Raw genomic sequence first — 57,671 nt, forward strand, 5'->3', positions numbered from 1 at the left:
AATTCCAACAGATCTAGGCGCTATAAAACTCCTCGCTTGTATCGGTAAAATACCACCATCTTGTCCAAAATCATCCAAATCATCTAATAAATCTTCACCTTTTAATAAATCACTCATTTATTACTACCTTTAAGTAAATAAGATATAAGAATTTGTTAACTTTTATATTAGAAGTTTTCATTCTTTATTATTCAACTTAATTTATTTATATTTATTATTTATTTATTATACTTTATTTGTAGTTTGTACCCTGAAATATAAAAACCTAACTACTCGTAATATATACATAATTATAATAGAGTCAAAACAAATTTAAAAATAATTAAATTTTATTTCCATTTTGATTCAAAAATAAAGAATATTTATAATATGTAAAATATATATATTATATTGATAGTGTATCGTTTTATTTTTTCAGCTCTCTAAGATTTTATTATAAAAAAAATAAGCTTTTTGATTGATTGTACATTTATTGTTAATTAATGATGAATTATATTTTAATTTTTTTAAATTTTTGAAAGAATTTTTTTTATATAGGTTATTAATTTTTTTTGAATCTATTAAATATGCTGTATAAAAGTTATTTATTAGTTGATAAGCTTTATATATTCAATAGTATATACGATATGAGTAGTTACCGTAATTTAAATATATTTTGTACAATAGAAATGACCAGAAAAAAATAAAGTAAATTAAATGAGTGTTGCTCTTGTTATAGAACGTATATTTTTAAGTTTATATATAATGTTTTTTGTATTAATAATGATTTAATTATCAAATCAAATAAAAATTATAAAAAAAGATTGGAGGAGAGTATGGCTGGTATTATTTCTATGATAGAAAATAATGAACAAAATAAAAAAGAAACCGTTGCGACAACGATTCGTATGACTGAAGAGATTGCTTCTCAAATTGAAGGATTAGTCGATTACCTTGAAACTTCTAAAAATGAAGTAATGGTCAATCTATTAAAAACTGGATTAGAACAGGCATATCAATATATCAACACCATGGATGATGATATCATAGAGTCAGAAGAGAATGTTATAAGATATTTTCTATTTAATACAAATAAAGGGAATAATGTAGCAGATCATGCGCGCATGATGGATGAGGAGCGCATTGAAGCCTTTAGCTCTCCGTGGAAAGAGAGTATAAAAAAAATAAAAAAAGATGATATTGTTTTTTTATATGCCAACGGAGAAGGAATTGTTGCTTATGGTAAGGCAAGTGGCATAGTACAAAATGGATATCGTTATGATGATCCTAAGCAAGACGGCAGTTGCTATCAAGAATTAATTGACTTTAAAAAACTTTCTAAACCAATAAAGGCTTCTGAGATATATAAAGTTTTGGGCAAGAAAGTACCTTTCTTAAAAACGTTATATATTCTCAAACACGGTGAAAAATTGTGGAAAATTATTAAAAAATAGAAAGTTGTTATTCTTAATTGATGTTGATAGGGCTGGGTTTTACTGGGCAACAAAACATTGCCCAGTAAACAATAAATCTATGATTGCTCTATAACAGTTTTAGAAGGCTTTGCTCCGCTAACGCCATAATATAAAATATATACATAACAAAGAAGTGGTAATAAGAAAGCATGGTGTAATCCAATGCTATCAGCGATAAAACCCTGAGCAAATGGGATCACTGCCCCTCCGACAATAGCCATTACCACTAAACTTGATGCTTGTTCTGTCAAAATTCCCATTCCTGTAATAGCTAAAGAGAAAATCGTCGGGAACATAATAGAGTTAAATAAACCAATGGAGATAATAGAATATACAGCAACATTTCCAGAGGATAGCATGGTAATAACTAATAAACACAGATTAACAATTGCACAAAGAGACAATAATTTGCGTGGGGATATTTTTACCATTAATGCTGATCCTATGACACGTCCAACCATCGCACCTCCCCAGAAAAAAGCGACATATTGGGAGGCAACTTGTTCAGTCATCCGACCAATATCAGGTAATGTTAAATAGCTTATCATAAAACTGCCGACTGATACTTCGGCACCGACATAAAAGAAAATTCCTAATGCACCAAGAACAGCATGAGGATATTGAAATACATCTTTAAGAGAATGAGGTGTGTTTTTGCTTTCTTCTGCTTGATCTTTATTTTCGGGAAGTTTAAAGATGGCCACGAAACCAGCAAGTAATAAAAGAATAATACCCAAAATTGCATATGGTTTTTGAACTGATTTGGCTTGATTATTCCGATATTCTTGCATTTTTTGTTTAGCTGCGGGCGTTATTTCACTTTTTAACTTTTGCAGCATATTCGTTTGGTTAGGATCAAGTGAAGTTGTAACAAGACCATCCATTGATTGCACTAAAGCATCGGCAGGTAATTGCTCTAATTTTTCCGCTGGAATATTACTGAGAATATATAACTTTTGTTCAGTTGGTATATCGCTTAATACAGTTCCCAATATTTCAGGGGGAAGGCGATTAGCTTGTTCTAATAGTAATTCATTCGAAAGTTTGTTAAAAATGAAAGGTGGAATATTTTTTAAAGCATAGGCAACATTCTCAGGCTTTGCTTGATTGAATGCAGATTGAATATCCGTGGTTGGTTTATTTTCAAGTGTAGAAATTAATTGAATTGTTTCTGGAGCTGTTGCCACATCTTTTGGTAAAGTATAAGAAGCACCCACTAGAATAAGAATACCACCAAGATAGGGGGCTACAGTGGTTCCCAAAGCATTAAATGCTTGAGCCAAGTTTAGTCGGCTAGAGCTGGTTTTCTGAGAGCCTAATAAGGTAACATACGGATTGGCGGCAACTTGTAAAATTGTTATTCCAGTTGCAAGAATAAAAAGTGCAAGTAAGAAAATGTAATAATTAGAGGAAATAGCCGCAGGCCAAAACCCAAATGCGCCAATTGCCGCAATAATAAGACCAGTGACAATGCCTTTTTTATATCCGAGCGAGGAAACAATTTTCCCTCCTGGTATAGACATTAGAAAATATGCACCAAAGAATGTGAATTGGACCAACATGGCTTGGGCATAGTTTAATTCAAATACGGTCTTTAAATGTGGAATAAGAATATCATTTAGACACGTCAAAAATCCCCACATGAAGAAAACGGTTGTCATGACGCTTAATGCGACGGGATAGTACGTGAATGAATTTTGACGGGCTTCGAATTTGTCAGAAGCCCCTGATGAAGAATTGCTCATAATCGTCCTGTTTCTATATTTTTATAAAATTGGAGAATTAAATTCGCTCGTTATATATAAATTATAGTAAGCAAAATAATATACATATAGAAAAACATATAAATTGAAAAATCAAAAGATATTTATAAGATCAATTAGAGATTATTTATACGTGATGTTCTTACTAGTCTATTTAACGATCCATTGCTGTCGTTCAGGATTACGCTTTTCCCAACCTTTTTCCTCTAGTTCTGGAGTTATATTCTGAAATTGAGGATAGCCTACACATAAATAGGCAATAAAATTCCAATCCTCTGGAACCGTTAAAATAGACTTTACTTTTGCAGGAGGCAAAATAGAAACCCATCCAACCCCAATACCGTAAGCTCTGGCAGCCAACCAAAAACTAAAAATTGACATAACGGTTGAATAATTTGTCGTTTCTGGCATGGTCTGCCTTCCTAATCCCTTGCCCTGTGCGGGGTTTATTTCTGAAAAAACAGCAATATGATGTGGAGCATCATTCAGACCAGATAGTTTTAGATTTGAGTACATTTGTTGTTGTTCAGAAGCATATTCTTGCGCAGCTTGTTGATTACACTCTTCGAAAAGCGAGTAAATTTGCTCACGTAGGGCAGGGGTTTCAACCTTTATATATCGCCAAGGTTGGCTGAGCCCGACTGAAGGTGCTAATGAGGCAACGTATAATAGCTGGTCAAGGATATGATTATCAACGGGTTTTGATTGGAAATGTCTGACATCTCTGCGCCAAGAAAAGAGTTGCTCAAGCTCTTGAATAAAATCATCTGAAAATTGAGGAGTAGGCATAAATTTATATCCTCTGTGCTTGTAAAGGTTGAAACGAAAAAAGCCAGGATAAGAAACTTCCTGGCTTTTGATTAAATATATAGCTTTGGAGCCAAGCTATTATGGGTGTTTTGAAATTTGACGTTTTAATGCATCAATTAATGCGGAGACATTATTACCGTGACGAGCAATAAAAGAAGTATAATCACCTCGTTGTGTCACTGATAAAGAGGCATTTTCGCCAATAATATCAACCACTCTTGGGGATCCGCTTTCTGTACTGATAACCCATTGTATCGAGACATTTGGCTGTTTTGGACGATGAAGAATGGTTTCAATTGAGAACCTACCACCTTCAACTGTAGAAACTTTGCCAATGTCAAAAGAAACGCCTTTATATTCGCCCAAACGGTCAGTGATAGAATTGATTAATACCTGGTGAAATAATTGAACATATTCTTTTTGTTGTTCTGGTGTTGCGATACGCCAAAAACGACCAAGGCAAAATTTAGCGATTGTGTCAACATCAACATCTTGATTTAAAATTGTTAAAAACTGTTCTTTCTTCTCTCTTGCGGATTTATTGCTATTCACAACAGAAACCATTTTATTACCTGTGGCTTCGAGCCATTGTCTTAATTCTGTGCCTGAATAAGATTTTTGTGCATGTGCACCTGGAATAGCAAGAGGAGAATAAGGAACTATATTACTGGATAATAATATACTTGAAACTGTGGCTATAGAAAAAAGAAAACGACAAGAGTAAATCTTCATTATATAATTCCTAACTTATTTTATATACCAAGCTGGCGTTGTGGCTCTGTGGTCATTGATGAGCTCTTTGATCTCAGCACTTTGTTGTTGTTGGTATGCGCTACGAATGGTTGCATAAGGATCCAACGAATCTCTTTGTAATTGATCCATTGCATCAAGATAGTCCGCTCTAGAGCTAATTACACCTAGGATATTATATGCCCAGTTAAAAGTAATCAAGCCATATCCTCTGGGGACATAGTTAAATGGCTGTAAACCAACAGCGATAATAGAGCCACCTGCTTCACGAAAGCTTGATGGTCCCATAAAGGGTACAAATAAATAAGGACCTGATTTAATTCCCCAAGAAGCCAAGGTCATGCCTGGGGTCGTATCATGATGTTCATACCCAACCATAGAGGCAACATCGATAAAACCACCAACACCAGCAACCATATTGATACACCAACGAGCAAAGGTATCGCCAGCACGTCTTGGTTTGCCAGCGCCAACATCAGAAAAGAACACAACAGGTTCATTCATTGTTGTAATCATATTGCTCAGAGATTTGCGAACTACTTTTGGCACGGCCCAAACATACGCTTTGGCAACGGGGCGAAGAGTATATTTATCAACTGTGGTCGTGAGATTATACATTTCACGGTTTGTAGGTTCGTATTTATCATTATTGCGTTTATATTCAGCCAAGGCTTCTGGATCTTTGGGAATTGGTGCCGTACATGCACTTGCGAAAAGAGATAAACCAACAGTCAAAGTGATATAAGAGAGACGACGCATTTTTTGTTTTTTCTTTGTTTGAGGCTGTAAAGAATGAGAAATATTACTGTTATTCAAATCCATTTTGCCTCTCAAGTGGTTTTATTAATTCCATAGACTATATCAAATATACCAAGTCATATCGTGCGATAGGCTTTGATTATATTGATATCTAATTTTTTGCACAGATTGCGTTTTGACCATAGCAGATTCATTTCTAAACAACAGAAAAAAGGTTGTGGGCAGAATAAAAAATAAACGTATCTTGATGAAATGTTGTACTATAATCACATTATTATTTTAGATCTTGTTGTAAAATATTGATATAAAACAAGAAGTGGTAAATAGAATCGTAGATATATTAATGATAAATAATCTGTTTGATAATTATAAACTACGATTTCGTTTGATATAATCCCAAGCAGCATTGATTTTAACAATTTTAATTGCTGATTCTGCCATCTCAGTTTCATTTGCGCCTTTGGCAGCCATGACATCAGGATGATGTTCGCGAACCAGCTTACGCCATTGATTGCGTATTTCTTCATCGGTGGCATTGCTATGGATTTCAAGTGCTTCATATGGATTTTGCTCTTCCGCTACACTGCGTAGAGTGCCACCGTTCATCGCATAATCCCATGCCGACTGCGGCAATTCAAAGATTTTATGAACCTGACGTAAGAATTTTTCTTCTTCGGGATGTAATGGGGTTGAGGGATCTGAGTCTGCCTTGGCAATAGCGAAAAGGAGGATCAAAAGATTTTCGAGTTTGCTTTTTTCATCTTTAAAAGCCACCGCCAGCTCTTCTGCAAATTTTGGATAATCGTCAACCCGTTGGCGTGCTTGGTCAAACAATTTTCCAATGGCGGGTTGCTGCTGAGCTGGTACTGCAAAGAAGCGTTTAAAAGCATCGATTTCTTTACGATTGACAGATCCATCACATTTGGCGATCTTTGCGGACAGAATAATCATACACAAGGCTAAGGCTTGGTCTTTTTTTCCTGTACTAACCGCCATTTTGACAGCAATATAACTTGCGGCACCCATAAAGTCAGGCGAGATTTTACGTTTCCATTGTTCTGTCCATCCACCAGCAGGGGGATCTAACAATGTATTTTTGTCTGCGGCATGTCCTAAGGCTGCACCCAGTAAGGCACCCATAGGTCCCCCCGCAGCAAAACCAGCAACAGTACCAAAAACTTTTCCAATAAACGCCATGTGCTTAACAATAAAAATTATAAAGAGAGTGTAAGTCTACTATTTTTGCAGCAAAAGGCAATATGTTTATCGTTCGCCTGTTGAAGACGCAAACGCCAATGCTGCCAATCGTAAAGCCGAAGAAAGAGGGCGATTTGGGTCTCGGTCTGTATCAATAGACATAATCAATGCAGACAAAGAGAGTTGTTGTTTTTGAGCAGATTGTTCCAATAGTTGCCAAAATTCTTTTTCCAAAGCCACACTGGTTTTATGACCAGAAAGGCGTAAGCTGCGTTTTTGTAAATAAGGATTGCTCATGATTTTAACTGTTCTATGGCCCATTGGGCGGTTTCTTGGATAATCGCATTGTCGTGGTTTGCCCATAATTGGGCATGGCATAGCAAGGATTGCTGTTGAGAATTGCCTAGTGCAATCAACACATTCCGAATAAAGCGTATATATCCAATTCGTTTGACGGGCGATCCAGAGAAAAATTGTCTGAATTCTTCTTCGGTAAAATGGGAAAATTCTTTTAATAGTGGCTTATTCAGCTCTTGGCGAGCTTGTAATTTGATATGGCGACTATGTTGAGCAAAATGATTCCAAGGGCAAACAGCTAAACAATCATCGCATCCGTAAACACGATTACCAATGGATTTTCGAAATTCGATGGGAATAGCACCACTATATTCAATGGTTAAATATGAAATGCAGCGTGTCGCATCCAGTTGAAACGGTGCAGGGAAAGCATTGGTGGGACAGGCTTGTAAACATTGGTTGCAACTGCCGCAATGGTTTTTAGAAGTTTGAGAGGGCGGTAGCTCTAATGTCGTCAAAATCTCCCCTAAGAAAAGCCAGCTGCCAAATTGACGCGAAACCAAATTGGTATGCTTGCCTTGCCACCCCAGTCCAGCTTGTTGCGCCAAAGGTTTTTCCATAATGGGGGCGGTATCGACAAATACTTTGACTTGATCGGTTGGAGTTATAAATGGTTTAGCTTCTTTGATGATATATTGTGCCAAATGTTTTAACCATCCTTTAATCATGTCGTGATAATCTCTGTGTCGTGCATAAACAGAGATATTCCCTATCTCGGGATGGTTTAAGTTGGCTAATGGATCAATGTTGGGGCCATAATTAACACCTAAAACGATAGCAGATTTGACTTCTGGCCATAAATGGTCTGGGCTGGATCGCTGAAAGGAACGATCTTCTAACCATTGCATTTCTCCGTGGCGTTTCCTATCAATAAATTCGTTTAACTGTTGTGCTTTTTCTGGTGACAGTTGTGCTTTGCAAATACCAAACTGATCAAATCCCAGTTCAAATGCTTTATTTCGAATAAGTTGCGTTAAAGATACAGGTAACATAAGAAGGTATAAAACATAAAAAAAGGTTTGAAAATGTAGGTATAATACGAAAGCTATAAATTATCAGAATTAGAAGCAAAGAAAAACAAAAGAGTTTATTGCGATTGTTGAAATAATTGAAAGAATAAATATATTGTAGAACAGCAAATAATATGAATACCTTATTATTTATTAGTATTTTTTTTATAAGTGATAACTTTCCATTAAATGTAAAGGAATGATTAAGGATGAAGTTTTTTTCTTTTTTACCAGCACTCGCCGTGGTGGTGGCAATTTCTGGATGTGCATCGGACACTCCTTTACCTTTTAATCAGCTGGGGGATTTCAGTGCATATCCCTTAAACAAGCAAACATTTCGTATTTCTTATACTGCAAATGATAATATTAGCTATGCTGCTGCGCAAAATATTACATTGATTAAAGCTGCTCAAACAACAATTCAAAATGGATACCAATATTTTATTGTTATGAATAGCTCTAGTAATGTTCATAAAAAACCACAAAGAGAAGTGACTTATGCAGGTGGTGGATATGGCGGTGGATATTGGGGCGGCGGTCCAGGATTTTGGGGACCAGGTGCTTGGGGTCCTGGCGCTTGGGGATCACCAGTGTGGAATGACCCATTTTATGGTGTGCCACAAGTGGTTACAACAGGACCCGCAGAGATCGCATATAACATAGAATGCTTTGCGAACGAACAGACCGCGCCACAAAATGCTTATAATGCAACATTAATTTTGACAACAATTGGTCAAAAATATGGTGTAAGCCCAACTGGTCAAGTGATTATTCAACAGCCAGAACAGCATAAATAATATTATAACTTAAGGAGCAACTTGTTTAATATAAATAACAGTTGTTCCTTACCATACAACTGGATATTCCACGGCTACTCTGAATTGATTGGTATTAATTTCTGATTGAGCTTTGTTCGCTTGATGAATACTGTGTCTGGCAGTAATATTCAGTTTCTTTGCCCAGCCTTTTGGAACGACATATCTAGCCATCAGCTCATGCTCCCAATGTTTGCCGTTTTTGCCATATCCCAACCAATAATAGGCACTCTTTTGTGTCATCTTCGTGCCATCAATCCCTGTTCCTCTGATAAAAGCAGAGCTTATAGAAAGACCATGAATACCGATCAGGGATAAATCCAGTTCATAGCTGACTTGCCAAGATTGTTCATGTGGGCCGTTAAAATCAGATAATTGCGTTGCATTGGGCAGCCAGATTGCGCCTCTGGTGACATAATCAAAGGGTGTATTCCCGTGGACTTTTTGATAAGCAGCAGAGAATTTATGCACGCCGAGTTGATAAGTCGCAGCTAAACTGGCCGTGTTATTATTAATTTTTCCCGCATAGGATTTGCCTATATTATGACTGTGATAAAATTGCAGATCCAAGATAATCATTTGATGATGCGTCAAATGATGTTTGTAATTACCGTTTATATAATAAGTCATCCAACTATTATGATACCGCCCGACATAAGATGTCAAAGAAAGTTCTTTAATTCCAGTATAAGTTCCACCCACAAAATCAAATGATTTTCCTTTTCTAAAGGATGGGTTTAAATAATTGACGATCAGATCATTATGATTTTTGGTCGCATTACGATCGGCATTAGCAGTAAAATGTCCTATTTGTAGGGTTAGTTTCTTAACTTCGTTACTGGTTAGCAATAGTCCTGTGGATGTTTCTGGTAGTAACCTTGTGTCAGAAGAGCTAAATATCGGCGTTTTGGGACGCATTATACCGTATTTAGCAACTGTAGAATGCAGCCTTACTTTGGCGGCACCCCCTGTGCGATTGTAAAAATCTTGCACGCTGCCATCAGCATTTTTTCGTAATAATCGAATGCGCCCCGTGCGTCCTTTGGCTTGCAATTTTAATCCTGTATAGCTTTGAGCATCAATGCCGAACCCGACGAAGCCAGGGGTAAAGCCAGACTGAAAACTGGCCATTAATCCATAGCCCCATTCGGTCGCGTAATTGGGGGAGGTCTTAACGTCTGGATATTTCCTCGTGTCGTAAACGGTGCGATTAACAATAGAAGTTACACTGTCGGCCCAGAAACCATGTTTCTTTTCTGCTTTTGTTTCGCTACAATATGCACAATTACATCCTATGGAATGTAAAATCAGAAAAGGAGGAACCAATATTTTCTTTGTATGTCTCTTAAGCATGTCTGGCTCTGTTCAGCACTATAAATATTTTAGCCAATGAATATGTTTATGCGTTGCTTTATAGTTGGAAAAGAGACGCACGAATGGATATAGTAAGAAAATTAACACAAGCCAACAAGCCCATAATTGCCAAACTTCATTAAATCCAAAATAATCCCCTTTATTTTTACCAAATTGATATACAGCGCCAAGATACATAAATTTCAGAACGAATAAATGAAGGATATAGAAAAATAATGGAACGCTGCCAAAGATTGCTGCGTATTTCAATATAAAAGCATGTTGAAAACGTTCTAGGAAAGACAGTAAAAAGAAACCAATACTTAACGTGATTAACAGAAATAAGAAAGAAGGTGGGTATTTAGTAATATTAAAAAAACTCATGAGGGTTTCAGTCGTTGAGCTGCCATAAATCCATGGATGATCTCCGTAAATATTTGTCATTCTGATAATGATAAAAGACGATAAGAGTAACAATGCGCTAAGTTGTAGATTCTTTTGGCGTTGCTGTGCAGGAAAAGTGGATTTAAACCATGATCCACAATAATATCCAATGGAAATAACACCAATCCACGGTAAGACAGGATAAGTGGTACGAAACGTCAGTATATCCCCAATATTTACCCAAACACGATCATGAATGATTGCCCATGGTATATATAAGGCAGACTCATTCGAAAAATGAATATGATCTAAAAGATTATGTCCAGCAATAATGATGATTGCTAGGGTAAGCAATATGGTTCTTGGCAGCCAGATAAGTGCGGATAAAGCGATCATACTTAACCCAATTGCCCAAATGACTTGTAAAAACAGTCGATGGGGTGGGAATTCAAACGTCCAAGCAAAATTAATCACAGTGATTTCTAATACAACCAGAAACAATCCACGAATAAGCAAAAAACGACTGACATCGCTTTTATGCTGTTGTTTTTGTCCATATAAATAAGCCGATAAACCCGTCAGAAACACAAAAATAGGGGCACATATATGGGCAAGCGATCGGCTGAGATATAAATCCAGAGGCGTTATCGAAACATCCATCGGGTCAGAGACTTGCAAATGCAAGAAAAAAGTCTCTCTGATATGATCGATAATCATGATGAGAATAACGATCCCTCGTAACATATCAACAGATTTTAAGCGTTGTGATATTGGTTGAGAAGATTGCTCTATTTTATTATTTAACATACTCAAACTTTTTTCTTCTTAAAATCAATCATTGATAGAGCTTTAAATTTTAGTTTTAATATACTATTTCTTTGCTTTTATACGAAAAAGCAAAGAAATAGAAACCATAGAATAATTTAACGATTAATGTGTCGTAATCGATGCATAAAATTGGTCATTAATGGTGTTTTTTCGTAGATGTTTCGCTGCACTTACCATATGTTCAAGGGCAGGAATGACCTCTTTCCACTGACGTGTCTTCAACCCACAGTCTGGATTAATCCATAAATGTTGCACAGGGATTAATTGTTTGGCCTTGTCCATTAATTGAATGATTTGCTCGGTTGAAGGAATATTAGGAGAGTGAATATCATATACGCCTGGCCCGATACTGTTTGGATATTTAAATTGTTCAAAGACTTCCAGTAGCTCCATATTAGAACGAGAGGTTTCAATGGTAATCACATCCGCATCCATAGATGCAATTGCGGCAATAATATCATTGAACTCAGAGTAACACATATGCGTATGAATTTGTGTTTCGTCTTGCACACCATTGGCCGTAATACGGAAAGCGTCAATTGCCCAATTCAGATACTCATTCCATTGTGAACGACGTAAAGGCAGACCTTCACGTAATGCAGCTTCATCAATTTGAATGATTTGAACACCAGCTTTTTCAAGATCCAAGACTTCAGCTCTGATCGCCATGGCGAGTTGATAGCAACTTTCTGATCTGGGTTGATCGTCTCTGACGAAAGACCAATTCAAGATGGTAACGGGGCCAGTCAGCATTCCTTTGACGGGTTTATTGGTCATGGATTGTGCGTATTTAATCCATTCGATGGTCATTGGAATTGGGCGAGAGATGTCTCCGTATAAAATAGGGGGTTTGACACAGCGTGATCCATAAGATTGCACCCAACCATGTTGGCTGATGGCGTAACCGTTCAGTTGCTCGCCGAAATATTCAACCATGTCATTGCGTTCTGCTTCGCCATGAACAAAGACATCAAGCTCTAGTTTGGTTTGTTGTTCAATACAAAAGGCAATTTCTTTGTGCATTGCCGTTTCATAGGTTTTGAAGTCAATCAATCCTTTTTTGAACTGATTTCTAGCTTTACGAATATCAGCAGTTTGAGGAAAAGATCCAATGGTGGTGGTCGGAAAGTGCGGAAGGTTTAAAATGGCTTGTTGTTTTTTAAATCGTTTAGCGTAATTGCTTTTGCGTTGTCCTAATTTTTGGGTAATTAAAGAGCGAACATGGCGCACGGCTGGATTATGGGTGCGATCAGAGTTTTTACGGCTATTGATTGCAGATTGATTATCATTTAAGGCTTGTTGGACAGAAGATGCTCCTTGATTTAAGGCGGTGGCAAGGATATTGATTTCCTCTAGTTTTTGTAATGCAAATGCAATCCAAGATTGTAACTCAGGATCTAATTTTTGTTCTTGATTTAAATCAACAGGAACGTGCAGTAAAGAACAAGAAGGTGCGATCCATAAACGATCGCCTAATTGTTGAGAAATAGGTTCTAACCATTGTAAGATCGCGTTTAGATCGCTTTTCCAAATATTACGCCCATTAATAACCCCTAAAGAGATTATTTTATTATCTGTAATGGCATTAATCAGTGGGTTAATTTCGTCAAATCCATTGATAGTATCTAAATGAACGGCTTGTACAGGTAGAGATGCCAATAAAGGCAGGTTCTCTTTTAACTGTCCAAAATAAGTGGCGATTAGGATATTGATGTTGGGCGTATTTAACACTTGATAGGTCGAAACAAACGCGTTGTTCCAAGCCTCAGAAAGTTCAGTGACTAAGATCGGCTCGTCAAGCTGTACCCATTGCACATCATGTTCAGCAAGCGTTTTTAAGAGTTGTTGATAGATTTCGATCAGTTGTGGTAAGAGGCTTATTTTATCGCGATTACCATAGGTTTTGCCAATATATAAATAACTGACAGGTCCAATCAGAACAGGTTTCACATGAGGGTTAATCTGTTGGGCTTCTTTGATCTGTTGTAATAAATGTTCTGGATTTAGCGAAAATTTTGTGTCGTTGGTAAATTCAGGGACAATATAATGATAATTCGTATCAAACCATTTCGTCATTTCCCCTGCAAAACTATGATTATCGTCTGTAATATCATTGACGGAACGCCCTCTGGCAACGCGGAAATATTGATCTAAGATCGTATCATTTTGTTTCACTGAACGGGTTGGGATATTTCCTAATAAAAAGCTGGCATCCAAAATATGGTCGTAAAAAGAAAAATCACCTACTGGAATATAATTTAAATGATTTTGATGCTGCCAGTGGGTTTGTCTTAATGCTTTACCTGTTTTGATGAGGGCTTCTTGAGGTTCAGAACCATTCCAATAGGCTTCCAAAGCGAATTTGAGTTCTCTTTTAACACCGATCCGCGGGAAGCCAAGATTATGTGTGGTCACCATGAGTTTATTTTCCTGTATAACGTGAATTACAGGCATGATAGGCAAGGCAAACTAGAAATAAAAATGATATTAATTCATTGAACTATGCATTATATTCATAGTATGGTTCGTGATAATCAACAGGGATAAAAATATGCTGGAAATTATTCATTTAGAAATTATTCAAGAGCTCGATAAACAAAAATCTTTGACCAAAGCTGCTGAAACATTATGCCTCAGCCAATCTGCATTAAGCCATACGATAAAAAAACTAGAACGACAATTAGGGGTGGCGTTGTGGGTCAGGGACGGTCGGTATTTGCGATTAACCCAAGCAGGATTATATTTATTATCATTATCCAGCCGTATTTTGCCGCAGCTTAATCATGCGGAAATGATGATCCAGCAATATGCCGAGGGTAAAGCGGGCAATTTACGAATTGGATTGGAATGTTACCCTTGTTATCAATGGTTGTTAAAGGTCGTTTCCCCTTATTTAGAAGCATGGCCAAATATCGATATTGATGTAAAGCAAAAATTTAAATTTGGTGGGTTGGATGCGCTGGAAAATTATGAAATAGATTTGTTGGTAACGCCTGATCCTATTTTTAAAGAAGATTTATTGTTCCAGCCTGTTTTTGATTATGAACAGATTTTAGTTGTGGGTAAAAATCATCCTTTAAAGGATAAGAAATATATTCAACCTACGGATTTATTGAACGAAATCTTAATCACGTATCCTGTGCCAGCCGATCGTTTAGATATTTACAGCCAATTTCTGATTCCTGCGGGAATCGTGCCGCATCAACATAAAACGATTGAGACAACCGATATTATCTTACAAATGGTGGAAAGTCACCGTGGAGTAACGGCTTTGCCTTTGTGGTTGGTCAAAGAAAATATGAAGCAATTCAAGATTGCACCCGTTCGTTTAGGGAAACATGGCATATCCAAGCATATTCATGTAGGAATACGTAAAAAGGATCAAGAGTTGCCCTATATTCAATCTTTTATAGACCAAGCAATGGCGGTGAAATTATACTAGTTATATTTTTCAAGTAGGATAGTTTTGCCTTTGTTGATGGTAGCTTCATCATATTGGTAAGTTTTAAATTTTACCTTTTTATTTTCCACTGCATATTTGATGGCTTTTTGAACTTTGGATAAGTGAGCAGAATGGATTGTTTTCACTTCAAAGAAGATAACTTCAATATCTTCTATATTCTTTTCTCCGTCACGATATCCGTCTAAATTATTGAAAATAATATAATCAATTGGATTGCCAATAAAAGTGCAATCTTTTGGATGATAAGGAAACCCTTCATGGAATGGACAAAATATCTCTCCAATTTCTCTCTTAAACGCATTTCTGGAACTGGTTAATGCTTGTTTTATTGGTAACTTAATCCCCCTGTAATATTCGTTTTGTAAATTCTTTAGTTTTTCTTCTAGAACTTGTATTTCTTTATCTTTTTCGGCTCTTAGGGCGTTCATATCTTTATAAGGGTCTTTTTTTAACGCATTGATTTCTTGTCGATGATGTCTTTCGATTACTGAGATCGTTTCTAATTTTTTAATATAATAGATCAATAAAACAATAATAATTAGCAACAGAGTGATAATGGTAATGTTCATGATGGTTTATCCTTTATAAATAGTTGTAATATTTATCAATCAATGTTGCTTTGGCTTTACTTACAATGTCATCATCATATTTATAGACTTTACATCTGATTCTTTTGTTGGCAATGGCGTGGTGAATAGCATTTTGGACTTTGGATAAATCAGGTGAGTTATTTTGTTTAATATCAACAAGAATAATTTCTATATCATCTACGCTTTTTTGACCGTCACGATAGGCTTGTAGATTGTTGAACACAATATAGTCAATAGAATTGCCCACAAAACGACAATCCCGTGGGTTATAAGGAAAATCGCTTTGAAAAGGGCAGAAATGTTCATTTTGTTCTTTTTTTAAACGATCAAGAGAATGATTTGAATTTGAATAAAGTTGAAATTGAACTTTTTTAGTCAAAGCAGCATGCTCAATGGCATTTTGAACGCTAGACAGATTTGCCGAATAGGTTGCTTTGACTTCAAATAAAACGATTTCTATCTCGTCAATTTCCTTTTGACCTGCACGATATGCCTCTAGATTATTAAATATAATATAATCGATAGGGTTTCCGATGAATATACAGTCTCGCGCTTGATAGGGAAAACCCTCTTGGAAAGGGCAAAAGAGTTCTCCCAATTCTCTTTTAAAACTATTTCTGGAGCTGGTTAAGGCTTGTTTGATTGCTTTTACTGTTTTATCTTTATGCTTTATTTTTAGATACTTAATTGTATCTAATTGCTCTTTATATCGTATCAATAAAACAATGATGACGATTAAAGTGAGTATGATAATTATGTTCATATGATATTCACTCTTTTTTTATATCTATTTTTAACAAGATGACGATATAGTTTTCTGAAAATTAAAACAAATTGTTAACGAGTGAAATACATGATGAGCTTAATAATAGACGGCATTATAATTGGAATAGGTGCGACCATTGTCTTGGATATTTGGGATGTGATTTTTGGGTCTTTGCCAGGACAGTCCAGAGCCAATTGGGCACCCATAGGGCGATGGGTTTGGAACCTAAAAGACGGTAAATTATTCAATGATACGATTGATGAGTTAACGCCTTATAAACATGAACTGGCATTAGGTTGGATTTTTCATTATGCGGTAGGGATTATCTATGGCGTTATTTTCGCGCTTTATGGTGGTTATGAATGGTTTGCCAATCCAACTTTCCTGCCTGTATGGATTTGGGGGATTATTACATTGGGCGCAGGCTGGTTTATCCTTCAACCAGGCCTAGGACTTGGCTTTACAGCGTCTAAATTACCTAATGCCTGGACTGTCCGTGTTCTTGGGCTGGTCGCACATACATTTTTTGCTGTGGGAATGTATGCAACGGCATTGTTGTTGGGATAGTTTATGATTGAATATGAAGTTATCAATTATTTCGATTATTTAAATCTTTTTTAAATTTATAGCATATCCAGCATGCAGTATGCATTTTAAATTTTGTAAAGGATAAAGTGAGCTCTATGAACGATCAAGATAATACAAGCGGTTATGCTTTGAAGCAATTAAATATTGGGAATTCTTGGTATGGAAGAGGAGATTTAGAACAAGCTTGTATATATTGGCAAAATGTTCATAGAGAAGACAGTATAGAAGCATATGCTACGGCTCGATTAAATCTGGGGATTGTTTCTCTTGAAAAAGGAGACATGCAGAGTGCTGAAGTTTATTTAAATCAAGTTCTAGAACAAGATGGCTTAAAGTTTTATATGGCTGCCCAAGTTACTCTCGGTCAACTATTTTCAGAGAAAGGGGATATAAAGCAAGCTTGTAAGTATTGGCAGAATGTGCCTCGAGAAGATAGTGTAGAAGCATATGCTACGGCTCGATTAAATCTGGGGATTGTTTCTCTTGAAAAAGGAGACATGCAGAATGCTGAAGTTTATTTAAATCAAGTTCTTAAAGAAGATGATGTAAAAATTTATGCAGATGCACAAGTTGCTTTAGGTAAGCTATTTGATGATAAAGAAGATGTAGGGCAAGCACGTATTTATTGGGGCAATGTTAATCCAGAGGATAATAAAGAAGCATATGTTAGAGCTCAATATAATTTAGGAAATTCGTTTTTAAAAGAGAACAATATAAAACAAGCGCGTGTTTATTGGAACAACATTGAACGTATTGATAAACGTATCTATGCCCAAGCGCAATTTAATCTAGCGAATTCTTACAGTGGAGAAAATGATCTAGAACAAGCTAGTCTTTATTTGAAAAGGATTAACCCTGAAGATGACGCGAAAATATATACTAAAGCTCAATATAATTTAGGTAGTTTTTATTCTATAGAAGGAAATTTAGAACAGGCTTGTGTTCATTGGAAAAACGTCTTTAAAAAGGGCAATGCAACTGCTTATGCTTATGCACAATATAACTTAGGTAGTTTTTATTCTCGAAATGGGGATATGCAAAAAGCACGTGAATATTGGAATAATGTTTGTTTGGAAGATGATAAAAAAACATATATGCAAGCGCAATATGCATTAGGGTATTCTTTTTGGATTGAAAAAAAAAGAGAAAAGGTAATTGAGTATTTTCAGAAAATTGGTCCTGAAGTTGATAAGAAAATATATGCCCAAGCACAATATGGTTTAGGTCAGTTATTTTTAGATAAAGAGGATATTAAACAAGCACGTATTCATTGGAGCAATGTTAATCGAGAAGATCATGAAGTAGTATATGCTAATGCTCAGTACGAGTTAGCTCTATCTTCGCAAGATATAAATCTTACAATTGTTTATTGGGATAATTTTTTAGAGTGCCAGAACTTATTTCAAAGTGATGCTTATATTAATGGTTTAGGTGTTTATATTAAACAAAAAATTGTTATCTGCCTGAAAAATAATCGATTACACCTTAATAAAAAGAATATAGAAAAAATATTTATTCTATTTGATTATCTTTGTAAATATACGATAGATATTCAACAAAAGTTACATATTAATTTTAAAGATTTTAAAGATAAAGAAAATTGTTTTGCTCACTATACTAGAGTTGAGGTTGCAGAGAAAATTATCCAAAATGGTAGCTTTCACTTAGGTATTGCAAATTATATGAATGATCCAACCGAAGGGAAAATTCTTCTTAATGAATGGAAAATACCGCTTGATTATAATGACAATAGCATGGCTTTTTTAACCAGCTTTACCTTTAACGAAAATTCATTAAATCAATTTAGATTATATGGAAAACAAGATGGAAAAGATGGTTCTGGGCTTTGCTTAGTGATGAATCATCAGTTTTTTGATTCTGCTTTTGATCCACAGAGGAGTTCTTTTAGTAATATGAGCTTACTAGCCGATAGTGCATCCTCAACGGCTAATAATTTTATCACAAAGGAAAAAGAAAATAATGCATTGTCAAATAATGACCTTAAAAAGCAAAGCACTCGTAAAAAATTACAACTATTTCGTTGTATTTATATGAATCCAGAAACAGATTACATTAGTATAGCGCATCGTAGTGAACTCTCATTTTATTTTGATGATACAATCAAAAAACCTGACACAACTTGGAACGAGTATATTCAAACAATCAACCAGATAACAACTGATATTAAAGAATTGTTTGTTCAAATAAAAGATAAGGTTGAACAAATTAAGAACGTAATGGAAGAAGAGAAAATTTCTAATCCAAATGAAATTTACAAAGCAATAGCGACAGTTTTACTTCCTATCATTTATTTAACCAAACACGCTGCTTTTGAAGAGGAGGCTGAATGTCGTATTTTATATGTGACATCTATTTTGGACGATGTCATAAAAAAGGGTGGAGATAGAGTTTACGTTGAATATGGAACAAATCTTGCCGATCAATATTCACAAGATGGGCAATCTCAAAACTATTTAGAGAGAATATATTTAGGTCCAAAAGCAGACCCAAGAGCTGAATTGAATCTAAAGAAATGCTGGATTGATAAAATGCGAGAAAAAGGAATGGCGAACAATGATATTAAAATTCCAACCATTAAGAAATCAGATATGCCGTTAGCATAAGATTCGATTATATCATCCTTAAAACTGTGAGAAATTAAATCGAATTTCTCCAGCTTTTCCACCGAATTCTTCACCTTTGGCGATGGTGATTTTTTGAGTTAACCAGCTTTGTAAAATCTTTGGTATCTCTTTAAGTTTATCCTCATAAAATTTGGCATAACAATATAACCCGCCTTGTGGTGAGGTAAAGGATAGATCATTGCTATGATAGGTTTGTAACCACTCACCCAATAGCTTTGCTTTTAAAGCAAGTTGTTGTTGCAAATGGCTACAATGTTGATCCAGTTGATGTCGTAAATAATGCTCTGCTAATAATTGAGGTAAAACACTCAACCCACCATCAATTTGCTGGCGAACATGTGCCAGTTGAGTAATGATAGATTTCGGCGCAATAATCCAACCTGCACGAATATTCTTGCCCATATATTTCGACAAAGACCCCATATAAATCACTTGTTGATGCGTATCAAAGGCCTTGATAGGCGTGATATTTATATTCGATGAAAAGGACAGCATACTACACGCGTCATCTTCGATCAGTGGGATTTGATAGTGGTGACAATATTTTAGTATGTGTTGCTTCCGTTTTTGATCCATACAAGACCCCGTAGGATTTTGGAACAAAGGATTTAAGAACACCATTTTAATTGGATGTTTCTGAACTAAAGCTTTTAAGCCTTGTAAAGTTGCGCCATTTTCATCCATAGGCAACGCACAAATTCGCAACCCAGCAGCTTGAAAGATTGGTAGGCGATAAAAAGAAGAGGGAGCCTCTACACCAATGCGATCTCCTGGTTTTAATAGGGTTTGAGAGATCAAAAATAATGCTTGTTGTGTGCCAGTGGTGATTAATATTTCAGATAAATCAACTTTTAATCCTAATCGTTGTTGCATGTGGTTTTGCACTGCTTGACGGAAAGAATAAAGCCCAAGCAGTGCTGTCTCATCATCTTGTTCCAGTGATAAAAGGTCTTTGATGTGTAAATTTGTTAAGTTCAAATCAGGTAGTAAATTTGGTGAAAGATCCCCCGCTGCCATATCTTGGATTGACTTTTGTTGTTCGATGCATTCTTTGCGCAAATGTTGGATTTGTAAAACATAATCATCTTTGGGGAATTGTGTGTAAGCCGACTTTAAAGGTTGCCAGTTCATCAACGGGTGTGTTTGTAACCCCCATTTATCTGGATTAACAAAAGAGCCACTGCCGATTTTGCGAATAATAACGCCTCGATCGGCTAGCTCATTCAAAGCATGAATGATCGTAGAGCGATTAACTTGTAATAACATACTCATTTTTCGTTCAGAAGGTAACCGTTCCCCTGGCGATAAGTGTCCATGCATAATTGCCTGTTCAATTAAGTTGATGACTTGCTGATATAAAGGTTGGGTAAAAGATACAGGAAGATGCCACATGATATTTGATTATCATACTAAAATAGTATAGGTAAAATCAATATCGTGAATTTAAAATAATAAATTATTTTAAGAAGATTGAATCAATGAGTAATTCTGATTTTGAACTGATCGTAAGGTCTATTATTATTGCCATTTGTATAGCAATTGCAGTTTTAGTAGCGCTTTTCTTTTTAGGCAGAGCGATTGTTAACTTGGTATTTTATCCTGAAGAGTCTCAGTTTGAAAATATATATCAATTACAACCATCAGAAAAAGAAGATTTAATCCTTGTGATTAATAAGGCAATCAAAATCGTTGGAAATCAATTGTCAGGAAAAGACGGGTTGTTTACAGATATAGTCCCATTAGACAGAGTATATCAACCAATTGGGGATCAATCTACACGTATGGATACTGAGGCGGTACGATATATAAAAGATTTTATTACTCTTGATGTTTCTTACGACCAATTTATTAATGAGAGACTAGCTTATAAAAATTGGAATTATGCGGTATTGGTATTTTTTGATAGTGCCCAATATTATCATGATGTTCCATATGGGTCTCAGTATCATGAAGGGTGTGGTGATCCTAATGTAGCGGGTAAAACAATCGAGGTAAACTGGGATAAAAAAGAATTTGTTCAAATGTTGCATCTTACTTTTATAAGTAAAAAAGATATAAAATATAATCATGGAGGATATAGAGATTATGGCGGTACTGCAAAAAAATATAATTTTGTATCCACAAAAGATCCTAAAATTCATGTAAATTTTATTACACAAGTTATTGATGCTGACAAAGTAAAAAGCGTTTCTGATTATCCTGGACATTTTGCCAGTATAGAGATTTACAAAGAGAGTGACGAAAAAAATCAGATTTTAGCTGATGACCGTCGAAAAAAAGAACAAGCAGAGCAACAACGCCAAGATGAAGAAAAAAGAAAACAACAAGAACGCAAAGCTGAAGCGTTAAAGCAATTAGGGATTCAAGAGTAACTTGAATTTACACAACATCATATCTTCTTAAGATGCTGTGTAATATTATTTATTCTATTTCAAATAATGGTTAAAAAAATCGGTTAATTTTTGAAATGGAATTAACCCAACACGATCATATAAATCGACATGCCCAGCATTGGGGACGATATAAAGTTCTTTTGGTTCTGCAGCTTTATTATAGGCATCTTCACTGAATTCTTTTGAATGAGCATGATCGCCAGTAATGAATAAAAGTGGGCGAGGGGAAATGGTTTCAATATCATTAAATGGATAGAAATTCATAAATTTGATATTGCTGGTCAGGGTAGGGTGCGTATTAGTTGCTGGATCCTGACCTTTGGGAATAAACTCACCTCTTGGGGTTCTGTAAAAATCATAGAATTCCTTTTCAATCGGATTAGAATGCTCATTGATTTTTTCAGGCGTTCCACTGGTATATTCAGTTTTCCCGCCCTGAAACTCAACATAACGTTGGTCAGCAGTCCGTTGTAATATTTGCTTTCTTTGCTCCAAAGTCAAAGAATGGTTTAATCCGTGACGATTAGCAGCCCCCATATCATACATGCTGACGGTTGCAATAGCTTTTAAGCGAGGATCAATTTTGGCTGCGCTGATCGCAAAACTACCGCTGCCACAAATCCCTATAACGCCGATTTTATCTTTATTTACAAAAGGCTCACTGCCAAGGAAATCAACGGCGGCACTGAAATCTTCGGCATAAATATCTGGGGACACAGCATTGCGTGGTGTACCAGCACTTTCCCCCCAAAAAGAAAGGTCTAAGGATAAAGTTACAAATCCTTGTTCTGCCATTTTTATCGCATATAAATTGGCACTTTGTTCTTTGACCGCACCCATTGGGTGTCCAACAATAATGGCAGGATGTTTGATGGTTTTATCAAGGTTTTTAGGTAAGAATAAATTACCAACAACATTCATATGATATTGATTTTGAAAAGTCACTTTTTGGCTAGTGACTTCATGGCTTTGATAAAAATTATTGGCTTGATTGGACATGTCTGCACCTTTGACGGATAAAAAAGGATAGAGGCACAATATGCTGAATAGACTGATAAAAAGTAAGTTTCTGAGTGAATATCGCGCCATCATTGACGATCCTTTTGAATGGTAAAAACTAGATTCTGTTACCATCCTAGAATTGAGAGTATACTCTCAGTCAATAGGTGTCGTAGAGAATTAGGAAAAACAATAGAATTGTATATATTTTGAAATGTTTAAAATATATGCTAAAAATTTAATAAAATATAAAGATTATTATCAGAGTTTCAGTAACAATCTATTTGTCTACAAAATTTTATCCGTATGATAACAGTCTTATGAATCCTGTTCTGCTGGCTTCATGGTGATTTGTACCAGTGTTTATAATGATTAATTAGCACATGTGAAGACAATGTTTCGTTCGATTGTAAAACAATAGTTCAGTTTTGCAATGATATAAATAAACCAAATTGTATTCGAGAGTAGGAGGTGACAAAGACATGTCACTAGAAGCCATAGTAAACTCAAGCAGAAAAACTGATAGTCTCAGCTTTTCCTAACACTAAGTTGATAATATCTAAAATATAAGAAATTCTTGAATGTTATTAGGCTAACAATAATTTCCTAGCATTTTAATAATAATTTTATATCAAAATAGCTTACATAAAATTTATTCATTTTAAAATATGTTTTGGTAAGTGATTAATATTATATTATTTACTCATTAAAATATATTTCTTAAATTGTTCATTTTAATTTTTATAAATAGAGTCCTGAATATTTCATTGTGACTGAGTAAGTTCATTTATTGATTTAGATCGACTATAAAATGACTTATAGCATTGGTAAAATTCAGTTTAAATTAAATCATCAAAACAATATGTAAATTAATGATTTTTCGCATATTTTTTTTATATAAATATGAAGTTATAAACATTTATATAACAAGTGGTATTTGCAGAAAAAATAGATTTTTTAGTAATTATCTATATTAAGGTGAATATACTCAATAATCATAAGATTTTGATGATACTTTAAAAGTGTTCCAAATAGAATATTCAAAAAAAATTAGTTTTTGGGATATAGAGGATTAGCTATATTTTCTAAGTAGGAATAATTTTATGGCATTTTTAAAAAGATTAACGGCTTCAGAAAAAAAGATAATCACATCCGATTGGAAGAGTGTGTTAAAGAATTATCAAAATTACAAAACATTACATCTTATTAAAAGAAACGGTCCTATTTTAACAGGGGTTTATTTACAACCTGTTTATGCTGGGGAACACTATGTTCCTGTTTTTCATACGCATTCTTTGATGACTGTTGCACCTACTATTGGACTTAATTCTCTTATTTGTTTAAAAGGGAAAAAAGGAGCCAATGAGTCAATAAGTGTTTTAAGGCATGCCTCTGAATTTGAAAAACTTGTTTCAGCGTTTAAAAAACAAGTGCCGTTGGCTTTTCTGAAAGAACTTCATTGCCAAGCATTAGACCAACATTATCAACATTTTATTGCTACAGATAAAGTGTATTCAATTCATGTGATGACAGAAAATATATTGTTCTTATTTTGGTGTCGATATGAACGGTGTGCTATTGGGCAAAGAATGAGCAAATATAAATTTATTATTCAACAATGGCCTAATGCTGCAAAAATACGTTTTCATGATGAACAGGGATGGGGAAGATCTGTACATTCATTAATGTCAATGGATAGGTTACAAGAAAATGTTCAAAATAAATTATTCAAGTTTAAGTTAGTTTATACCGAAGATAGTGGGTTGGTTGTTGATTAGTTAAAATTATAAAAATTGGGTGGGTTAAAAACAGTCCAATTGGTTATTGTCAATTCTTTCTTTTTTCTGCATGATAGGGGCAATTCTATTATTGGAGAGAAAAATGAATAAAAAGATTGGTTCTGATACCGTAAAACGCGGCATGGCTCAAATGCAAAAAGGCGGCGTGATTATGGATGTTGTGAATGCTGAACAAGCAAAAATTGCAGAGGCAGCAGGCGCAGTTGCGGTTATGGCATTGGAACGTGTTCCTTCTGATATTCGTGCGGCTGGTGGGGTTGCACGTATGGCTGACCCAACCATTGTTGAAGAAGTCATGAAAGCCGTGACTATTCCTGTGATGGCAAAAGCTCGTATTGGTCATATTGCTGAGGCTCGTATTTTAGAAGCAATGGGCGTTGATTATATTGACGAGAGCGAAGTATTAACCCCAGCCGATGATGAATTCCATTTGTTGAAAAGCCAATATACCGTGCCTTTCGTTTGTGGTTGTCGTGACCTTGGCGAGGCACTTCGTCGTATTGGTGAAGGTGCTTCTATGCTTCGTACCAAAGGCGAACCAGGTACAGGAAATATTGTGGAAGCCGTTCGTCACATGCGTATGGTGCAAGCTCAAGTCAGAGACGTTGTTGCAACTTCTGATGATGAATTAATGGTTGTTGCCAGAGATATGGGTGCGCCTTATGAACTGTTAAAACAAATCAAAGATTTAGGTAAATTACCAGTGGTGAATTTTGCAGCAGGTGGGATTGCAACCCCAGCAGACGCAGCATTGATGATGTCTTTGGGTGCAGATGGTGTATTTGTTGGTTCTGGTATTTTCAAATCTAACAGCCCAGAAAAATTCGCTCGTGCAATCGTTCAAGCGACAACCCATTTCGAAGATTATAAAATGATTGTGGAACTTTCAAAAGGTTTAGGTGAACCGATGAAAGGGATTGAAATGAAGAATCTAAGTGGCTCTGACCGTATGCAAGATAGAAGCGAATAAGAGCCATGAAGAAAGTTGGAGTTTTAGCCCTGCAAGGGGCGGTCAGTGAACATATCAGTCAGATTAATCAACTGGGCGGACAAGGAATTGCCGTTAAAACTCCAGCTGATTTGGCTATGGTTCAAGGGCTAATTATTCCTGGTGGTGAATCAACGGCGATTAGTCGTTTGATCCAACAGGTCAGTTTATATGAAGCAATCCAAGAATTTGCGAAAAGCAATCCAGTATTTGGGACGTGCGCAGGATTAATTCTGTGCGGTTCTGGCATTACGGATGGTGGCGAGAAATTGAAACCATTGAACTTGATTGATATTGCCGTGACACGGAATGGCTTCGGTCGTCAGGTTGATAGTTTCGAGGTCGATTTAGATATCGAGAATGTTGGCAAAGCCATTCCTTCCGTCTTTATCCGCGCGCCTTTTATTACTTCTGTTGGACAAGGGGTAAAAACTTTGGCGACTTATGAAGATAAAATCGTTATGGCTGAACAAGGCAATATCTTGGTATGCTCATTTCATCCAGAGCTGACTGATAATAACCAAGTGATTGGATATTTCATGTCCAAGATTGCTGGGTAGGGTTTGAAAAGCGATCGTCTATAAAATGCGATCATGTTTTCGATATTGATAAAATTAATGGATCAAAGAAGGTTTTGATTGATTAATTCGCTTTGAAAAAGGCTAGTCATTGTAATCGATGACTAGCCTTTTTTATTAGCGTATGATTTCTTTAAAGAAATATTTTATTTATCTGTAGGAATGACTTACACTGAAAATCAGTGCTGTATATTTTTGCTCAGGAACCGATGATGAAAGTTAAAAACGTTCATATTCAAAACTTTAAACGCTTCACAGATTTAAAAATCGAAGGCATTCCTGAAACAGCTAAGATGGTTGTCTTGGTTGGGCAAAATGGATGTGGCAAGACGTCTGTGTTTGAAGCTCTTAATCATCGCTATAATTATACAGAAGACTATGAAAAACAACAAGTTAATTTGACAAATGCTGAATTTAAAAAATTAAATCTCTATCAACGTGTGAATGTTTTTCAGAAAATTTTATATCGCTGTTATATAGAGGCCGAATGCTATAATGACGAACAGTTAGGGTTTGATGGTGTACATTTTAGAACTGCATATCGTAATGATTCTGAAGTTGTTACTGATATTATAGGAGATTTTTTCAATGAAAACTTAACAAAAAATACATTAATATACGATGATAAGAAAGTATCAACAAACTATCAACGCTTAATGTTAAATGTTCTAAATGAGGTTTTATACGGTGCTAAAGGTAGCCAAACAATTCAAGAGGTGAGGGATAAATTCTTTCATCAAATTAACAAGTCTGTAAATAGTATATTTAAAGATATTACTATACATTTTAATTACCCTCTTGCAGGTAAGCATACTATCTTTGCACAAAGAGAAGGTAAGTATCAATATTATAAAGAGTTTTCTTCTGGAGAAAGAATTGTCATTGATTTGCTCTTGGATATTATTGTGAATAGTGACGTATATAAATGGTCACCACTTTTTATTGATGAACCAGAGATTCATATCCATACAAGTCTTCAAGGTAAACTTATAGAGGAAATGTATAATTTATTTTCAGATAACTCTCAATTATGGATCACAACGCATTCATTAGGCGTAATGACAAAAGCAAAAGAGCTTTCTCTCAAACATCCAGGCAGTGTCGTATTTCTTGATTTTGATGGGCATAATTTTGATCAGCCAGTTACGATAACGCCATCTCCAATTAATCGTATCGTATGGCAAAAATTTATGTCGGTTGCTTTGGATGGACTGGAAGAAAAGCTAGCTCCAGAGATTATTATATTGTGCGAAGGAAATCTTGAAAGTAAGAAACGCTTTAATTTTGATGCAGATATTTATACGAATGTTTTTCAAGAAAATTATCCGAATATTACCTTTATTTCAGGTGGGTCAAGTAATGATCTTTTACAGGAAACGAAAGAATTCAAAATGCTTTCGTCGGTCCTAGATCAAAAAAGTAAAGTTATTCGTTTAGTGGATCGTGACGATCATAGCGATAAAGATGTTATTGAGTTAATGCAACAGGAAATTTTTACAACTTCTCGTCGTCATATAGAAAGTTACTTATTTGATGATGAATTAATCATAAAACTGGTAGTTCAAGAAAACAAACAAGATCTAAAAGATCAAGTAATAGCAATTAAGAAAACGGCATTACAAAATAGTATTAATCGTGGAAATGCATCAGATGATATAAAAAGCGCGGCGGGTGAGATTTTTACTGAGCTTAAAAAGTTACTTTGCTTAACTCGCTGCGGAAACAAGACAGAAGCATTTATGAGAAATACAATGCTCCCTCTCATCACTCCTGAAACCGAAGTTTATAAAGAGATGGAGAGGGAAATTATTCAACCCATATTAAAAGCAAGTAAAGAAAAACAATAGTTAAAACCAACCTAACTAAATATCATTTTGTTAATACTACTTTCTCTTTGCTCGCTTTGTATAGATAGCAAGATTACTCTTTCGCACCAGATTTAATCAAAAGGTCAACCATATCTTGATAGCCTTTTTGTTTGGCATGGTGTAATGCGCTGACACCTTCGCCATCAGGGATATTTACGTCTGCTCCGCCTTGGATTAAAATCTCGGCAATTTCAGTGTATAAAGGCGATCCATTACCTAAAATAATGGTTTCTAATAATGCTGTCCAACCTAGCTTATTAATATGATTAGGATCAACACCCGCTTTTAACAATATTTTAACTGTTTCTGGATGACCTTTTTCTGCTGCGGGGATGATGGTATTGCCTCCAAAGCGATTAGTGTCTTTGATATTCGCACCATATTCCAAGGTCAATTTTAAAATATCATTATACCCTTGTGCACCAGCTAATAAATAAGGCGTATCTTGGATATTATTCTTAGCGTTTACATCGGCACCAGCATAGATCAAGATTTTTGCAATCTTGGCGTGGTTTTGCTGGGTTGCAATCATTAATGCGGTTCTACCCTGATCATCACGAGCTTCTAATGCTTCGGTTTTAACAAGCGCCATAACTTGTTTAACGTCATGATTGCGCACCGCTTCGTGCAAAGGGGTAGATTGTGCGTTACTATTAGTAGTCATCATCAAAACTCCTATCATTATAAAGATTGTTATCAATAGATACCATAATTTAACGTATAATTTATGACTTAAAACCATGATATTCCCTATCAAAAGTAAAATATTACATTTTATTCATAAATTATACTAAGTATTATTCGATAATGATAAGAATTAATTTCATATCACTTATAATTTAGGTTGATTATGATGTGTCCAATTCGACCGTAACATAGCGGCTGTTTGGGTTAAATTATCCTCTATAATCGCTTGGCGGATAATGCGCATTAAACGCTGATAATAAGCAATATTATGCCATGTCAATAACATCGCCCCAAGGATTTCTTTGCTGCGGAACAGATGGTGAATATAGGCACGGCTATGTTTCGAACAAGCAAGGCAATCACATTCTGGATCAATAGGATTAGGATCATGAATGTGACACGCATTTTTCATATTCAGAGTGCCATGACTGGTATAAGCTCGCCCCGTACGCCCTGCACGAGTTGGCATCACACAGTCAAACATATCCACACCACGTTCAATGGCACCTAACATATCATCAGGGGTGCCTACGCCCATTAAATAACGGGGTTTATCGATTGGCATTAAATGGGTTGTGAAATCAAGCGTAGAGAACATTTGTTCTTGGGGTTCACCGACCGCCAATCCACCGATTGCATAGCCTTCAAAGCCGATATTGGTTAATGCTTCGACACTTTCTGCACGCAAATCAGGTTCAATTCCTCCCTGCACAATTCCGAATTGTGCGTAACCAGGACGGTTTTTAAATTGTTTCCGAGAACGCTCCGCCCAACGCATCGACAGGCGCATAGATTTAGCGATAGCTTCATACGTGGCAGGCAGCGCAGGACACTCATCAAAGCACATGGTAATGGTGGCATCCAAAAGATACTGAATGTCCGTAGAGCTTTCAGGCGTTAACCGATGTGCCGATCCATCAATATGGGAACGAAATGTCACACCGTCTTCATCTAATTTACGCAAGTCCCCCAAGGACATGACCTGGAACCCACCTGAATCAGTCAAGATTGGGCCCGACCAATCCATAAATTTATGCAGCCCCCCCAATTCATGCACTAATTCGGCGCCTGGGCGTAACATTAAATGATACGTGTTCCCCAGTACAATCCCAGCACCTGTCGAGCGCACAGCATCCATGGTCATGGCTTTGACAGTGCCAACTGTGCCAACAGGCATAAAGGTCGGGGTTTGCACGTCTCCATGTGCAGTATGTAAAGTTCCTGCACGAGCATTGTGATGTTGTGCTTGTTTAGTCCAGTGAAATTTTGGTTCGGTCATATCTGTGATTTGCATAAAATTGAATGGATAACGTCTTTATATAAATTTATGCGCTGAAAAGAAAGAAAAGAATAATGTTTCATAGGATGTCATAGCAATAAGATAAAGCGGATATTTAAAATGATAATTTTTGAAGTTGACTGATGATTAATATTTCACGATCTTCATCGCAAAAATAAACAGGTCATTGGTAGTTAATAAAAATATTAAAAGAATGACTTGACGAAATTAAATTTAATTCTATTATTTAATGAGTGATCGTTCATTCAGTAAAAGTTAAAAAAGATTATGGTTAATCATCAAGAGAAAAAAGCAGATACAAGGCAAAAATTGATTGTCAGTGCGGCTAAATGCTTTGCCGAAAAAGGATATGAGGGATGCTCTATCTCTGATATTTCAAAAGCGGCTAAAATCAGCCAAGGCAGCATCTATGTGCATTTCACGAATAAAGAAGAGTTATTCCTTTATATCATTATCGAAGATCACATGAGTGCAACTAATAAACTACAAAACGCGTTGGTAACAGCGCCTTCTTTTGATGCGTTACTCGCAACTTTACTGGAATGTATTCGCGATGTTTCTTATCCAATCGATCATCGATTATGGACAGAGATCATTGCACAAGCAACGCGAAATCCTGCGGTTCGTTCGGCTTTTTTGGCGAGTGATAAAATCATGAGAGAAGCCTTTATCAATTTATTCAAAAAAGCCATCGAATTGGGGCAAGTTGATCCTCAAGAAGATTTAGAAACAGTTTCAATCTGGGTTTATTCAATGGTTGATGGGCTTATCGCAAGGACGGCTTATGATTCTAATATTGATCTAGATACACAAATGCCAATTTTTGAAAAACTTATTCGTCGAGCTCTTGGAGCTAATAAAATTTAGCGGTTAAAGGAAGAATATCATGTCATCTAATCAAACCTTACGTCTGTTAATGCCACAATGGCAAGGGGGTAATCATCATGCTTATCCATTGGGTGCACAGTTATTGGAATGGTTGGCACCGAAAGGCAATAGCCTAACCGTTGAAGTTCCAGTGAAACCTTGTGAAGCTCCGTCTCATTTAAAAGAGAACGGTATTGTCGAGCAAAGTGTTTTGTTAGCTCAATTCCAGGAGTGTGAAAAAATTATACAACACCATAAACCAGAAAAGATTGTTGTTTTCGGCGGAGATTGTATGGTTGAACAAGCACCCATCAGTTATCTGAACCAACTTTATGATGGTAATTTGGGGGTTTTATGGATGGATGCACATCCTGATGTGACCACTCCAAAAGAATTCCATCATGAACATGCGATGGTTTTGGGAAATTTATTAGGCGAAGGCGATCCTGTGTTTGCTGCCAAAGTGCCTGTTAAATTGAACCCAAAGAAAGTCATGTTTGGCGGTTTACAAAAAACAACAGAGCAAGAAACAGAAGTCATTCAAAGATTAGGAATGCGTCATGCCAGCCCTGCTGATTTAGCCCATGACAGTTCAGCAATCTTAGGTTGGATCAAAGAAGAAAAAATCACGAAGCTATTTATTCATATTGATCTTGATGTCTTGGATGCTAGTTTATTTCGATCATTATTATTTGCAGACCCTACCAAAGATCCCAGTGCTTTTTATCATTTTCCTCAGGGTGAAATGAATTTGTCGCAATTAGCGAGAGTTGTGCAAGATACGGTTTTGGAAACCAATATCGTTGGATTAGGGATAACAGAGCATATGCCGTGGGATGCGATTCATTTACAAAATTTGTTAAAGGATTTCCCTTTGTTAAGTGATTGATGTTCTAGGGTCAAAATCGTTGAGAAAATTAGCGATAAGTTATGATTAATTTTCTCAACAAAATTGATGGAATTTATTAATAAATAATGCTTATTCTTCAATCATAAATTCAAAATTATTATCAATAATTTCTTGTAAATACTCATCAAAACTATCAGCAATGACAATATAACTATCAGGATCATGGAGATATCGAATGATTTGCCCGACTTTACCTTCTTGAGTTGGATTAAAATCAATATATAATTTAGAGGTTCCACCATTATTCATGCAATGAGAAAAGCATAAATGCTTGTTAAAAGGCACACGCGTATTAATTCTGGGGTCAACTTCTACGAATTCTTCTAAATCATCTTCAGTTTCTTCATCATCATCCAAATATATATCATAAATGCTGCGATCTTCTTCTTTGCGCTCTTGTAATATATCTTTCACAGATAATAAATAATAGGGGTATTCATAGACACCAGACCCCAGCATATAAATACAGACGGCATCTCCATCGCCATAATCACGATGATATGTGCCATCAACAATACTTAAAAATTCGATCAAACGATCAGGACATAAAGGATAGGCTGCTTTAAGTTTTTCGATATCATCAAGTGATGCGCCGTGGACTTTGTGAAAAGCTTTTATGTCCTCAGTGGTGAAATGTTCTTTTAGTCCATTTAAATAATCTGTTACTAATGACATAATACGCCTTTAATTATAATCAATGATTGAAATTTAATCTTAATAGAAATGAATTGATTATACTATAAGAATGATTGTTAAATTTCAGACTAAAAGTATAAAGCCAGGCTACCTCACCATAAATAATCTATAGTTTTTATTAATTTACTCATCATCATCTTTTTCAGTCATAAAACTAAAATCTTGATTTATTAAAAGCTGCAAATATTCATCAAAATTATCAGCAATGACAATATGAAGATCTGGATCGTGTTCGTATGAAATAATTTGTCCAATCTTACCTTCTTGGGTTGGATTGAAATCAATATACAAGCAAGCAGACCCATTGATACCAACAGAAAAACATAACGCATGCTTTAAGGAAATATTCACATCGACTTTAGGATCGATATCAACAAAATCTTTTAAACTATCCTCTGTTGTAACAGTATCGTCCATGTATCTTTTAAAAGTGGTCTCATCATAGTCGCGTTCTTTTAATATTTCTTGGACAGATAATAAGGAATGTGGATATTGTTCCAAATCAGCCAGCACCGTTATGTCTACATAATCTTTATTATATATGCGACCGTTAGTGCCATCAACGATACTTAAAAATTCAATTACACTGTCAGGGCATAAAGGATACGTTGTTTTGAGTTCTTCTATATCATCGGGTGTTGCACCATGAACGAAGCAGAACTGTTCTTTTTCTCTTGTGGAGAAGTGTTTTTGAACGCCTTTTAAATAAGTTGTGACCAGAGACATCATTTACTCTTAAAAAAACTGCTGTTGACTATAATAGGACTATTTTATTACTCCAATTGCAATCATAATGAAGGTAGAATAAGTAACCATCAAGTTATTAACGCAGGCACAGCATGTCAATAAGATAGAAAATGCGGTTCATTTGCTTCATATTCCAATGGGTATTGCTGTGTTCGCACAAAAAGAGCGTTCTCAATTTCGGAATAAAGCCCTTGCAAAAGTAAGGTTGTTTGAGCAAATACAATCTATTAATTAACACACATAAAAAGGAAGCGATGAAAAGTTGTTGGAAGCAACATTGTCAATTAGAGAAGAGAAATGAAGCTCGTATTTATATGGGATAAATTTTTAATCTTTAAAAAATATAGATTTTTTAAATCTAGATAAAGTTTAGCTGCGGCTAATGAAATATAGAAATTCATATTCATTACGACAATAAAGCATCAGAAATCATGTGTAAAAACTTCGTAATGATACGATGGGTGTTGCTCTTGCTTTACATAAAGAAAACTGCTTTGATCCTGATAGAATTCATTAAACATTATCGTTTGATGAATCGAATAATATGAAAGAGAACAAAATGAAAAAAATTGCTATGGCTTTGTCATTGGTATTATTCCCATTAACAGCACAGGCTCAATCTGGTGGAGATCAAGTTATCCAAGCTGCCGCAGATGAATTAAAGCCTGCATTTTGTGCAAATAATTTAAAGCAAGCCATTCAGATCGTTGAAGGATGTTATGCAAAAGTGGATGAAGATAGTGAAAAATATAATATGAACCAATGTGTGATAGAGGATATATTCGTTGTTGGTATAATGGCAGTAAAGAGAAAACAATATGTTGATAATTTCCAAACAGACCCATATGCTAATTTAGATTTCGATGATAATACCAATGCGGCCTCGAGATGGTTAAAACATCCAAGTTTTATAAGCAATATCATTACAAATGTGGAAAAAATGAAACAACTGGGTTATCGAGTGGGAGAAGGTGTTGGAGGAAATTTAAAACAAGAAAATTGTCTCGATTTTGAGAACCTAAAATAATTTTTTCAAATAGATTCTCCCTCAATCAAACACGCATCGCCATAAGAATAAAAACGATATCCACTTTGAATGGCGTGTTGATAAGCATGCCGCATTTTTTCTATTCCTCCAAATGCACAGACCAGCATAAATAATGTCGATCTAGGCAAGTGAAAATTAGTCATCAGCATATCAACGGCTTTGAAACGATAACCTGGACGAATAAAGATCGAGGTTTCTTTGTGAAATGGGTGCATAATCCCATGCTCATCCACTGCGCTTTCCAGTAAACGCAACGAGGTTGTTCCCACCGCAATAATACGACGCTCTTCAGCTTTGGCTTGATTTAACTGTTCAGCTACTTCAGGAGTAATAATTCCATATTCTGCATGCATGTGATGGTCACTAATATTATCACTACGCACAGGTAAAAAAGTTCCAGCCCCTACATGCAACGTCAAAGTCAATCGTTCAACACCAATAGTATCAAGTTGTGTTAAAAGATCGTCTGTAAAATGCAATCCTGCGGTGGGGGCTGCCACCGCACCAGGGTGATGAGAAAATATAGTGTGATAATCCTGCTCATCTTGTTCAGTTGGTCCTGTAGGACGTTCAATATAAGGGGGTAGGGCAAGTTGACCAATAGCGCGCAACCACTCGTCAAACGCATCCCCTTCAACATTAAAACGAATAAAACCACTGCCACCAATTTCTAATTCTTCAACCGTTGCATAGACTTTGCCATCAGGAAAATCTAATTTATCACCGACTTTTAATCTTTTGCTGTTTTTAATTAAAACATGCCAGCGTCCGTCCCCCATTGGACGATCCAACGTGATTCCTATATGTGCTGCCCCTCGCATGGCGGATAGTTTTGCATGAATGACTTTGGTATCATTGGCAATAAGGATATCGCCTTTGCGGAAAAAAGAAGGTAGGTCACGGATGATTTTATCTTCTGGACCATGCTGAGCAGGGATATAGAGTAATTTTGCCAAATCTTTGGGACGCGTAGGGTGATGCGCAATACAGCGTTCTGGTAAGTCAAAATCAAAATCAGCAGTTTGGTCTGTCATTTTAAATCATCCATTATTATCTGACGGCAAGTCACTATGCTTATAGATAACGGATGATAAAAATTAATCAAGAACGATCTTATTTTTTACAGTGTTGTGCAAGACTTTGTAATGGATGATTATCATCAACATACGGTGCCAAGCCATCCCCAATATAATAGAGTAATCCAACGCCTTTATCAGTTGCGTATTGCGCAGGTTGCCCACCAAAGAAATAAGGAGAGTCAGCCACTTTTTTAATTCGTTCCTCAAAAGCACGTTCATTGATAAAAGATTTATCAAGATCAGGAGGGAGTTGTCGACCATCAATCGCCATGACAAGGATTAAATCCCCAGCAACGCAGATTTCAATGTCAGAACTATTAATATTGGTTTTTTTATAACATTTTTGCACATCAATAATCAGACCGCTTAACCCTTTTTGACATACAATAGGTGCATATCGATCGATGACTTTTTGTGCTGTTTGTGCGGACATTTGCTTTGAAGATATTTGTGCTTTGGCTGATATTGGTAATAATAGAACGGTTAAGGCTAAAAGAAATTTCTTTATCATGGCTTCTCAATCAAAAATTATAAGGCATTCGAGATTATAGTACCATGCTCTTATGCACGAGATTTATCTTTATTTTATAATGATAAGTGAATATTTAAGTAGTATCTTTTAATTTACTCATTGAGATTACATTATGCCAATTCCAACATATTTAGAAAAATTTGCAATTGAATATAAACATAAAGACGAAGTTACAACGATGACTTTATGTTCCAGCAAAGGGAACAAACAGTTAGAGGTTTGGTATTATGGGAATACCGATAAAATACCAGGAGAAAAACAGCTTTATATAACGGATACCAAAGATGCACCGGAAAAAATAACTGTTAAAGATCCTGCAACCGATGAAGAAATATTGGTATTTGATGGTGCATTTCACGGATATGACAGCATGTTTTGTGATGAGTTTGATCGAGATCATTTGGTAAACAGACCCTTGAAACGATATGATTTGCCAGCCTCTGAACTCATATTAGAAATATATTATAATATTCCTTATGAAGAAGAAAAAGAGGAATATGATTTTGATACAAAGGGTGATGTTATTTTAATTAACGAACAAACCATGTCATGGGAGGATGTTAAGCGAAATGGGTTCGATGCCATTACGCTATCTTATATAAATGATAAAGGCGAGAGAATTTGTTTTTTTGATAAAGAGCTGGCTTGATATTATATCGTATGTGATGATTGTTATTGTGATTAACTCATCTTTTATTCTCCTGGGTTTGGACAGGGGTAATTATTTACATTTGTTGCAACTGATTTTATCGTTATACAAATAATTGTGTTATAAATGCTTTTTATTTCAATAATTATCTATTAAAAGTGAATTTTATTTATAAGTTTTTGTAAAAGATAGATAATTTAATGAAATTTAAATATGTATTGCTTGTAACGGTTGGGTTGCTTGGTGGTGTAAATGATGGGTTTGCACAAGATAGCACAGATATAACAACAATCGAACAAAAAGCAGCCACTGGCGATGCCCAGGCTCAATATAATATTGGTATGATTTATTATAATGGGGATAAAGTTCCTCAAGATTATCCAAAAGCTGCAGAATGGTTTCAGAAATCTGCGGGTCAAGGTAATGTTGCCGCTCAATATCATTTAGGGTTGTTGTATGAACAAGGGAAGGGTGTTTCCAAAGATCAGGTTAAAGCAAAAGAATTGATTGAAAAAGCAGCGGCTTAAGGGAATGTAGATGCGCAGCTAAATCTTGGGTTATCTTATTCTAAGGGTAAGAACAAAGATTATACTAAAGCAAAAGACTGGTTTGAAAAAGCTGCATCACAAGGGAATATCGCAGCGGAATATAACCTTGGGTTACTGTATTATAATGGGTAATGGCGTTTCCAAAGATAAGACAAAAGGAAAGGCTCTTATCGAAAAAGCAGCCAATCAGAATAATGTAGATGCTCAAACAAAAATGGGCGATATATGCAAAGATGAAGGAATATTATTGATGAACAGTGGGCGCTATAAACCAGCAGATATAGCTAATCCACAGTTGAGAGATAAGGCAATGACGGAATTGGATGAGATTGAATCGAAAATAGAACCGCTAAGAAAAAAAGCTAAAGATTGGTATGAGAAAGCCGCAAATCAAAATGGGGCAGAAGCACAATATAAACTCGCAGAATTTTATCACTATGGGATTAGTGTAGAAAAAAATAAACAATTAGAAGAGCATTGGTTACAAGAATCAGCTTTTCACGGATATTTAGAGGCGGAAAAAGAATATGCTTCTGCGGTTCGAGATGGTGATTTTGGCTCTAAAAAAGCTGGTGTTGCTATATTCTTTTATTGAAAAAGCTGCTAAAAAAGGTGATGGTGAATCACAATATGAGCTTGGGTATATGTATAAATATGGTCTGAAGCGACATTCCGATGGTGTGGATCTGCCATAAGATAAAGTAAAAGCCAAAGAATATTTCAAACAAGCGTGTATCAATAAATATGAATTAGCTTGTAGTCAGTATAAACAAATGAATAATGAATAATTAATTTTCAAATTCTAGGTTTAGAATATATTTTTAATTCCAAACCTAGAAAATAAGTTATATCAATTTATTAAGAAGCCAATTTTTTGGTAATCTCAGCAACATGCTTACCATAGAATTCAGCACCGTCTAGTTCATTCTTAGATACAGCGCGGGATCCATCAGGTCCAGCAATCGTTGATGCACCATAAGGTGTCCCACCAGTAATTTCGTTGATTTCTGCTAAACCAGGAAAAGAGAATGGGAAACTAGCAATAGTCATACCATAGTGCATTAAATTAGTTATTAACGACATTAAAGTCAATTCTTGACCAGCATGCTGTGTTCCTGTGCTGGTGAATACGCCACCTACTTTACCAATTAGTGCGCCTTTAGCCCATAGCCCGCCTGTTTGATCCAAGAAGCTTGCCATTTGAGAGGAGATACGACCGAAACGTGTGCCAGTACCAACAATGATTCCATCATATTCAGCAAGCTCTTGTGGAGACGCAATCGGAGCAGCTTGATCTAGTTTGAAATGATTGGCCTTTGCGGCTTCCTCTGGAACTGTTTCTGGAACGCGTTTGACGACAGCTGTTGCGCCAGTAGCTTCGATCCCTTTGGCAATAGCATATGCCATTGTTTCAATATGGCCATATGTGGAATAGTATAAAACTAAGATACGTGCAGACATTATATTGATCCTTTATATTATGTGTTGTCTTAATAATTAATCTTAATGAATATTCTCAAAAAGATAATAGATCATTTAATTAAAACATCTTAAACTAAGAGTAGGAGGTCTTAAAAGGAAATATAATGAATGCAGATTTATATTGTAATATCAATATAAAAAAAGGTGACTTATAAAGTACTTCACTAATCGTGTTTTTTACGAAAAGCATCTAGGCTGATAACTGGGGTTTCTTCTGTATCACCAGCGTCTGGTGTGGGTAATGTTTCGACATTGGCTTTTGTTTGTTCATTGGTCAAAGCATTCGGTATTGCAGAAACAGGTGAAGGTAAAGGGGAGAACGTGAATAATAATTTTGCTTCTGGGTCAGAAAAAGCAGTAATTGCACCCAATGGGATGATGAGTGTCGAAGATACCCCGCCAAAAGATAAACCCACTGATATAATGTTTTTATGTTCATCAATCATTAAATCCCAAAATTGATGTTGTAAAACAATTGTAATTTCTTCGGGGTATTGTGCTTTTAATCGTGCAGGAATGGAAACACCGGAATAAGTGGTAAGAAAAGTTACGTAAAAGCTATGATTACCAGGCATTCCATTTTTGGCAATATGTTTTAATGCATTGATTGTTACTTGGCGATAAGCTGATTCAATCCATTCGTGATAAGGTAACAAGTTTGTGGGTGGGTTTTCACCAAAGCCATTATTGTCATAACCATCAGAATGCGTCATATGTTATAGTCTCTTTAGAATTTTAAATATTTAATACATGTATTTATAATGAGGGGCTTCTGTTGCCCGGCGCACCCTCAGCCGCGCTTGTTACATTGGCTTATTAGGCCGCAACAGCGTGTGCCTCGAAATTATCGTTGGCATTTGTAAAATATAGCCCGATAACGGCGGAACCATGCCGAGTAAAAAATATATCTTTACTACGCGTGTCGAGCCTGTTTCATCCCCATAATTTGGTGGAGATGCCGGGTACTGCCCCCGGGTCCACTACGCTTATTCCATATACCGTTTATTACCATAGTTAACGAATTAACATGCCGATCATAACTTAAATTTCAGAATAAAAAAAGGGGGATAATAAAATAAATAAAACTATAGATTATAAGTAACGATTTTCTTTTTTTTTAAAAGAGGAATTGTATAAAGTTGAACTATATTTATAATGACCGTAATTTAGTTTTAGTGAAGGGATAGTTTTATGAGTAAAGCTGCGGTTATTGGTATTGTTATTGTTGGTCTTGGCGTTGTTGGTGGGGGTGGTTATTATTATGCCTCTAACAAAGCAAACGATGAATTACATAAAACAATCTCATTAATTGAAAAATCAATACCTGGATCTTCATTAAAATATGAAAGCTCCAGTGTCAGTCCATTTTCACAATCTGCTACTTTGCATAAAGTTGTTTTCAAGGATGACAAAGGGCACGAATATACCGCCGACACATTGGTAGCTAGTGGTGTTTCTCAAGATAAGCTGGGTGAGGTTTCTTTGGATAAATTTCATACAGTGGTTGATGGTGGTACTATTGATGTTAATCATATTGACATCAAAAACGCAGTTGCTTCCAAAGATGCTGTAATTATAGAAGATGGTAAAATTAAGAAATTTTATCCTTCAAAGGTCAGTTTTGATTTACTAAACCTTCAAGATATCAAAGCCGTTGGGCCTAATGCACATGAAACCATTACCGTTGCACAATATGAATTGAAAAATTATGGTTTGGATCGTAAATCTGATCAGACAATGAAACAGTTTGAAATAAAATCAAGCTATAGCAAAGATAATTCAGAAGGTCTGAAAGTCAACCATATGCAGATTGACGGTTTGGATTTTGCCAAAATCGTTGCAACTGTTGAACAAGGAAAAACACCTCAAGTATTACCAGGCCAACCTCAAAAGGGTACCTTGGATGGTCTAGAATATAACGCTAAAGGTCAGATTTGGTCTCTTGCGAAAATTGACACTGAAAATTCTATCGCTGAAAACGGCGATCAAAAAAGCACAGCAACTTTTTCTGGTTTAAAAATCGACACAGCGCATAATCCTCAATTATTTGCACTTAAAGAAATGGGGTATAACCAACTGGATGCATTTGGTAAAATCTCTGCAAGCTATAATAAGGCAAAACAACAATGGTCTTTTGTCCCTGTTGAAATGACTATTAAAGATATGGGTAATCTAAATGCAGATTTGCAATTTAATGGTCCAGCAGCACTTTCAAATGCTAATCCACAATCCGTCATGACAGATTACAAATTAATTTCATTAAAAGTCATTTTACAAAATCAAGGTTTACTTGAAAAAGCCATTGATCAAGAGGCAAAAAAACAATCTTTACCAGCTGATAAAGTCAAAGAAAATATGATTAATGAGCTGAAACAAGATGAAGCTAACGCAACGATGCCCGTTCAAAAACAGGCAGATGAAGCGGTTATTGACTTGATTAACAATCCTAAGAAATCAATGGTCATTGCAATGAATCCTAAAGCACCATTGAATGCTATGGAGCTTGTCGGAAATTCTCCGTTTTCAATGATCGAAAAATTGAATCTTATTGTTAAAACAGAAGCAGGGAAATAATTTATTCTATAAGTTAGAATAAATTTTTTGCGTGTTAAAAGCTGTAGAAGTTCAAATCTCTACAGCTTTTTTTGAATATAGCGAATAATATTGGTGGTGGATATGAGTAAAGTCGCGGTTATTGGTGCGGTTGTTGTGATTGGTCTTGGCGTTGTTGGTGGGGGTGGGTATTATTATGCTTCTCAACAAGCAGAAAAGAAATTCCAACAAAAGATTGAATTGATTAAAAATACTTTTCCTGGAGTAACAATTACTTACGCAAACCATAATATTGGTATTTTTTCACAAGAAGCAACTATGGATAAAGTTGTTATTAAATACAAAGATGGTGAAGTCTACACCGCTGACAAAGTCAGTGCTGTTATGGGTTCTGATGATGACATTAAAAATTTAAAGATTGATCAATTAGCTGTCAAAGAAAAAGAAACTGCTACTGAACAGCTTTTTACGGTTGAGCATACTGAGATTGCAAATGCCAAAGCAGACGCAGGATGGATTGTTATTGAAAGTGGCAAAATAAAAAAAATTGTTCCTTCCAAAATTAGTTTTGGATTGTTAAATTTTCAGAATCTTGAATTTAAACCAGATACCAACACCAATATCAAAGTGGCTCAATATCAAATTAAAAATTATGGATTGAGTCAGAAAAGTGACATGCTTCTGAATAATTTATCTGCAACAGGTCGCAGTGATTTTTCAATTAAATCTTTTAAAATCGATCAAGTAAATTTAGCGGATATTTCAAAAAGACAAGAAGCGTTTTTTGCAGATAGGAAAAATTACAGATCATCAGAGGCGCTCAACAAAGGCTTGCTTCAGAATTTATCAATGATGCAGTTTGGTTTGTTAAATATCGAAGATTTGCAATTTAAGGATAAATATGGTCCTGCATTTCAAATAGCACATTATCATACCAAAGATTATGGACTGGATAAAAAGACAGATATCTTGCTGCAAAATTTAACGGTTAAAGATTCCAGACAAAATTTATCAATTGGGTCTTTTAAGATTGATCAAATCAATCTGGCAAATATGTTAAAAATTCAATCAGAGTTTGTTGCTAATGAGAACGATCGTAAATCCATAAACGACAAAGCCAAAGAGATATTTCAATTGCTATCCAAAATGCAATTTAGTTTGTTAAGTATTGATAAGGTGATTGTGGAGGAATACAAGTCTGCGTTTAAATTAGCGCATTATCAAATGAAAGACTATGGCGTGGATCGTAAAACCAGCCAATCTTTGAAAGATTTTTCTGTTGTCATTCCTTATTTTAGTAAAATAGTCGTATCGCTTGCATCTTTTGAAAGCTCTGGGGTAGATGCAGCGACATTTATAGGTATGTTGGAATCAATTGATTTAAATAATCTTGATAATTTTGGCAAAAATTATACGAATATATTGCAAGACTATGCCAAAAAGGTTGGTGGAATTGTAAATACAGGCAGTGTTTCTGGCCTCAAAATCTCTTTTGGTAAAGAGTTTATTTCACTAGGAACACTGACGACCAAGTCAGACATGACGAAAGAAGGAAACTCTAGTGAAACTTATGCACTGGATGGGTTAGAATTTTCTGTTCCTGATGTCAGTGGTAGTGATTTATTAAATGCATTGAAACAGATGGGATATCGTCAAGTTTCTGTTTCTGGTCGCTTAACGATGCAATATCAAATGAGTACAAATTTCTTGTCTGTATCACTAAAAGAGTTAACATTTAAAGATATTGGAGCAATTAGCGCAACACTCCAAGCAAATGCTCCGCTATCCATCTCTTATGATTCGCCAGAGACCATTTTAACAAACCCAGAGGTGAAATTAAAAGAACTAAGTGTCGTTATGCAAAATAATGGTGTTGTCGAGAGACTATTAAAATCTGCTAGTCAAGAACAAGGCACAACTGAAGCAGAAGTGAAAGAATCAATTATTGCATCTGTGAAAGAGGTGGCTCAAAAGGATAAAGATATTCCTGCATCATTTACAGAAGATTTAGTGAAAACGCTTAAGGCTTTTCTTCAAAATCCACAAGTAACAAAAATTAAATTATCATCCATGCCAACTTCACCTATCTCAGGAGCGGTTCTTGATGATAAAAGCTCAGAAGAGCAGTTTAATTTATTAAATATTAAAATCCAAGCCGTTCCCATAAAACACTAATATTCTGCACTAAGTCATGGAAATTATTCCATGGCTTAATTTTATTAAGTGCGAATGCTGAATTGATCAAACTTCGAAAAAACGATGAACAGAGTTGATAATTTTGTTTCTTTGTTTCTCAATTATGCTTTATAGATAAATTGAATTAGATCATAACACGGTTTTATTAACATTGTGAATTTTACCAGCAGCATGAAAAAGAAATTATTATTAATATTGGTGATATGCTCGCTCTTTATATGGGTAGGGATCAAAATTTACCAAGTGGCTCATACACACGCACAAAGCGCATTGATGCATGTGCAAAGCAGGCTGCGACAGCTTGTTGGTGCAAATGGGCAGTATTCTTATTCAGAAGCACATATTAATTGGTTTACGCAATCGGTTGTAATTACCAATGTTAAGCTGACATTTCCTCAAAATATAAAAGTTACAATGAGGAAAATATCAGCAGTCCCAAAAGATACGCACAGTGTTAGTAATTTAAACATTAAAGATCTTCAAATCAATTCGCCATCATTATCAGCATCTATTGCTTCATTGGCGTTTGATAATCTAAACATTCCAGCTTTTGCACAATCTGACCTAAAAACAGGTTTGTCTTGGGCTGTTATTCGCAATATTTCTTTTGAACAAGGAAATATAAAAGGGGCTTATTTTAACTCAGAATGGGGAAATTTACGCTTAGGGAGTTGGCAGATTACCAGACAAGGTTCAGCCAAAAAACGCCCATATTTATTTTATAATGTTGATGTTGCCCCTATCAATAAAACGGGTCGATCTGCATCTTTGGATGCTTTGCATTTCGATCAATTTATTTTAGAAATGTCTAATGAGCGTAAATTTAATGAAATAGAAACGATTGCTTCTTTTTTAACTAACACAGACTTCTTTTTTAAAGCGTATGGCGTGGTGGGGTATCGTTCACATCAAAAACGATTGTCAATCGGACAGTTAAATATCCATCTCGCCCGTCAAGAAACAGTGTGGGATGGTGAGATTTTAGCAGACAAATTCGATTATGATTTGATCTCTTCTTATAGTTTGTTTGCAGAATATCTGAAAAGATTAGGATATACTCGTATTAACGGAGCGTTTCATTCTAATTTTACGTATTATCTCAAAGATTCGTTATTTTCTTTGCATAAAATGAATTATTTCGGGTATGATTTTATGGGGTTATACTTACAAAGTCGTTTTTATGTGGATCAAAAAGTGTTCGATCCTTATATTCTTAATTGGTCAGATAGCGTTTTATTAAAAGCAATGAATTTATCCCTATATGATGCTGGGTTAAAAAATAGAATTTTTTTAATTCTCGCTCATAATACACAACAAACGGAGAAACAAGTTTATACGGATACACTTAATAAATTTATAGAGTTTTCTAAAGGGAAAGATTTTGAACTTGATCGGCAGCTTTATACAGCGCTTGCTGATATTCTACAGCATCGTAATCATATGATGCAGCTATCAATTGTTTTTGAAACGCCAGAGCGCGTTAACAGTTTATTGAATATGAATTTTCTGGATTTCTTTAAATTAATCAATCAGAATAATATGACGATAACAGCGATCCCCAAAAATTAGTTGCCGTGTGGGTGTTCAGCGCTGTGTTTGTGGTTTATAAAGAAATGCACTTTTTGCATATTTATTATTTCATCAGAGTGGGATTACCATGCCTCTTACAGCAGAACAACAAGCAGAAATAGACTCTCAATCCAATCTTCAAATTCCAACCAAACGACCTGTTTCGCCAGGGTTGGAGGCTATGTTATTTAAGGCTTTGCCAGTCCTAGATCATGGGTTTGTTCGTGTGGTGGATTATATGGGGGACGATTCTTCTATTGTTCAAGCTGCGCGCGTTTCTTATGGTGTAGGGACGAAGAAAGTTTCCGAAGATCGTGGACTAATTCGATATCTAATGCGCCATCACCACACAACACCATTTGAAATGTGTGAGATTAAGTATCACATCCGTTTACCCATTTTTGTTGCACGTCAATGGATCCGTCATCGTACTGCCAGTGTAAATGAATATTCAGCACGCTATTCTATTATGGATCGTGAGTTTTATATTCCAGAGCCAGAAGTATTGGCAGCACAAAGTAAAATTAATAATCAAGGAAGAGGGGATGTTTTATCCTCTGAGCAAGCAGCAGCGGTTATTCATTTATTAAAACAAGATGCACAACAATGTTATGATAATTATGAAACTATGTTGAAACCAGCTGAAGAAGATGGGTATGGGTTGGCACGTGAACTTGCCAGAATGAATTTAACATTAAATAGTTATAGTCAATGGTATTGGAAGATTAACCTACATAACTTATTTCACTTTTTACAATTACGTATTGATCCACATGCTCAATATGAGATCAGAGTTTATGCCGAAGCCATGTTAAAAACCTTGCAAGCATGGGTTCCAATTGCTTGTGAAGCCTTTGAAGATTATCGCCGTGGTGCGGTGACTTTTTCAGCTTCTATGATGCAAGTGTTAGGTAAAATGTTAAATGGTGAAACTGTTGAGCAGGATAATAGCGGTTTAACAAAACGTGAATGGACTGAAATGATGCAAATGTTGGCTCCTTATCAAACTAAATAACGATTTAACCAAACGGGGAAAAACGAAGTGCAAAAATTAATTTACGTATCAGCCATCGGATTATTATTCATTTTTGTTATGGTTGGCATGTGGTTTTTTCCTGTTGGTCGTGACCTTGATGCGGATCGAAACTATTTGCGTCAAGCAACAGCACCAGCATCAAAATAATGGCTTGTTTATTAATTTTTATTAATCTTTTTAATGGTTTATTAACGATTACTGTTACATAAATCACATAAATTTGAAAATTAAGTATAAAATATACATAATTTATTGAAATCTAAAATTATACTTACATATCAGTTATTAGCTTTAAATTTTATTCGATATCAAAACGAATATTAAAAATAAAGGTAATGCTAGATGTCAAATAATATCAATAAAGACACCAATTTTAGTAATGTAACCATCACAAATGAGTATCCTTGTTTAATTGGGGGGACATGGACAGCCCAATTAAAGGATGGTAAAACGGTGTATGTCAGTTCGGATGGTTCACAAACCATAGAAGGACCTGTAAATTTAGTTGGTGCTAACTTGACAATAACATCTGGTGCAGTTGTCGACTATGCTGTAATTGTTGGAAATTCAAGTAATTCATCACCTAAAATAACGGTTCAATCTGGCGGTACGATTGAAAATTCTGATATATTTAATGGGGCTATTACCGTTGCTAACGGGGGAACGTCTTCTTCCAATAACTACGTGGGCGAAGCAATAACATTTAACTCTGGATCGGCATCTTTAAATGATACATTCTATAATCCAGGGAATGCAGGAACTTCGAGTGGTACATTAAATTTACCGCAGCTCCCTGCAGGAACGTCCACAAGTTTTACGACTTCTAGTAAAAATGGAAGCATTAGAACTGCAGCAAATGTTAAAGTTTTAAATTTTAGCGCTCCTAATCTTACTGCAAATAATGCCAATGCTTCAAAAACGGGAACGTTATCATTTCGTGTTAATCATAGCTCTGAATATGGCTCAGAAAATATTTCACAAGAGCCACATGCTGACTATAGTAATAATCAATTTACATTAACGAATGATTATCCTTCTTATGTTGGGGGAACTTGGACAGCAAGCCTTGTTGATGGTAAAACAGTTTATTCCAATGGAACATTGAATAATATTGAAGGCCCAATTAATTTAATCAATATTAGAGGGATGACAATTAATAGCGGTGCAGTGGTAGATGGTATTACGATGACTGGCACAACTACTCCTACTATTTATAATAATGGAACAATACAAAATTCTTTCGTGGCGAATGGTTATTTGCAGAATGGTTCTAATACGACGACGGGCATTTCTCGAAATAATACATATATTTCTCAAATAACTTACATTTATAATGGTAGTGTAACTGAAAATGATTATTTCTATGAACCAGGTAGTTCTTATGGGAAATATAATTTAACCAATACGCCCAGTGGTACGCCAGCAACCTTTCATCTGGGCGATGGTAAAGGCAATATATATTTATATCAAGGTGCAAGCTTTCAGGATAGCTATGTTGGAACAGGAACCGGTGCTATAATTGATGTGTATCAATATAATGGTGCTGCCGTTTCAAACCATTCAAATAGTGATGTTTGTTTCTTAGGGGGGACATTAATTGATACACCAAATGGTGCAGTTGCTGTTGAAAACTTACAAATTGGTGACAAGGTTGTTTCATACAGTATGGACGGTGTAAAAAATAGTCTTATCACATGGGTAGGTCATAAAAAAGTTATCGTTCGTAAGCAACTATCTGAAGATCAGGCTGGTTATCCAGTTAGGATTTTAAAAGATGCAATTTCGGATGGCGTTTCCTTTAAAGATCTTTTGATTACTGCCGAACATTGCTTATTTTTAAACGATCAGTTTATTCCTGCACGTATGCTAGTCAATAATAGTTCAATTTTTTATGATGTTTCTTTTACTGAATATACTTATTACCATATTGAAACGGAAGATCACTCTGTCATTACGGCTGATGGGATGCAAACGGAAAGTTATTTGGATACTGGTAATAGATCCAGTTTCCGAGACAACAGTAACGTTATTCCTCTTTATCCCAAAGCCAAACAATGGAATATCGATTCAGCATATCCATTGGTTGTTACCCGTGAAATTGTCGAGCCAATTTATCAGCAACTCGTAGGACGTGCAGCATCCCTTGGTTTACAATCTAAATCTATTGAGCTTCCTGTCACGCAAGATGCGGGATTGCATCTTGTGACTAATAATGGTGAAGTTATTCATAAAGCACATGAATCAAAAGGTCGTTTTTCTTTTGTTATTCCCGGGAACACATCAAGTGTTCGATTGGTCTCAAGAACGAGTAAGCCCAGCCACATTATTGGACCATTTGTAGATGATCGTCGTCATTTAGGAGTCTTGGTAGGAAATATAACATTATTAACGAATAGCACAATATATCCTATTGAAGATCATATAGAATATCCACGTTTGCAAGGATGGGATGTGAAAGAGCAGGGGCCACATCGCTGGACAAATGGTAACGCGGTATTAAACCTAGCTAATCATGGCGGTGAAGAATCTTCTGTAATTGTTATTCATGTTCTTGCAGGGGGTCCCTATATTGCCCAAGATCATGAAATGTCAGAAAAGATAGCCATTAACCAGTGAAACCATTGTTAATGTTAATTGTTCTAAAGAAATAATAAAATACGAATAATTAATATTCATCTATCCAAGTCAATCATTATCATTTTTGAAATAATAAATTAAAAATTTTAGATGGTTAATTATAAAAATATACGTATACTGATAACACTTCTTATTATTCAAACTGAGGTTAAGAATGGGTGGTGGTTTATTGTTAAACGATTTTTTTATGGTTCCGACCACAATTCCAAGAGTCGCGTTAATTACGGGTGCAACTATTCGTCTAGGTCGCGAGATTGCTTTAACACTAGCCAAAGTTGGCTTTGATATTGCAGTTCATGCACGTACTCGTACGCCTCAGGCTGATCAAGTTCTAACAGAAATCAGAGCCTTGGGGCGTTCTGCTGTTTTATTGACCGCAGAGCTGTCCAATCCTGAAGAAGTGACCTCATTAGTAGAACAAGCAACTCAACAGCTAGGGCGTATTGGCGTATTGGTTAATAATGCCAGCGTTTTTGACCGCGATGAGTGGGACAGTGTAACGCTTGAGACATGGCAACAACATCAAAATCCTAATCTGTGGGCGCCTTTTCAACTTATTCAAGATTTCGCCAAAGCGCTGCCAACGGGTGCCGAAGGGTGCGTGATTAATATGTTAGATCAACGTGTTTGGTCTTTAACGCCTCATTTTGTAAGTTATACGGTTTCCAAAGCAGCGTTGTGGACCTTGACGCAAACCATGGCCTTGGCGTTGGCGCCAAAATCGATACGTGTGAATGCGATTGGTCCTGGTCCAGCCATGGCGCATAAACTTCAAAGCGATGAACAATTCGATCGTCAATGTAAATCGACACCTTTGGGACAAGGAACGACTTCACAAGAAGTCGCAAGAGCGGTATTAGGGTTACTTTGTTTACCATCTGTTACTGGGCAAATGTTGGCCTTGGATGGTGGACAGCATTTACAATGGTCCCCTGCAGTGGGGACATATAATGATGAGTAATAGAATTTAAAAATGAGCTTTTTCCCTGCATGGTCGAATAGACCACCGTTAAGACGTATTTTTATCAAGAATTTGATTTTACAAGCCCGAATTGGCGTTTACGATTTTGAACAAGAAACAACCCAACGGTTGCAAATAAATATTTCTGTGGGGGTTATCGAGGATAAAGGAATTGGTATCGATGATCTTGCTCGGACAGTATCTTATGAAGATATCACCAATCAAGTTAAGACAATTGTTAGCCATACCCATTTTCATTTAGTTGAGACTTTGGCAGAAACAATTATTGAAACGATTTTAGAAGATAAACGTATCCATGTGGCGCGTGTCACGCTTGAAAAGCTAGATATCATTTCTGAGGCTCAAGGGGTTGGAGTGGAAATTGAGCGTTGGAATGTTGAAATGGTCTCATCAGCAATTTAGTGAACTTATTTTAATCAGACATAGATTAAATATTTCATTTTAGAATAATATAAGCCGATGGAATAACATCGAGCTTTATTGCAGTGAATTGAGAATTCATAACACATGACGTTTTTCTGTACAAATCTTAAATTAATTATATTTTGCGATTTTTCCGTTCTCTATCAACGTGTTATTTCTTTTAATTGCAACGTTACAAAATAATCAGATGATCTGTGTAATAAGATTACAATAGATGGAGCGGAAAACAATTAACAATTGTGCGTGATAAAAAAAGGCTTTGAAATTTCAAAGCCTCATAAAAAAATATTTTTTTTAAATCGATTAAGAATCGTCGTCTCTGCCATCATCTTTGATGACTTCAATTTCAGATCCAATGGTGTCTACATCGTCTTCTAGATCAGAAGTATCCTCGATCACATCATCGACATCGGTGCCATCTGTATCTAAATCATCCGCATCGATTACAGTATCCAGGTCTTTGTCATTTAGTGCATCGTTATCATCTTCGGGTGGGCGACCACGAGGTAACTCGACCGGTTGTTCTGTGCTGCATTTAGGACATACAGGTGGCATTTTGTTAAGGTCATAAAAACGAGTTCCACATGAACAACATACTCGTTTAATACCCAACTCTAATTTAACCATTGATTTATTCTACCTCTAACCAATAAAATATACATAGGCGACATGCCAGTTTATAGGGTTTATGTCAAACTTTAAAATGACAATTTCAATATTTCTGATAAAAGTTTTATGACCCGTAGTGAATTATTTAGCAATAATTTATTTTAGAAAGTAAAGATATGACCAATTCTTCTGTAATAAAACCGCTTACTGTTTCTTTTTTGCAAACATCGTTAAAAGGGAAAATGAATGTCCCAGGCGATAAATCCATCAGCCATCGCGCATTGATGTTTGCAGCCCTCGCAACAGGGGAAAGTCATATCACGGGTCTGTTAGAGGGCGAGGATGTGATGCAAACAGCTGCAGCCATGCAAGCGCTGGGTGCCCAACCCAAACGAATTGCTGAAGGAGAATGGCATGTTGTTGGCAAAGGTATTGGTCAATTAACAGAACCAGAAAATGTGTTGGATATGGGCAATTCTGGGACTTCGGCGCGATTGCTTAGTGGCATTTTGGCGAGTCACGGTTTTTTAAGTATCATGACGGGCGATGGCAGCCTGCGTAAAAGACCGATGAAGCGTGTGACGGTTCCTTTGTCAGAAACGGGCGCACAATTTGCAACGCGTGAAGGTGGTAAATTGCCGATGGCAATAATAGGAACCGCGAATGCAAAGCCCGTGACCTATCGTTTGCCCGTTGCTTCTGCGCAAGTGAAATCGTCTATTTTATTGGCAGGATTGAATGCTCATGGTGTGACATGTGTCGAGGAACCCGTTGCAACACGCGATCATACAGAAAATATGCTACGTCATTTCGGGGTAGAGGTTTACGTTAAAGACTTGCCAGAAGGTGGCAAAAAAATAAGTCTTAAAGGACCAGTAACCTTACAAGGCAAAGATATTAACGTTCCAGGAGATCCTTCCTCTGCAACGTTTATGTTGGTTGCGGCGGCGATGATTAAAGGATCAGAGGTTTGCATTGAAAATGTAGGGTTAAACCCATTGCGCACAGGTGCTTTTGACGTATTAAAATGGATGGGTGCAGATTTGCAAATACTGAATGAACGGGTTGAAGGCGGAGAGCCTGTTGGTGATTTGATGATTAAAGCAGGCGCTTTAAAAGCAGTTGACGTTCCAGCAGCGCATGCGCCTTCTATGATTGATGAGTATCCAATTTTATCTATTGCTGCTGCTTATGCAACGGGTGTGACGCGTTTCAGAGGATTGGAAGAATTAAGAGTCAAAGAAAGCGATCGTTTTACCAGTATTGTCGAGATGCTGCGTAGCAATGGTGTGCAAGTCGATGTTGAAGGTGATGATCTTATCATTCATGGCACGGCAGGCAATATTTCTGGGGGTGGAGAGGTAGAAACACATATGGATCATCGTTTGGCGATGAGTGCTTCTATTTTGGGATTGGTTGCTCAAAAGGGCGTAAAAGTTGATGATGTAACTTTTATTCGTACCAGCTTTCCAAATTATTTCCCATTAATGAATGCGTTGGGGGCAAAGTTCGATCTATGAGTAAAAATCTAATTATCGCGATTGATGGCTATTCAGGTGTAGGTAAGGGAACCTTAGCCAAAGCATTGGCTGATAAATTATCTCTGCCTTATTTGGACACTGGGTTATTATATCGCGCTGTTGGCAGAAAAATGCTTGATGTAGGTCTGTCTGTTGATAGTGATGGCGTAGTCCAAATTGCAGAAGAGTTAACTCAAAAAGACTGGCTGCGCGATGATTTGCGCACGCCTGAAATTGACAAAGTTGCCAGCCAAGTCGCTGCTCAGCCAAAGGTGAGGGCTGCATTGCTTGATATGCAACGTCATTTTGCCACACAACAAGGCGTGGTAATGGATGGGCGTGATATTGGGACGGTAATTTTTCCGAATGCTGATGTGAAACTATTTGTAACGGCTTCAGCCAAAGTCCGCGCAGAACGTCGTTGGTTGCAATATACAACAAACCCAAACGATCCTGCCAAAGCAGAACAGATTAAACAAATTGAACTTGAATTAATGCAACGTGACGAAGCAGATGCCTCGCGTGCAGTTGCGCCATTACGCCCAGCCGAAGATGCACATATTATTGATACGGATCATTTAAGTGCGAATGAGGTTCTTGTAAAGGCTTTAGGTATTATACGACGGTAAAGTTGGTTAAAAGTTAAATTGTAGGGTTCAGAAGATTATTTTCGTTTTCTAAACCTTACAATTTATAAAAACAAATAGACTTTTGTTTAATAGCATCATCATTTTAATGCGTATTTTTAAAAATAGGTTCTGGTGGATCATATTCACTAACTGTATCTGTAAAGACAAGCCAGTTGCGCCACTGGTTGTGGATACGATATTCCATAAGCTCTAATGCCCTTGCATTAGCTACAACACCTCTCATGGAACCTTTTTCATTGTAGCTATATGTAGCACTTGATGCTTCTTGAATAAGTTTTTTCCAAGATTTATTTTCTTGTTCAAATGAGGCTAAGGTTTCTTTTGATAGTTTAGGGTCATTATCATATTGACGTTGAATATGTGATTTGATTGTAATTATATACTTGTTTGTTACAACATCTAATTGCTTTGTCATTGTATGTACACAATCTGCCATATCTTGCATGGTATGTTGAGAATTATTGGGACAGCTTAGTTCATATATTTCTTGATTATTACTGACGGTGCTTTTAGGAATGTCTTTTAGTTGTTTGGCATCTATGTTTCCTTGATTTGCAGCTTTGGTCAAATATTCTGCCGATTTTTTATAGTTGAAGAGAACGCCATCTCCATTAAAATACATCATTCCAAGATTAAACTGAGCGTTTGCATCGCCTTGGTCGGCTGCTTTAGTGAAATACTCAGCGGCTTTAATATAGTTTATATGGACGCCTTGTCCTTTGAGATAGTTTTCTCCAAGAGTATTATATTCTTTAGCTGTTTTATTGGGTAATGATGACTCATCAGCTAGTAATTTTGGAGAGATACAAATATTGATGATATAGAGTAAGATTGTATATTTAAAGAGCTTCATTTTTAACCGTGCTGATTGTTTTAATATATTGTTTATTTTAAGAAATATTAGGAAGAAAAAACATCACAATTTTTTTTATTTTTTTATAAGAAATGATTGAATTGCCTATATAATTCCTATATGGTTGCGCTTAATATTTTTAGAATATTATTTTTTTCAATAATTTGTTTTTTGAGGTTGCTCGAAAAAAAGTCGTATATTTATTTTATATTGATAAAATAAAGGCGCGCAAATATTAAAGTCTATATAAACAAGGGTTTATTTCCTTGGAATGATGACTAGGATTACAGGTAGCACATGGCTGAAGCCACACAAAATCACCAAGACCATTTTGCTGGTGAAGATTTCGCAACCCTTCTTGAAGAAAGCTTAGGTCAAGATATTGGGTTCGAAGGTTCCGTTGTAACAGGAAGAATCGTCCGTTTAACCGATGATTATGCAATTGTCGACGTTGGTTTAAAAAGTGAAGGACGTGTTCCTTTAAAAGAATTCGCACCAGTTGGTGCAAAGCCAGAAATTAAGCCTGGCGATATGGTTGAATTATATATTGAACGTTACGAAGACCGTGACGGTTTAATTCTACTTTCACGCGAAAAAGCGCGTCGTGAAGAAGCTTGGTCTGCTCTTGAAAAAGCATTCGAAAGCAATCAACGTATTAACGGAACAATTTTTGGTCGTGTTAAAGGTGGTTTCACTGTTGATTTAGGTGGGGCAATGGCGTTCTTACCTGGATCTCAAGTTGATATTCGTCCAGTACGCGATATTAACCCTATGATTGGTGTTGCTCAGCCTTTCCAAATCTTGAAAATGGATCGTGCTCGTGGAAATATCGTTGTTTCTCGTCGTGCAGTTCTTGAAGAAACACGTGCAGAGCAACGCAGCGAATTAATTCAAGGTCTTGCAGAAGGCATGATCCTTGACGGTGTTGTTAAAAACATTACCGATTACGGTGCATTCGTTGATCTTGGTGGGGTTGATGGTCTGTTGCATGTAACCGACATTGCTTGGAAACGTGTTAACCATCCTTCAGAAGCATTGCAAATCGGTCAACCTGTTCGTGTTCAAGTGATCCGCTTTAACTCTGAAACACATCGTATTTCATTGGGTATGAAACAACTTGAAGCTGATCCTTGGGAAAATGTTGCAAGCAAATATCCTTCTGGTTCACGCTTTACAGGTCGCGTTACCAACATCACCGATTACGGTGCATTTGTTGAGTTAGAAGCTGGCGTTGAAGGTCTTGTTCACATTTCTGAAATGTCATGGACAAAGAAAAACGTACATCCTGGTAAAATCGTTTCTACTTCTCAAGAAGTTGACGTGGTCGTATTGGATGTTGACAGCTCAAAACGTCGTATTTCATTGGGCTTGAAACAAGTTCAACCTAATCCTTGGGAACAATTTGCTGAAACGCATAAAGTTGGTTCTGAAATCGAAGGCGAAATCCGTAATATTACAGAATTCGGTTTATTCATTGGCTTATCTGCAGATATCGATGGTATGGTTCACATGTCAGACCTATCTTGGGATGAAGCTGGCGAAGCAGCAATGGCCAATTATAAAAAAGGCGATGTTGTAAAAGCTAAAGTTCTTGATGTTGACGTTGAAAAAGAACGTATTTCATTAGGAATTAAACAACTTCAAGCTGATCCTGCTGCTGATGCACTAGCAAGTGTTACCAAAGGTAGTGTTGTGACTTGCGTTGTTACAGGCATTCAAGCAAATGGTGTTGACGTCAGTGTGAATGATGTTCTTGTTGGTTTTATCCGCCGCACAGAACTTTCTCGTGATAAAGCTGAACAACGTCCAGAACGTTTCTCTGTTGGTGAACGTATCGATGCAAAAATCGTTACTGTTGACAAAGCAGCTCGTCGTTTGACATTGACCATCAAAGGTCGCGAAGTCGAAGAAGACAAGCAAGCAATCTCTGATTACGGTTCTGCAGATAGCGGAGCATCTTTGGGAGATATTCTTGGTGCAGCTATTCGTCGTCGTAATGAAAATGACACGGATGTAGAGTAGTATTTATTTAATAAATAAATAAATTAAAAGCTAAGTGTATAATAGGCACTTAGCTTTTTTTTTAAATAAAATTAATTAAACTGTTAAGTCGATTTAATAGTGAGTAGCTATTGACTATTTTATTTATCGAGATATCTATTTGTTTATTAATAATTGAGCGCATAACTTATATTGGTTCAATAGCCGTTACATTTTAAAATATCAACTGGGTGATAAAGATTAATCATGGCCGTTATTTACAATACAAACTATACACACAATTCAAATTCTTATTTGACGCTTGCAGTTGCGCGGGCAGCAAAAGAGCTTTGGGGAGATGAAAATGTTGTTGTCGCTGATAATATGAATTTATTATCAATCGCAGCTACGCACGAACATGAGGTTTTAATTTGTATTGATGGTCAGCGTACTGATTTCGAATTAATCAAACGTTTAAGACCTTGTTTCAAAACAATGATATTTTGGGCATTTGAAGACCCATTTATGTTGGATTTTAATGTTCACGTAACGTCTAACTTTGACTATGTATTTACTAATGATCCAAGTTGTATTGATTCATATCAAGTTGAGGCTTATTATTTGCCACTTGCTGGCAGCAAATCAATTCACTATAGAGACATTAAGAACACGCAAGATCTTGATTACGATATTTTCTTTGCCGGAACGATGTGGCCAAATCGTGTAGAGGTTTTACGTCGTTTGTTAATCGCTTTTCCAGAAGCGCGTTTTAAATTAATATGTCCAGGTAACGAGTATTTACCTCCTTTGCCCAAAGATTTAATTAAACGTATTATACCAAGACCCGTCAGTATTGAATCTTTTATTGATTTTGCAAATGCGAGCCAAGTAACATTAACGATGTTCCGCAATTATGCAAGTCATGGTGATGTCGGTCAGGCAACAGCGCCTGGGCCTAGATTATATGAATTAGGTCTGGCAGGAACTGCACAAGTTGTAGAGTTGCCCTCCGAGATGGATGAGAAATACCTAAAGGAATTAAACGGTGTTTCAATTGCACGGAATACAGATGAAGTTATCGAAACGATTGCCAATATTTTAAATGAGAAAGAATTAAGAAAAAAACTGGCGACAGAGACACAAAAAGCCGTTTTAGATAAACATTTATATAAAGATCGTTTAAAAGAAATTGCTAATATTACTCAAGCAGATTTCAAAAAGAAACAACAACAAGAAATATTACTTGAAAAACCTCGTCGCCAAGCAAAGTTACGTGTTTTATTTGTTACTCATTCCACAGTTCATGAGCATGTCTGGGGTGGTATCGAAGTTTATCAACAAATCTTATCAACCAGCTTAGTCAAAGATGTTGAATTTTTTTATTGGTTACGTCGACGCGGTGCCTGTTACTTGACCGATGCGAATGGTAAAGAGATTGAACGCTTTGATATGCCTGATGTTGGCTGGCTAGATTCAATGAATGATGCTGGTGAAGAAACCGCATTTTCAAGTGTTATCAATCAATATGGTTTTGATGTAGTTCATATCCAACATTTAGGTCATCATACTTTATCCTTACCCATTATTGCAAAAGCATGTGGGGTTGGGGTTATTTTCTCTTATCATGATTTTTTGGCAGTCTGTTCTCATTATAATTTATTAAATTACGAACAACGTTATTGCGAGATTGATAAAAAGAATATTGGTGCCTGCGATATTTGTTTGAAAACTTCTGAGAAATTAGAATTTGGTGTACAACAGACCAGACGCGCCTTTGTATCCAAGATTATGAAGAATGTTGATGTTTGCTTGTATGGAACAAAACATTCTTATGAATTGGCCTTGAAGATTTATCCTGTATTAGAAACTAAGAAAAACTATGTTATGGGTATTCCTTCACCTGATACAACCATCCCGTTAAAACAGAAGAAATATGAACCTTTAAATGGTCGAAAGCTTAA

The 57,671-nt window shown here is 36.1% G+C and carries 53 protein-coding genes, 1 other RNA gene and 1 pseudogene (1 of these 55 running past the window's edge); 30 read left to right on the forward strand and 25 right to left on the reverse strand.

Features of this window, described 5'->3' with window-relative positions; genetic code table 11:
• The first annotated feature begins 815 nt into the window (after positions 1-815).
• Positions 816-1,433 carry a hypothetical protein gene (locus PQG52_RS06640; protein ID WP_271828632.1) on the forward strand — a complete coding sequence of 206 codons (618 nt, stop codon included), beginning with the start codon at positions 816-818 and terminating at the stop codon, positions 1,431-1,433.
• Positions 1,434-1,510: 77 nt separating this feature from the next.
• Here the strand turns inward: PQG52_RS06640 and gluP are convergent, their stop codons facing one another.
• From gluP to queG, 7 genes are all read right to left on the reverse strand, one after another.
• Positions 1,511-3,199, reverse strand: a complete 1,689-nt coding sequence (gene gluP, locus PQG52_RS06645) for a glucose/galactose MFS transporter (RefSeq protein WP_271828633.1) — start codon at positions 3,197-3,199, stop codon at positions 1,511-1,513.
• A gap of 168 nt (positions 3,200-3,367) precedes the next feature.
• Positions 3,368-4,006 (reverse strand): 5,6-dimethylbenzimidazole synthase, encoded by a 639-nt coding sequence (gene bluB / locus PQG52_RS06650; protein ID WP_271828635.1) that lies wholly within the window; start codon positions 4,004-4,006, stop codon positions 3,368-3,370.
• Positions 4,007-4,105: 99 nt separating this feature from the next.
• Positions 4,106-4,759, reverse strand: coding sequence for an MlaC/ttg2D family ABC transporter substrate-binding protein (locus tag PQG52_RS06655; RefSeq protein WP_271828636.1), 654 nt, complete (start codon positions 4,757-4,759; stop codon positions 4,106-4,108).
• A gap of 15 nt (positions 4,760-4,774) precedes the next feature.
• Positions 4,775-5,536, reverse strand: a complete 762-nt coding sequence (locus PQG52_RS06660; protein WP_271828890.1) for an MlaA family lipoprotein — start codon at positions 5,534-5,536, stop codon at positions 4,775-4,777.
• A gap of 366 nt (positions 5,537-5,902) precedes the next feature.
• A complete protein-coding gene (locus PQG52_RS06665) occupies positions 5,903-6,733 on the reverse strand; it encodes a TerB family tellurite resistance protein (protein WP_271828638.1) in 831 nt (276 codons plus the stop codon).
• A 66-nt stretch (positions 6,734-6,799) separates the two neighbouring features.
• Entirely contained in the window at positions 6,800-7,030 is a 231-nt protein-coding gene (locus PQG52_RS06670; RefSeq protein WP_271790267.1) for a ribbon-helix-helix domain-containing protein, read from the reverse strand.
• A complete protein-coding gene (gene queG / locus PQG52_RS06675) occupies positions 7,027-8,082 on the reverse strand; it encodes a tRNA epoxyqueuosine(34) reductase QueG (protein WP_271828640.1) in 1,056 nt (351 codons plus the stop codon). Before queG ends, PQG52_RS06670 begins: the two co-directional genes overlap by 4 nt.
• 227 nt (positions 8,083-8,309) lie before the next feature.
• Here queG and PQG52_RS06680 point away from each other — a divergent pair, with 227 nt between their 5' ends.
• Positions 8,310-8,897, forward strand: a complete 588-nt coding sequence (locus PQG52_RS06680; protein WP_271828641.1) for a CC0125/CC1285 family lipoprotein — start codon at positions 8,310-8,312, stop codon at positions 8,895-8,897.
• Positions 8,898-8,945: 48 nt separating this feature from the next.
• On the opposite strand, the gene PQG52_RS06685 is transcribed toward PQG52_RS06680, so the two are convergent.
• The 3 genes from PQG52_RS06685 to metE all read right to left on the reverse strand — a co-directional run bounded on the left by PQG52_RS06685 (position 8,946) and on the right by metE (position 13,898).
• The gene (locus PQG52_RS06685; protein ID WP_271828643.1) at positions 8,946-10,268 is read right to left on the reverse strand and encodes an OprD family outer membrane porin; all 1,323 of its coding nucleotides are present in this window, start codon (positions 10,266-10,268) and stop codon (positions 8,946-8,948) included.
• An 18-nt stretch (positions 10,269-10,286) separates the two neighbouring features.
• A complete protein-coding gene (locus PQG52_RS06690) occupies positions 10,287-11,459 on the reverse strand; it encodes a DUF1624 domain-containing protein (protein WP_271828646.1) in 1,173 nt (390 codons plus the stop codon).
• A gap of 123 nt (positions 11,460-11,582) precedes the next feature.
• Entirely contained in the window at positions 11,583-13,898 is a 2,316-nt protein-coding gene (gene metE / locus PQG52_RS06695) for a 5-methyltetrahydropteroyltriglutamate--homocysteine S-methyltransferase (protein ID WP_271828648.1), read from the reverse strand.
• Between the two features lie 133 nt (positions 13,899-14,031).
• On the opposite strand from metE, the gene PQG52_RS06700 reads away from it, so the two are divergent.
• A complete protein-coding gene (locus PQG52_RS06700; protein ID WP_271828649.1) occupies positions 14,032-14,922 on the forward strand; it encodes a LysR family transcriptional regulator in 891 nt (296 codons plus the stop codon).
• Here PQG52_RS06700 and PQG52_RS06705 read toward each other — a convergent pair.
• Together PQG52_RS06705 and PQG52_RS06710 are read right to left on the reverse strand one after the other, a co-directional pair.
• A complete protein-coding gene (locus tag PQG52_RS06705; RefSeq protein WP_271828651.1) occupies positions 14,919-15,512 on the reverse strand; it encodes a Holliday junction resolvase-like protein in 594 nt (197 codons plus the stop codon). The two genes, PQG52_RS06700 and PQG52_RS06705, sit on opposite strands and share 4 nt — an antisense overlap.
• A 13-nt stretch (positions 15,513-15,525) precedes the next feature.
• Positions 15,526-16,296, reverse strand: coding sequence for a Holliday junction resolvase-like protein (locus PQG52_RS06710; protein ID WP_271828652.1), 771 nt, complete (start codon positions 16,294-16,296; stop codon positions 15,526-15,528).
• A 90-nt stretch (positions 16,297-16,386) separates the two neighbouring features.
• On the opposite strand from PQG52_RS06710, the gene PQG52_RS06715 reads away from it, so the two are divergent.
• A complete protein-coding gene (locus PQG52_RS06715; RefSeq protein ID WP_271828653.1) occupies positions 16,387-16,866 on the forward strand; it encodes a DUF2938 domain-containing protein in 480 nt (159 codons plus the stop codon).
• A gap of 116 nt (positions 16,867-16,982) precedes the next feature.
• Positions 16,983-19,511, forward strand: coding sequence for a tetratricopeptide repeat protein (locus PQG52_RS06720; protein ID WP_271828654.1), 2,529 nt, complete (start codon positions 16,983-16,985; stop codon positions 19,509-19,511).
• Positions 19,512-19,529: 18 nt separating this feature from the next.
• Here the strand turns inward: PQG52_RS06720 and PQG52_RS06725 are convergent, their stop codons facing one another.
• Positions 19,530-20,924: an aminotransferase-like domain-containing protein gene (locus PQG52_RS06725; RefSeq protein WP_271828655.1), complete on the reverse strand. Its 1,395-nt coding sequence runs from the start codon at positions 20,922-20,924 to the stop codon at positions 19,530-19,532.
• 86 nt (positions 20,925-21,010) lie between these two features.
• Here PQG52_RS06725 and PQG52_RS06730 point away from each other — a divergent pair, with 86 nt between their 5' ends.
• A complete protein-coding gene (locus PQG52_RS06730; RefSeq protein ID WP_271828656.1) occupies positions 21,011-21,904 on the forward strand; it encodes a hypothetical protein in 894 nt (297 codons plus the stop codon).
• Between the two features lie 54 nt (positions 21,905-21,958).
• Here the strand turns inward: PQG52_RS06730 and PQG52_RS06735 are convergent, their stop codons facing one another.
• A complete protein-coding gene (locus PQG52_RS06735) occupies positions 21,959-23,017 on the reverse strand; it encodes an alpha/beta hydrolase (RefSeq protein ID WP_271828658.1) in 1,059 nt (352 codons plus the stop codon).
• 1,010 nt (positions 23,018-24,027) lie between these two features.
• On the opposite strand from PQG52_RS06735, the gene PQG52_RS06740 reads away from it, so the two are divergent.
• From PQG52_RS06740 to PQG52_RS06755, 4 genes are all read left to right on the forward strand, one after another.
• Entirely contained in the window at positions 24,028-24,702 is a 675-nt protein-coding gene (locus PQG52_RS06740) for a hypothetical protein (protein ID WP_271828659.1), read from the forward strand.
• Between the two features lie 103 nt (positions 24,703-24,805).
• Positions 24,806-25,693, forward strand: coding sequence for a pyridoxal 5'-phosphate synthase lyase subunit PdxS (gene pdxS, locus PQG52_RS06745; protein ID WP_271828660.1), 888 nt, complete (start codon positions 24,806-24,808; stop codon positions 25,691-25,693).
• 5 nt (positions 25,694-25,698) lie between these two features.
• Positions 25,699-26,271 (forward strand): pyridoxal 5'-phosphate synthase glutaminase subunit PdxT, encoded by a 573-nt coding sequence (gene pdxT / locus PQG52_RS06750; protein WP_271828661.1) that lies wholly within the window; start codon positions 25,699-25,701, stop codon positions 26,269-26,271.
• A gap of 227 nt (positions 26,272-26,498) precedes the next feature.
• Positions 26,499-28,136: an AAA family ATPase gene (locus tag PQG52_RS06755; protein ID WP_271828662.1), complete on the forward strand. Its 1,638-nt coding sequence runs from the start codon at positions 26,499-26,501 to the stop codon at positions 28,134-28,136.
• A 73-nt stretch (positions 28,137-28,209) separates the two neighbouring features.
• Here PQG52_RS06755 and PQG52_RS06760 read toward each other — a convergent pair whose 3' ends face one another.
• Together PQG52_RS06760 and tgt are read right to left on the reverse strand one after the other, a co-directional pair.
• Positions 28,210-28,824, reverse strand: coding sequence for an ankyrin repeat domain-containing protein (locus PQG52_RS06760; RefSeq protein WP_271828663.1), 615 nt, complete (start codon positions 28,822-28,824; stop codon positions 28,210-28,212).
• A gap of 165 nt (positions 28,825-28,989) precedes the next feature.
• A complete protein-coding gene (tgt, locus tag PQG52_RS06765) occupies positions 28,990-30,123 on the reverse strand; it encodes a tRNA guanosine(34) transglycosylase Tgt (RefSeq protein WP_271828664.1) in 1,134 nt (377 codons plus the stop codon).
• Positions 30,124-30,411: 288 nt separating this feature from the next.
• Here tgt and PQG52_RS06770 point away from each other — a divergent pair, with 288 nt between their 5' ends.
• Positions 30,412-31,011, forward strand: a complete 600-nt coding sequence (locus tag PQG52_RS06770) for a TetR/AcrR family transcriptional regulator (protein ID WP_271828665.1) — start codon at positions 30,412-30,414, stop codon at positions 31,009-31,011.
• 19 nt (positions 31,012-31,030) lie between these two features.
• Positions 31,031-31,900, forward strand: coding sequence for an arginase family protein (locus tag PQG52_RS06775; RefSeq protein ID WP_271828666.1), 870 nt, complete (start codon positions 31,031-31,033; stop codon positions 31,898-31,900).
• A 90-nt stretch (positions 31,901-31,990) separates the two neighbouring features.
• Here PQG52_RS06775 and PQG52_RS06780 read toward each other — a convergent pair whose 3' ends face one another.
• Together PQG52_RS06780 and PQG52_RS06785 are read right to left on the reverse strand one after the other, a co-directional pair.
• Positions 31,991-32,596 (reverse strand): SMI1/KNR4 family protein, encoded by a 606-nt coding sequence (locus PQG52_RS06780; RefSeq protein WP_271828667.1) that lies wholly within the window; start codon positions 32,594-32,596, stop codon positions 31,991-31,993.
• Positions 32,597-32,740: 144 nt separating this feature from the next.
• On the reverse strand, positions 32,741-33,346 hold the full coding sequence (locus tag PQG52_RS06785; RefSeq protein ID WP_271828669.1) for an SMI1/KNR4 family protein: 606 nt from the start codon (positions 33,344-33,346) through the stop codon (positions 32,741-32,743).
• Between the two features lie 85 nt (positions 33,347-33,431).
• Here PQG52_RS06785 and PQG52_RS06790 point away from each other — a divergent pair, with 85 nt between their 5' ends.
• Both PQG52_RS06790 and PQG52_RS06795 read left to right on the forward strand, forming a co-directional pair.
• Complete coding sequence (locus PQG52_RS06790; RefSeq protein WP_408869544.1) at positions 33,432-33,599, forward strand: peptide chain release factor family protein; 168 nt, start codon at positions 33,432-33,434, stop codon at positions 33,597-33,599.
• 324 nt (positions 33,600-33,923) lie between these two features.
• Entirely contained in the window at positions 33,924-34,391 is a 468-nt protein-coding gene (locus PQG52_RS06795) for a hypothetical protein (RefSeq protein ID WP_271828671.1), read from the forward strand.
• Positions 34,392-34,396: 5 nt separating this feature from the next.
• On the opposite strand, the gene queA is transcribed toward PQG52_RS06795, so the two are convergent.
• Both queA and PQG52_RS06805 read right to left on the reverse strand, forming a co-directional pair.
• Entirely contained in the window at positions 34,397-35,446 is a 1,050-nt protein-coding gene (gene queA, locus PQG52_RS06800; RefSeq protein WP_271828672.1) for a tRNA preQ1(34) S-adenosylmethionine ribosyltransferase-isomerase QueA, read from the reverse strand.
• A gap of 79 nt (positions 35,447-35,525) precedes the next feature.
• Positions 35,526-36,002, reverse strand: coding sequence for a hypothetical protein (locus PQG52_RS06805; RefSeq protein WP_271828673.1), 477 nt, complete (start codon positions 36,000-36,002; stop codon positions 35,526-35,528).
• A gap of 133 nt (positions 36,003-36,135) precedes the next feature.
• On the opposite strand from PQG52_RS06805, the gene PQG52_RS06810 reads away from it, so the two are divergent.
• The 4 genes and pseudogenes from PQG52_RS06810 to PQG52_RS06820 all read left to right on the forward strand — a co-directional run bounded on the left by PQG52_RS06810 (position 36,136) and on the right by PQG52_RS06820 (position 37,815).
• A complete protein-coding gene (locus tag PQG52_RS06810; protein ID WP_271828674.1) occupies positions 36,136-36,672 on the forward strand; it encodes a hypothetical protein in 537 nt (178 codons plus the stop codon).
• Between the two features lie 200 nt (positions 36,673-36,872).
• Positions 36,873-37,199: a tetratricopeptide repeat protein gene (locus PQG52_RS06815; protein WP_271828675.1), complete on the forward strand. Its 327-nt coding sequence runs from the start codon at positions 36,873-36,875 to the stop codon at positions 37,197-37,199.
• A gap of 21 nt (positions 37,200-37,220) precedes the next feature.
• Positions 37,221-37,352: pseudogene (locus tag PQG52_RS11470) on the forward strand (sel1 repeat family protein); the annotation flags it as partial.
• Positions 37,327-37,815: a tetratricopeptide repeat protein gene (locus PQG52_RS06820; RefSeq protein ID WP_271828891.1), complete on the forward strand. Its 489-nt coding sequence runs from the start codon at positions 37,327-37,329 to the stop codon at positions 37,813-37,815. The pseudogene PQG52_RS11470 and the gene PQG52_RS06820, both read left to right, overlap by 26 nt.
• A 263-nt stretch (positions 37,816-38,078) precedes the next feature.
• Here PQG52_RS06820 and wrbA read toward each other — a convergent pair whose 3' ends face one another.
• The 3 genes from wrbA to ssrA form a co-directional block, all read right to left on the reverse strand.
• A complete protein-coding gene (gene wrbA, locus PQG52_RS06825; RefSeq protein ID WP_271828676.1) occupies positions 38,079-38,681 on the reverse strand; it encodes an NAD(P)H:quinone oxidoreductase in 603 nt (200 codons plus the stop codon).
• 185 nt (positions 38,682-38,866) lie between these two features.
• The gene (locus PQG52_RS06830) at positions 38,867-39,415 is read right to left on the reverse strand and encodes an SspB family protein (RefSeq protein WP_271790234.1); all 549 of its coding nucleotides are present in this window, start codon (positions 39,413-39,415) and stop codon (positions 38,867-38,869) included.
• A 47-nt stretch (positions 39,416-39,462) separates the two neighbouring features.
• Positions 39,463-39,768: a transfer-messenger RNA gene (ssrA, locus tag PQG52_RS06835) on the reverse strand.
• 125 nt (positions 39,769-39,893) lie between these two features.
• Here ssrA and PQG52_RS06840 point away from each other — a divergent pair.
• The 8 genes from PQG52_RS06840 to folB all read left to right on the forward strand — a co-directional run bounded on the left by PQG52_RS06840 (position 39,894) and on the right by folB (position 50,077).
• Complete coding sequence (locus PQG52_RS06840; protein WP_271828678.1) at positions 39,894-41,276, forward strand: hypothetical protein; 1,383 nt, start codon at positions 39,894-39,896, stop codon at positions 41,274-41,276.
• A 102-nt stretch (positions 41,277-41,378) separates the two neighbouring features.
• Positions 41,379-43,430 carry a hypothetical protein gene (locus PQG52_RS06845; RefSeq protein WP_271828680.1) on the forward strand — a complete coding sequence of 684 codons (2,052 nt, stop codon included), beginning with the start codon at positions 41,379-41,381 and terminating at the stop codon, positions 43,428-43,430.
• 264 nt (positions 43,431-43,694) lie between these two features.
• Positions 43,695-45,020 carry a hypothetical protein gene (locus tag PQG52_RS06850; RefSeq protein WP_271790231.1) on the forward strand — a complete coding sequence of 442 codons (1,326 nt, stop codon included), beginning with the start codon at positions 43,695-43,697 and terminating at the stop codon, positions 45,018-45,020.
• A gap of 88 nt (positions 45,021-45,108) precedes the next feature.
• On the forward strand, positions 45,109-46,035 hold the full coding sequence (gene thyX / locus PQG52_RS06855; RefSeq protein ID WP_271790230.1) for an FAD-dependent thymidylate synthase: 927 nt from the start codon (positions 45,109-45,111) through the stop codon (positions 46,033-46,035).
• Between the two features lie 27 nt (positions 46,036-46,062).
• The gene (locus PQG52_RS06860; protein ID WP_271790229.1) at positions 46,063-46,203 is read left to right on the forward strand and encodes a hypothetical protein; all 141 of its coding nucleotides are present in this window, start codon (positions 46,063-46,065) and stop codon (positions 46,201-46,203) included.
• A 195-nt stretch (positions 46,204-46,398) separates the two neighbouring features.
• Positions 46,399-48,672, forward strand: a complete 2,274-nt coding sequence (locus PQG52_RS06865) for a Hint domain-containing protein (protein WP_271828683.1) — start codon at positions 46,399-46,401, stop codon at positions 48,670-48,672.
• Between the two features lie 175 nt (positions 48,673-48,847).
• A complete protein-coding gene (locus PQG52_RS06870; RefSeq protein WP_271828685.1) occupies positions 48,848-49,654 on the forward strand; it encodes an SDR family oxidoreductase in 807 nt (268 codons plus the stop codon).
• 12 nt (positions 49,655-49,666) lie between these two features.
• Positions 49,667-50,077 carry a dihydroneopterin aldolase gene (folB, locus tag PQG52_RS06875; RefSeq protein ID WP_271828686.1) on the forward strand — a complete coding sequence of 137 codons (411 nt, stop codon included), beginning with the start codon at positions 49,667-49,669 and terminating at the stop codon, positions 50,075-50,077.
• 324 nt (positions 50,078-50,401) lie between these two features.
• Here the strand turns inward: folB and PQG52_RS06880 are convergent, their stop codons facing one another.
• The gene (locus PQG52_RS06880) at positions 50,402-50,725 is read right to left on the reverse strand and encodes an FYDLN acid domain-containing protein (RefSeq protein WP_271828687.1); all 324 of its coding nucleotides are present in this window, start codon (positions 50,723-50,725) and stop codon (positions 50,402-50,404) included.
• Positions 50,726-50,883: 158 nt separating this feature from the next.
• Between PQG52_RS06880 and aroA the strand changes: the two genes are divergently transcribed.
• Together aroA and cmk are read left to right on the forward strand one after the other, a co-directional pair.
• The gene (gene aroA, locus PQG52_RS06885; RefSeq protein WP_271828689.1) at positions 50,884-52,227 is read left to right on the forward strand and encodes a 3-phosphoshikimate 1-carboxyvinyltransferase; all 1,344 of its coding nucleotides are present in this window, start codon (positions 50,884-50,886) and stop codon (positions 52,225-52,227) included.
• Positions 52,224-52,856, forward strand: a complete 633-nt coding sequence (gene cmk / locus PQG52_RS06890; protein WP_271828690.1) for a (d)CMP kinase — start codon at positions 52,224-52,226, stop codon at positions 52,854-52,856. The genes aroA and cmk overlap by 4 nt, the downstream gene beginning before the upstream one ends.
• 103 nt (positions 52,857-52,959) lie before the next feature.
• Here the strand turns inward: cmk and PQG52_RS06895 are convergent, their stop codons facing one another.
• A complete protein-coding gene (locus tag PQG52_RS06895; protein ID WP_271828691.1) occupies positions 52,960-53,730 on the reverse strand; it encodes a tetratricopeptide repeat protein in 771 nt (256 codons plus the stop codon).
• A 297-nt stretch (positions 53,731-54,027) separates the two neighbouring features.
• Here PQG52_RS06895 and rpsA point away from each other — a divergent pair, with 297 nt between their 5' ends.
• Both rpsA and PQG52_RS06905 read left to right on the forward strand, forming a co-directional pair.
• Entirely contained in the window at positions 54,028-55,752 is a 1,725-nt protein-coding gene (gene rpsA, locus PQG52_RS06900) for a 30S ribosomal protein S1 (protein ID WP_271828692.1), read from the forward strand.
• Between the two features lie 225 nt (positions 55,753-55,977).
• Positions 55,978-57,671, forward strand: partial view of a glycosyltransferase gene (locus PQG52_RS06905; protein WP_271828693.1) — the 5' portion only. It continues 1,669 nt past the right edge of the window; only the first 1,694 of its 3,363 coding nucleotides appear in the window; its start codon is at positions 55,978-55,980; the stop codon falls past the right edge of the window.

Origin of the sequence: Commensalibacter communis, assembly GCF_947179105.1 — a bacterium.
GTDB classification, from domain to species: Bacteria; Pseudomonadota; Alphaproteobacteria; order Acetobacterales; family Acetobacteraceae; genus Commensalibacter; species Commensalibacter communis.

Bases quoted from the DNA above. Each gene is read 5' to 3' on its own strand.
- PQG52_RS06720 (WP_271828654.1), top strand. From the start codon at position 16,983: ATGAACGATCAAGATAATACAAGCGGTTATGCTTTGAAGCAATTAAAT.
- tgt (WP_271828664.1), bottom strand. From the start codon at position 30,123: ATGACCGAACCAAAATTTCACTGGACTAAACAAGCACAACATCACAAT.
- PQG52_RS06685 (WP_271828643.1), bottom strand. From the start codon at position 10,268: ATGCTTAAGAGACATACAAAGAAAATATTGGTTCCTCCTTTTCTGATT.
- PQG52_RS06865 (WP_271828683.1), top strand. From the start codon at position 46,399: ATGTCAAATAATATCAATAAAGACACCAATTTTAGTAATGTAACCATC.
- queG (WP_271828640.1), bottom strand. From the start codon at position 8,082: ATGTTACCTGTATCTTTAACGCAACTTATTCGAAATAAAGCATTTGAA.
- PQG52_RS06710 (WP_271828652.1), bottom strand. From the start codon at position 16,296: ATGAACATAATTATCATACTCACTTTAATCGTCATCATTGTTTTATTG.
- PQG52_RS06805 (WP_271828673.1), bottom strand. From the start codon at position 36,002: ATGATAAAGAAATTTCTTTTAGCCTTAACCGTTCTATTATTACCAATA.
- PQG52_RS06810 (WP_271828674.1), top strand. From the start codon at position 36,136: ATGCCAATTCCAACATATTTAGAAAAATTTGCAATTGAATATAAACAT.
- bluB (WP_271828635.1), bottom strand. From the start codon at position 4,006: ATGCCTACTCCTCAATTTTCAGATGATTTTATTCAAGAGCTTGAGCAA.
- PQG52_RS06725 (WP_271828655.1), bottom strand. From the start codon at position 20,924: ATGTGGCATCTTCCTGTATCTTTTACCCAACCTTTATATCAGCAAGTC.
- PQG52_RS06705 (WP_271828651.1), bottom strand. From the start codon at position 15,512: ATGAACATTACCATTATCACTCTGTTGCTAATTATTATTGTTTTATTG.
- PQG52_RS06845 (WP_271828680.1), top strand. From the start codon at position 41,379: ATGAGTAAAGTCGCGGTTATTGGTGCGGTTGTTGTGATTGGTCTTGGC.
- PQG52_RS06640 (WP_271828632.1), top strand. From the start codon at position 816: ATGGCTGGTATTATTTCTATGATAGAAAATAATGAACAAAATAAAAAA.
- PQG52_RS06785 (WP_271828669.1), bottom strand. From the start codon at position 33,346: ATGATGTCTCTGGTCACAACTTATTTAAAAGGCGTTCAAAAACACTTC.
- pdxS (WP_271828660.1), top strand. From the start codon at position 24,806: ATGAATAAAAAGATTGGTTCTGATACCGTAAAACGCGGCATGGCTCAA.
- PQG52_RS06895 (WP_271828691.1), bottom strand. From the start codon at position 53,730: ATGAAGCTCTTTAAATATACAATCTTACTCTATATCATCAATATTTGT.
- PQG52_RS06730 (WP_271828656.1), top strand. From the start codon at position 21,011: ATGAGTAATTCTGATTTTGAACTGATCGTAAGGTCTATTATTATTGCC.
- PQG52_RS06755 (WP_271828662.1), top strand. From the start codon at position 26,499: ATGATGAAAGTTAAAAACGTTCATATTCAAAACTTTAAACGCTTCACA.
- pdxT (WP_271828661.1), top strand. From the start codon at position 25,699: ATGAAGAAAGTTGGAGTTTTAGCCCTGCAAGGGGCGGTCAGTGAACAT.
- PQG52_RS06700 (WP_271828649.1), top strand. From the start codon at position 14,032: ATGCTGGAAATTATTCATTTAGAAATTATTCAAGAGCTCGATAAACAA.
- PQG52_RS06735 (WP_271828658.1), bottom strand. From the start codon at position 23,017: ATGATGGCGCGATATTCACTCAGAAACTTACTTTTTATCAGTCTATTC.
- PQG52_RS06715 (WP_271828653.1), top strand. From the start codon at position 16,387: ATGATGAGCTTAATAATAGACGGCATTATAATTGGAATAGGTGCGACC.
- folB (WP_271828686.1), top strand. From the start codon at position 49,667: ATGAGCTTTTTCCCTGCATGGTCGAATAGACCACCGTTAAGACGTATT.
- aroA (WP_271828689.1), top strand. From the start codon at position 50,884: ATGACCAATTCTTCTGTAATAAAACCGCTTACTGTTTCTTTTTTGCAA.
- PQG52_RS06815 (WP_271828675.1), top strand. From the start codon at position 36,873: ATGAAATTTAAATATGTATTGCTTGTAACGGTTGGGTTGCTTGGTGGT.
- metE (WP_271828648.1), bottom strand. From the start codon at position 13,898: ATGGTGACCACACATAATCTTGGCTTCCCGCGGATCGGTGTTAAAAGA.
- PQG52_RS06740 (WP_271828659.1), top strand. From the start codon at position 24,028: ATGGCATTTTTAAAAAGATTAACGGCTTCAGAAAAAAAGATAATCACA.
- PQG52_RS06655 (WP_271828636.1), bottom strand. From the start codon at position 4,759: ATGAAGATTTACTCTTGTCGTTTTCTTTTTTCTATAGCCACAGTTTCA.
- wrbA (WP_271828676.1), bottom strand. From the start codon at position 38,681: ATGTCTGCACGTATCTTAGTTTTATACTATTCCACATATGGCCATATT.
- PQG52_RS06665 (WP_271828638.1), bottom strand. From the start codon at position 6,733: ATGGCGTTTATTGGAAAAGTTTTTGGTACTGTTGCTGGTTTTGCTGCG.
- PQG52_RS06870 (WP_271828685.1), top strand. From the start codon at position 48,848: ATGGGTGGTGGTTTATTGTTAAACGATTTTTTTATGGTTCCGACCACA.
- queA (WP_271828672.1), bottom strand. From the start codon at position 35,446: ATGACAGACCAAACTGCTGATTTTGATTTTGACTTACCAGAACGCTGT.
- PQG52_RS06760 (WP_271828663.1), bottom strand. From the start codon at position 28,824: ATGATGACTACTAATAGTAACGCACAATCTACCCCTTTGCACGAAGCG.
- PQG52_RS06690 (WP_271828646.1), bottom strand. From the start codon at position 11,459: ATGTTAAATAATAAAATAGAGCAATCTTCTCAACCAATATCACAACGC.
- PQG52_RS06680 (WP_271828641.1), top strand. From the start codon at position 8,310: ATGAAGTTTTTTTCTTTTTTACCAGCACTCGCCGTGGTGGTGGCAATT.
- PQG52_RS06670 (WP_271790267.1), bottom strand. From the start codon at position 7,030: ATGAGCAATCCTTATTTACAAAAACGCAGCTTACGCCTTTCTGGTCAT.
- PQG52_RS06775 (WP_271828666.1), top strand. From the start codon at position 31,031: ATGTCATCTAATCAAACCTTACGTCTGTTAATGCCACAATGGCAAGGG.
- gluP (WP_271828633.1), bottom strand. From the start codon at position 3,199: ATGAGCAATTCTTCATCAGGGGCTTCTGACAAATTCGAAGCCCGTCAA.
- PQG52_RS06840 (WP_271828678.1), top strand. From the start codon at position 39,894: ATGAGTAAAGCTGCGGTTATTGGTATTGTTATTGTTGGTCTTGGCGTT.
- PQG52_RS06830 (WP_271790234.1), bottom strand. From the start codon at position 39,415: ATGACGCATTCTGATGGTTATGACAATAATGGCTTTGGTGAAAACCCA.
- thyX (WP_271790230.1), top strand. From the start codon at position 45,109: ATGCCTCTTACAGCAGAACAACAAGCAGAAATAGACTCTCAATCCAAT.
- rpsA (WP_271828692.1), top strand. From the start codon at position 54,028: ATGGCTGAAGCCACACAAAATCACCAAGACCATTTTGCTGGTGAAGAT.
- PQG52_RS06780 (WP_271828667.1), bottom strand. From the start codon at position 32,596: ATGTCATTAGTAACAGATTATTTAAATGGACTAAAAGAACATTTCACC.
- PQG52_RS06795 (WP_271828671.1), top strand. From the start codon at position 33,924: ATGAAAAAAATTGCTATGGCTTTGTCATTGGTATTATTCCCATTAACA.
- PQG52_RS06880 (WP_271828687.1), bottom strand. From the start codon at position 50,725: ATGGTTAAATTAGAGTTGGGTATTAAACGAGTATGTTGTTCATGTGGA.
- cmk (WP_271828690.1), top strand. From the start codon at position 52,224: ATGAGTAAAAATCTAATTATCGCGATTGATGGCTATTCAGGTGTAGGT.
- PQG52_RS06660 (WP_271828890.1), bottom strand. From the start codon at position 5,536: ATGCGTCGTCTCTCTTATATCACTTTGACTGTTGGTTTATCTCTTTTC.
- PQG52_RS06770 (WP_271828665.1), top strand. From the start codon at position 30,412: ATGGTTAATCATCAAGAGAAAAAAGCAGATACAAGGCAAAAATTGATT.